Genomic DNA, 57,671 nt, shown 5'->3' with positions numbered 1-57,671 from the left:
TCATCGTTAATTTAACTTTATACGTGGTAGTTCCCACAACCCTAATTGTTTAGAGACAAATTTTAATAGATAAACGACTATTTGTTGTTAATTGAGGATTCATAAATTTTTTTCTTTAACTTTAAATCGTATTAAAAAGTTACCTGAGTATTTGAAAATATTACTGTAAAATTGTGATTTGTGTGAGTTCCTACATTTTGTTTTATAGTAAAGAAATAAAAATGAATATGGGACCTCACACAGACTTAAAAACCCAATATAAATGTGGGAACTACTGCATAACATTTTACAGAAAAATTCTTGCCAGACATTCGATTTGAATATCGGGAAAACAAATCATTGGCTCGCTGAACTTTAGAGAGTTTGATAAGATTCTATTCAATTGAACAACGGATATTTTTTAAGAAGAAAATGCTTTTTGAGCTTCCTCGATTGAATGATAGATTTGAACTTTTTTTGGAAGTTCCATTAAACGAATTACATTTTCTAAAAAATGATTGAGACCTCCAATGACAATTTTACCGGAATGTTGATCAACTGTTTTGATTAAGGTAAGAATTGTAGCGACTCCTACGCTGTTGATATATTCTAAATTGGAAAGATCTAAAATGATATTATAAATTTCCTCTTCAAAGATAAAATGAATTTTCCGAGAAATTTCAAAAGAATTGGAATTAGTCACCTTCCCGTTGAAGACAACGAGTTGGACTTCCTTATCGGGAAGACTCGTTCTTGAAGTCTCGATGTATAATGAGTCAAATTCTACTCTCGCCATGAAAATTCCTTAACTATGTTTATAAGAACATTTTTTTTTAAATTCTATTACTGACACTTCGAAGAATCTTTCAGATTCACGTTCGAGGGGGAGATTTTCAGAGTTTATCCTCTAAACGAATTGCAACCGAAGTATGTCGGATTAGAGACAACCCGTCTATGATCTTCAATGAATTTTTAATACTTTCTTCCGTTGCTGGATGTGTAATTACTACAACTTCAACCGGCTCTTTTTCTGTCTCATTTTGCCTTACCGAAGAGATCGAAACTCCGTGGTCCCCTAGTACTTTAGAAATTTCAGAAAGAACTCCAGGTAAATCCACGGTAGTAAATCTGAGGTAGTAGCGTACCAAAGAAACATTGGCTTCCGAAATCATAGCTTGCGGAAAAATATTTTTTTCCTGAAAAATACCTTTGTTTCTTCTCGCTCCATAATAAAGAATATCGGAGACAACTGAAGAAGCCGTTGGTAAAGATCCGGCTCCCTTACCTACAAACATACCCGTTCCCGCATAAGCGGTTTGATAATAGACTGCATTCATCTCGTTCATAATATTTGCGAACGGATGTTTAATGGGAATCATCACGGGTTGAACTCGGGCCTCGATTTTATGAGATAACTTCCGTACCAAACCAAGAAGTTTAATTCTATAACCAAGTTCGCTCGCAAATCGAATATCCAATCCGCTAATCTTTGTTATACCTTCGATTTGTACACTCTGTAAAGGAATTTTTTCGGAGAAAGCTAAACTTCCTAATATGCTGATTTTGTGAGCCGTATCAATACCTTCCACGTCGAAGGTAGGATCTTTTTCCGCAAAACCCAAATCTTGAGCGATACGAAGAGCCTCTGAATAATCCAGATTTTCCAATTCCATTTTGGAAAGAATAAAATTTGTAGTTCCATTGAGAATACCGTATAAAGAAAGAAAAGAATCGGAACCCAAACTGGACTTGATGGAACGAATTACTGGAATGGCACCTGCAACTGAAGCTTCTATTCCGATTTCCAAACCCTTTTCTTGAGCAAAAGAAAACAACTCGTCTCCTTTTTGTGAAAGTAAGGCTTTGTTTGCAGTAATTACAGTTTTACCGAACTTTAACGCATCTTTTACGATTGAATAAGCTATATCCGTTCCACCTACGAGTTCTAAGATCATGTCAATTTCGGGATCTGTGACTAATTTTTGATAATCGGATTCTAATTTGCAGTTAGGGAAACTTTGAAGTTCTTTTTTGATTTTTTCTGGAGTTCGAGTACAAACGGAGGAAAGGATCAGCTCTATTCCGAATTTTTCAAGATACTTGTTACTTTCTTTTTTTAAAATTTCGATGACTCCTGAGCCGACAGTTCCGGCACCGATCAATCCAATACGAATGCGTTCCATGGTTTACCATTTTCATAACTTGCGAGTAAGATTCAAATGCAAAAGTGATGTTCTTAGAAGGATTGAAATTTTAATTTACAACGATTCATTTTTCTGGTACCAATCAAGTAAAAGTTCTTAAATTTAAAGACACAGGTCCAAATGGCAAATAAAAGAAGGCCTCCTAGAAAGAAACATCATTCCAATCACAAAGGTTCGGGAGGAAATCGAGAAAATGCGGATTCCAACCGAGGCGGAAACGAACAGAGAGTAAGATCTCATCAACAGCGTCAGCAACAACAAGGGAAAAATTTTCAAAGAAATCAAGAGTTTCCGCGTAAAAGTAAAGAACTCGCTTTAGAGAAAAATTCTTCTCCTAAAGTAAGAGCGTCCCAAGAAAACGGGAAACTTATAACGAGAGCGATCTTTATCTTTAGCATCCTGCTTTTAGGAATTTTTAGTTATTTCATTTGCGAAAACTATCATACAAAAACCCCCGTTTATGGTAAACGCGGTTGGGATGATACCTTTCATAAATCTGTAACTTGGGTTCAGGCAAAGGAGATCTGCGAAGAAAAATCCAAACGTTTACCTGGAAAGGATCAGCTTAAAACTTTCAGTAAAAGAGCGGATCAGAAATTACGAAATGCGGGAACCTTTTGGTCTTCCAGTCAAGACGGAGAAGCAGGTTATTACTTTTCAGTAAATTTCAAAGATGGTTCTGAAACGAGCAGTCCTGGAACAATAAAATATAACGTGATCTGCGTTAAGTGAGTTTGTTGCGTTTTGTGAATTTTCAAATTAAGTGAATAAGTTAGCGAAAGGGAATTTTTATGAAATAAGTTCTTAATTTGATGATGTTCGCCAAACGACGATTTTATGAAGACAAACATCGATAAAATAAATTTCTAATTTGGTAAGAGATATTTAAGATTACTATTTTTTATTGAGATTAGAGCGTTACCGTTACTTTTGCTTTTATAGATGTTCTTTGAAGTTTGTCTCTAACGTATTTAATTGTTGATGAGTTTATGCGTAAAAATATTTACAGCGTATCTCTAAATCTAATTGTATTTTATCAGAAAAATCAAATTGGTAATTTAATGTATCACTTCTATTGGTGCTCTACGAGTTGTATGACTCCAGTAGTAGGAGTTTTCCTGTGACAATCAAAACGCGATTTATAAGAGGGTTTTGCTAGATCAAAGAGAGTCGTTGTATTGGTTTTTTGGGATTATCCTGCGGGATAGTGTGCCATATCAGACTGTTTAAAAATTTGAAAAATCATTACCTAGACTGTTAATCGTTTGGTCTGTGGTCAATTTTTCTGTAAAAGTTGGATGTGGGAACTCACACGATATAGATAAACTTCGAAAAATGCAATAGTTTCACATTACGTCACTTTAAGAAGCTGATATGTCCGTTGTTAATATGGATTATTTTGCCTCATAAATAAATCTAAATTTGTATAAAGTAATCTTCTATAGAAAATGAGTTATTTTGCATGGGTTTTGAAGGAACCATTTCTTAAAAGTTTGTTTTATAGTAAAAAATAAAAATGAATGTGGGAACTCCACTTTTAGTGTTTACATAGAATTATGAGTTTGTTCCAAAGTTTCAAAGAATTTTATGTTATAATTCTTTAGAAATTTTTAATAAAGTATAGTAGCTCCTACAAATTAGGTCATATTTGGCAATTTGCGAGTTTTTGAGCAGTTCTAACCTCGTTAAGTTTTCATAGTAGTTCCCACGTTTTTGTGAAACTCAATCTCATGAGTCGTTTGAAAAATTCAGCGCCTCGCGTCTTGAATTCAATAAAATGCTTCCTGAATGTGATTCTTGGAGAGGTATTTGCTGAGTTTCCGGATCGCGTTTTAGGTACTCGAAGAACTCAACAAACAGTGGTGGCGTTTAGGATTTTGGACAAGCTCTATATAACAAAATATCCAATATTTTTCTTTGGAATAGGTTTTTGTGAGAAAATTTAAGTTACTCAATTTTATAGGAATCCGTAAAAATTAGCAAATTAAATATAAATTATCTCTATTAAGACAAAATGGCGCTCTTCGGACTTGAAAACCGTGGGTTAGATGCAAAGCATTTACCACAAGACAAGAAAACCAACAAAAGGAACGTAATGAAAAGAAAGGTATGTAGGAATGGGTGTTCACAAAGAAACATCAGTATTGCATATTTACCGAGCAATAGTAAGGAAATGGTGAAAGAACAAGTTATAAAACATAATGAGGTTCAGATCAAAAAATTCATCAATAAACTAAAAACAGAATGGAACGAAATTCATTGTTGTTACGATCTTCCAAGTTTATTCAAAAAGGAGTTTAGATGATTAAAAAAATATCCGGTAGGATTGTTACTCATGAGAAAGATTTTTTAGGAACTGTGGAATGGGATTCTAAAACAGGATTGATTTTAACCGTTTTAGAACAAAAAGAATCTATTCCTATTTTGAATTCACAACACCAGGAAAATGAAATTCAATTCAATTCTTTAGAGACTGTAATTTTTCCGGGGTTCGGAGACATTCATATTCATGCGAGAGAAGACGAAAGTGGCAAACATACTTACAAGGAAGATTTTGTTTCTGCAAGTGCCGCCGCCGTGAATGGTGGAGTAATTCATGTGGCAGACATGCCAAATAATCCGATTCCTCCGATCGATGAAAATTCATATTCAAAAAAACGCAAGTTAGCTGATCGATCAAATATACACATAACGTTATATGCAGGAATTGGACCGGATACGAAGCCATTGAAAAAATCAGTGCCTTATAAAGTTTTTATGGGACCGAGTATTGGAGAACTTTTTTTTCATAATAATCAAACCTTGGAAGATACGATTTCCAGTTATGTGGGCGAAAATGTAAGTTTTCACTGCGAAGATCCGGAAATTTTAGAAAAACATCAGAATGAAACGTTTCACGAAGATAGAAGGCCAGCTGAAGCGGAAACGACGGCGACTGATTTTGCATTATATCTGATTGAAAAATACAATCTCAGAGGTAAACTTTGCCATTATTCTACCGGAGAAGGTCTGAACAAGATCAAATTTGCAAAACAAAAAGGAGTAAAAGTAACGTGTGAAGTTACCCCTACTCATTTGTTTTTTGATAGGTCTATGTTGACTCCGGAAAATCGTCATTGGTTCCAAATGAATCCTCCTCTGAGGAGTAAGGAAGATCGTGAAAGAATGTTGGAAGGAGTCAAACAAGGTTGGATCGATTATCTTGCTACGGATCACGCTCCTCATAGTATCGAAGAAAAACGTAAAGGTACGAGCGGTATTTCTCAATTAGATACATATTCACTTTTTGTAACGTGGTTGGTTTTGAAAGCGGGTGTAGAATTAAAAACGGTCGCAAGAATCTGCGCAAAAAATCCAGGTGATTTTGTGAACGAATATCTTCCTGAAAAATTCGGAAAGGGTTTTGGAAGGATCGAACCGGGTTACTCTGCCAATTTTACTGTGTTAAATCTAAAAAAACCAAAGAAGTTTTTAAAAGAAGAAATTAAAAGTAAATCTGGTTGGTCTCCTTTTGAAAATTTCGAATTTCCAGGTTCGATCGAAGCTGTGTTTTTTCTTGGGAAACAGATGAAGTGAAATCGATGTTGTTTGTGGGAACTCCTCTGTATGATTTAACAACAAAATCTCTGTTTAGAAATCCGTAAATTGACTGTAGAGTCTGATTTTTTGTGGGAACTACTATCGAAATTGAACAACGAAAACGACTGTTTAAAAGTTTATCCGTAAAATCACGGTTTTGTGGGAACTACCACGTATAGAATCAAATTAACGATGAATTCAAAGTAAAGTTTGAAGACTAATCTACTCAAGACTATATAATAAAACGTTTCTTCATGTTTTCCTCCAAAATTTTCATTCTTTTTGAGGACTTCAAACATTCTAAGTGGTTCTAAATTCGGGAGCATGTCAAATGCTCTTTCCAACTTAGCGTTTCACCTCTATGGAAGTTCGACGGATCGCGTTCTATAACAAATTGAAATCAGGAAAAGATTTTGTTTTTGAGCGAATTCTCAATTTGTTGATTGGTGAAGGCGCAGTTTCGGCGTGCACGGGTCCGCCCATATTTTCTTACGTAAAATTTCATATTATTGAAGTGTAAACTATTGGATTAGGTACTCTGTTCTATAGTTTTGAGTAAAATGTGGGAACTACTGCATTTTATCAAAAGATTTTCTTGTAAAACAATTGTGGGAGCTATCACAAATCACAATTTTACGAACAAATTCTAAAATTGTAGGAACTCATATTTTTAAAAAATTCTTTCTCATACTTAACTCAAGTTAAAAAAGTATTCGATATTTTATGTTAAAACAGGATTTTACAGTAAAAATTTATGACACTCAACTTTATAGAGATCAGTAAACCGAACTGGTGTTAGAATAATTAGAACGAGACAAATTGTGGATTCTATCTTCCAAAAGATCCAGAAAAGTTTTTAAACCCCAACCTTGAAATGCAGAAACTAAAATCGAATCGGAAAAAGTATCAATTCCTAATTCCTCTTTTAAATCTGTAATTGCTTCCAAACCCGGACCGTGATCTACCGAAGAAGATTTTTTATAACCGTTTTCAATTACCCAGATTTTAAATTTTTCAAGACGATCAATTTTATTGAACACTTGGATCATAGGTATATGAGAAAGTTCTAATTCTTCTAAAATTTTTTCAACCGCCTCCATTTGAAGTTTGTAATCCGGATTGGAAACGTCTACAACATGAACTAAAAGGTCTGAATCTCCCAGTTCTTCTAAGGTTGCCTTAAATGCGTTAGAAAGTTCGGGAGGAAGGTCGTGTATAAACCCGACCGTATCTGAAATGATAATTTCCCTTTCCTCTGGAAAACGAATCCTTCTTGTAGTAGGATCCAGAGTTGCGAACAACTTATTTTCCGAAAGTACTTCGCTGTTTGTCAGAGCATTTAGGAAAGTGGATTTTCCTGCGTTTGTATAACCAACGATTCCGACGGCAGGTAATTCGTTTTTCTTTCTCTGTCTACGATTAATTTCTCTACGCTTTTTTAAAGACTTAAGTTCCACTTCTAGTCTAGTAATTCTCTCTTCAACTCTTCGTTTACCGATTTCTAATTTTGTTTCTCCGGGACCTCTTCCTCCAATTCCACCAGTCAATCTCGACATGTTATCGTCCAACTCCGTTAGACGCCCTTTGAGATATTTTAATTGTGCAAGCTCAACCTGAAGTTTACCGTCTCTACTTTTTGCATTTCTTGCAAAAATATCTAAGATGAGTTGTGTTCTATCGATTACCTTGATGTCTGCAATATCCGAAATCTTTTTTGCTTGAGAAGGAGTCAGTTCAAGATCGAATACTAGAAGTTCCACGTGTTTTTGAATCGCCTTCAAAATGATTTCTTCTAGTTTTCCTTTTCCTAAAACCGTAGAAGGATCAAGACGGTTTTTCCTTTGTATAAACGTATCTACAACGTGGACTTCCGCGGTTTTACAAAGTTCTTTTAATTCCTCCATAGACAAAGAAGGATGCCTACCCACGTTTCTTTCCGGATAAACACCGACTAAAAAAGCACGGTTTTCCTTTTGAGCGTCTTTGAGATTCTTTTTGGAACGAGAAAGTCTAGATTCTATCTCTAAGATTTCTTCTAGAATTCCTTCCGTAAGTTGTCCGGGATATTGTTTAGGAAGAACGGTCCAAAGTTCGTCTTCGGATTCCGGATTGAGATGAGCGGAATAATATCCGTTTGGATTTCCGAAATGATCCATAACGATAGCGGTAAAATAATCCAGACGCAACAAAGCTAAGTCGGTTAAATCCTCTTGATTTAAGGGTTCACCCTTTAAATGAGTATGAACTAATCTGAGACCTCTTAATCTTGCCTCGGAAATACGAAGTCTATCTAAAAATGGAATTTCGATCGAATTATCAGAACCCACCAACACATGGGTGACGTAACCAGACCGATCGATTAGAATTCCGATTTGTTTGCCAATTTCTAAGGATAATTCGCAGATATTGCGTGCCAGTTCTTGATTGATGATTACGTCTTCCCGAATTCTTTTTTCGGAAATTTTTTTCAGTCTTTGGATTTGATTGGATTTGAGGCCGTTGAGATTCCCGCTGAGCTTACTAATAAAATATTCTCCCTTTTACTAAAACTTAACAGCTTTCAGCATATACGTCAAGCATTCCGATTTTTGGAAATCATGCTTGTCACGGAAAAAAATAGGAAAAATCTGAAAAATCAGTCGAATTTATGAATAGAATTCCTGCGAAAAAATTTTAATTGTCAAAGGCACACCATGTTATCATTTTCCAAATTACAAAATTTATTTCTTTATGTTATTCTTATTTCTCTCTTAAATGTTTTCTCAAGTTTAAAAGCAGAATCATTCAATAAACCTTTTCCAAATCAAAATTCTTTCCAAAAAACGGATGCTACGGAAGACGACGCCGAAAATTCCGATCCAAAAGAAACTCCCCCAAAAGAAAAAGAAACTGATCCAACAGGAAGTTTGAATATAGACGATCCAAGAACTTTAACGGAAGAGTGGGACGGAGTTTCTTCTTATGAAAGAAGAAAAAGAAAAGACCTTACTCTTAAAGAAAGACAAGAAATTGACTACGATCTTTCTGTTAAAAAAGGAATTCTTACAGTCTTTAGGGCAGAAACTGAAAAACGTTATAAAACTCTGGACCGGATTGCTCTTACTCATCCGATTCCAAGAGTTAGAGCCGCCGCCGTTTTAGCAATTGGTAGAATGGGGAAAGGTGGAATCAAAACCCTCCATCAGGTCATTGAAAAAGACGGAGAGGCTGTTAGACAAGCCGCCTATAGGGCGTTAGCTGATCTAGGTTCTCCTTCTTCTTTGAATTATTTTTTTAGTGGAATTAAATCTAGCGATCCAGATATTCAATTTTCCTCATGGAGGGGAATGGGAAAAACCCAAGACCCTTCTGCAAGAGATGCATTACTTCGGCAAGGAATTCGTTCTTCCAGGAAAGAAATCGTAAAAGCTTCTATTTTAGGGCTTGCGGCGTTTCAAATAAACGAAGACCTCAAACTGTTCAAAACGTATTTGAATTCGGATGATATTGAACTTCAAAAAATTGCGATCGAAGCCCTGGGAATTCATAAAACACGTGCATCCTTAAGAATTTTGGAACAAACTTTAGAAACAAAACCTCAATACGTTAAAAATATCATAGAGGCTATAGGCCAAAATACCAGTCTTTATGGAACATATTCTTTTATTAGAATATTGGAAAATTCTATTTCCGAAGATCTTACACAAAGGGTCATGCAGCAATTATATCTTAGAAAGGCCTTTTATCAGTTCGGAACCGTAAACGTAGAAGGAGCGTATTCTCAGGAAAGCCCTTATCCGGCATCTCGTAAATTACATCCGCTTTCTCCGGGTGAGGTGGGAAAAATTCTTAAAAAAAGTGATCGTAGATTCATCCAAAAAGTGGGAAATAAATTTGCGGAAGATCATTATTATCTTCTTCTATTAGAATCTAAAAATCCGGAAAGTTATTATGAAACGATTCAGTCTTGGGTTTTTGGATCGTATCTAAAAATCAGAACGATTACTGCTCCGCCTACAATGTTAAAAGAGAAAAAGGTAAAGAAATTTCTGAAAAAAAGACCACCTAGTTATAAATTCACTCCTGCTTCTGAAATGGAAGAAACCGATCCGGCTTCTCCTACTAATCAAAACGAAGAACCTACAACGGAAGAAGGTCCTCCTTTAGAGAACTGATTCGAACGTTATTCTTGATTTTAGAGAGGTGGAAAGGAATACCACCTTTCCTTCCTTTAATGGAACTTTGGGAACCATCCAACCGATTCCTGCAAACCAAGGTAATATAGAAGCAGAAAAAAACATTATCCCTGGAAAGTCAAAACCGGTGGTTGCGATGATTTTATTTCCAACGTAGCCGTCCTTATGAATTCTTCGAATCATCCAAAGTCCCGAGGTCTGGGTTTCCATGGTGATGTCGGTTACGATCGTGTGAAAACGATTTTTATCCTTTGAATAAATTTCCCAGCCTTGGGCTGCGTTTACCGCTCTTACGGTTTCAAAACCTTTTTGTTCAAACCAAATTTTTAAGTTGTTTGCATAACGGTCGTTGTCGTCCACGATTAAAACGCTTTTTTTCATGGTAGTACTCCGTTGTTGGCAAATTGATTATCTGATAATTTTCTATATATTCCATTTTTATCATATAGTGAATTATGATCTCCTTCTTCCACGATCTTTCCGTTATCCATTACTATAATTCTAGGAATATCCTTGATCGTAGAAAGTCTATGAGCAATTACGAATGTAGTTCTATTTGCATATAATCTTCGGAGTGCGTCACTGACTAATCTTTCCGATTCTACGTCGAGGGCGGAAGTGGCCTCGTCCAAAATCATAATTTCTGGATCTCTCAAAAGGGCTCTTGCAATTACAAGTCTTTGCCTTTGTCCACCTGAAAGATTTAAACCTCTAACTCCTAAAATACTATCGTATCCATTATCCATCTTTTTGATAAAGTCGTGGGCGTGTGCAAGTCTTGCTGCTCGAATTACGTCTTTGCGAGTTGCTCCTGGTTTTCCATAAGCAATATTATCTGCAACGGAGCCATGAAATAAAAATATGTCCTGGGTCACGATACCGATTTTTTTACGAAGATCTCCCAGGCTTAAATCTCGAATGTCGATTCCGTCAAACTCTATCGACCCGGAAGTTGGATCAAAAAATCTTGGAATCAAATCCATCAAAGTGGATTTTCCGCAACCACTCGCGCCTATAAGTGCAATCGTTTCTCCCTTTTTGACTTTGAGATTAATATCCTTTAAAACTGCGGAGCCAGTTCCTGGATAAGAGAAGAATAAATTTTTAAATTCTATATTTTGAGATAGAGGAGAAGCGGTTATCTTACTTTCTTCGCTATGGTCCTCCGTTTCTAAATCGATGATTTCAAAAATTCTTTTTCCAGAAGCGATAGACTGGGTCACCTTTCCTACCATTTGAGACAGTTGAGTTAAGGGTCTAAGTAGAAATAAAAGAGTCAAAAGGAAAGCCATAAACTCCCCTTGTGTGAATCTTCCGTTGTAAATTAAACTTGCACCCGCAGCAAAAAAACCAAGGACCACGACAGAAGAAGTTAATTCTACAAGAGAAGGTGCGATCTGGAGATAAAACTGACCTTTAAAATTTCTACGATAAACATTTTGATTGATCTTGCCGAATTTTTCCTGTTCGTATTTTTCCGAATTAAAAACTCGAATTACCTTAATTCCGGAAATCATTTCCTGAATGTTCGCGTTTAGATCTGCCATTTTCTCTTGAGATCTTGCGGTAGATTTAGTAATTTTTCTAGTAAACAAAGTGACCGGAAGGATGATTACAGGGACCGTAAGACAAGCAATTAATAACAATTCAGTATTCAAATATAATAATACCATTAAGTGTGTGATCACATAAAAAAAATTGATTGTAGCATCTCTGAAATTACTAGAAATCACAGCTGCGATTACTTCTACGTCGTTGATGATTCTACTCATCATCAAACCGGTTTTTTCCTTAAAAAAGTAAGTTAAAGGGAGAAGTTGGTTTTTTTCGAAAAGTTCCTGTCGAATATCACGCACCGCCTTATAACCTGCAGTGGCGATACAAAACACCGATAATAGATACGTAATCAATTTTAAAAGATATAATGGCATTACAATGATACAGATGGACCAAACTACTTCTTTGGGTTCTAATCCTTTTGTTCTTCCGTTGACCCATTCTTTTACTTCGATTAACAGAAGTTTGGTTTTTTCTAGTCCATCTAAGGAATCTTTTCCGAACACTTTTTGTTTAAGAATAATTCTCTGTTCTGGCAGTGTCATCTGTAATTGAAACCGAGTTTGTTTATCGTTTCCTAAAGAATCGAATAACGGAATGAGCGCCGTCAGAGAAACCGCGTTTAAAATTGCGGTTAACAACGCGAATACGATTCCTAACGTAAATCGATATTTATAATGTACAGAGTAAGATAAGAGCCTAAAAAAAAACTTCATAGCTCCTGAACGATGGATGAAAAGTTTCTAATTAAATCCAAACCGGCACCGGTCATGATGGACTCTGGATGAAATTGAACTCCATAAAGATGTTTTTTAGTTTTATGACGAACTCCCATAATTACTCCATCGGGAGTTTTAGAAGCAATTTCGAGTTCCTTAGGTAGACTTTCTGGTTGTATTACAAGAGAATGATAACGAGTCGCCACAAAAGGAGAGGAGATTCCTTTATAAATGTCTTTTCCGTCGTGTTCTACAAGAGAAATTTTTCCGTGCATGATAGAAGGAGCAGATACAATTTTACCTCCGTGAACAAGACCGATTGCTTGATGTCCGAGGCAAACTCCTAAGATAGGAAGTTTACCTCCTAATTCACGAATTACATCCAAACAAACTTTAGAATCTTCCGGGCGGCCTGGACCAGGAGATAAAATGATTGCTTTTGGCGAGAGATGTTTAATTTCGTCTAACGTAATTTTATCGTTACGATAAACTTCGATTTCATTTCCTATCTGAGAAAAATATTGATAAAGATTGTATGTGAAAGAATCGTAATTATCGATCAGGAGAAACATTATTTCCATTCTCCTTTGAGTCCATTTCTTGCGAACTCTACCGCTTTTAAAAGCGCTGCCATTTTATTTTTCGTTTCTTCTAATTCCAACTCTGGAACCGAATCGTATACAACTCCTCCGCCTGCCTGTAAGAACGCCGTGTCTTTGTAAAACACGATCGTACGAATGATGATTGCAAGATCAGTTTCTCCCGAAAAAGAAATATAGCCCAAAGCACCAGAATAAATCGCTCTTCGAGTTGTTTCTAATTCGTCTATAATCTCCATCGCGCGGATTTTAGGCGCACCCGACACGGTCCCTGCGGGAAGAGCGGCGCGAATCAAATCGTAAACAGTTTTTTCATCGTCCAGTTCGCCGGAACACTGACTTACAATGTGCATAACGTGGGAATATTTTTCAATAACTTTGAAATCATTCACGTGAACGCTTCCAGGTTTACAAACTCTTCCTAGATCGTTACGTCCTAAGTCGACTAACATAATATGTTCGGAAATTTCTTTAGGATCAGAAAGAAGATTCTCTTCTAGAAACTTATCTTCATTTGGATTTTTGCCTCGTGGACGGGTTCCGGCGATCGGACGAAGATAGGTCTGATTTCCAGCGTATTTTACCATAATTTCGGGAGAACTTCCGACGATGGTAATTTCGCCTAACTTAAGATAATACATGTAGGGACTGGGATTTACGGTTCTTAAGCCACGATAGACTTGAAACGGAGGAACATCCGGCTTAAATTTCAACTTACGGGAAGGAACTACCTGAAAAATATCTCCTGCTTGAATATATTCTTTGGCTTTTTCTACATTTTTCTTATATTCTTCATCTGGAATATTCGGATTTAACTCTAGACTTCCGGTTGCTATTTTAGGATTTTTGATCTCTTCCGGGATACTTCCGTTTCGAATTTCGTTTTCGATAGAGTTGATTTTATCAATTACAAAATCGTAACATTCTCTCAGGGAGGAGTGTTCTCCGACTCTTGCATTGACAACAATTCTTAACACATGATCAATATGATCGACTATTAGAAGTTCATCATAAATTCCAAAATAGCAGTCGGGGGCATTTTCATCTTCTGGTTTTGTATCTGGAATATTTTCGTAATAACGAACCGCGGCAAAGGATAAAAAACCGACCGCTCCACCTGCAAAAGGAGGAAGACGATAATCTTGAACATATACGTCATCTCCCAAAAGATTTTCTAAAAGAACCAAAGGATCATAAGTGATTACTTCTGTAGGAGGTTCATTTGCAACTGTGATATAAAAAAGACCGTCCTTACCTTGAAGGAGACGAGAAGGAGTTTTACCTAAAAAAGAATTTCTTCCCAGTTTTTCTCCGCCTTCTACAGATTCGAGTAGGAAGGAATTTTGAGAAGATTCACATCCCCATTTTGCAAACAGAGAAACTGGAGTTTCCATATCTAAAAAGATCTGTTTGAAGATAGGAATTAAATTTCCACGTTCTGCTTGAACGGAAAATTCTTCGAATGTGAGTGAGAATTCTTTCAGAAGTTCGGCCCCTCGATTCCCTTTCCGTCTGCGAGGAAACGAGAAACGATCATTCTTTGGATTTGAGAAGTACCTTCGTAAATTTGGAAAATTTTCGCGTCTCTCATTAATTTTTCAACCGGATATTCGGTGTTAAACCCATATCCTCCTAAAACTTGAACTGCATCTGTACAAACTCTCATACACATATCCGCACAAAACATTTTGGCGATCGAGGCTTGGTATGTATTTCTAAATCCATTATCAATCATCCAAGCAGCTTGATAACAGAGAAGTCTTCCTGCTTCTATATCTCTAGCCATTTCAGCGATCATAAAGGAGATTCCCTGATTTTCCATAATCGGGCGACCGAAAGTATTACGAGTATTTGCGTATTGGATAGAATGTTCCATCGCGGCGCGTGCAACTCCTACTGCTCCAATTGCAACTCCTGGGCGTGTATGATCGAAGGCACCCATGGCGATTTTAAAACCTTCTCCTTCTCGTCCGATCATTTGCCAAGCAGGAACTTTCACGTCTTCAAATGTGATTCCACGCGTGTCGGAACATTTCTGTCCCATATTGATTTCTTTCTTTCCCATGATAATTCCGGGAGTTTTTGAATCTACGATAAATCCGGTGATTCCTTTATGACCTGCTGATGGATCTGTTTTAGTAAGTACGAAAAACCAATCCGCATAACCGGCGTTAGTAATCCACATTTTAGATCCATTGAGGATATATTCGTCTCCAACTTTTTTTGCGGAAGTGCGAATGGCGGCCACGTCTGATCCAGCGCCTGGTTCGGTCACTGCATATGCCGCGAGCTTAAATTCTTCGGTCATAGGTTGAACGAATTCTTTTTTGATTCGATCGTTTGCTCCTAAAAGAACCGGTGCTAATGCTAAGTTATTTGCAAGAATGGCGGTTGCCATAGCGGAACATCCCCAGAAAAGTTCTTCTCCGATGATTACATCGTCTAATTCTTGCATCCCCGCACCGTTAAATCTGGGTTCGATATGAATATTCATCAATCCGATTTCCCAGGCTTTTTTTAAGACTGCAAGTGGGTATTCCCCCGTATGATCGTGATGCTCTGCTTTTGGGCGAATTTCCTCTTTGGCAAATTTTCTGGCGAGATCACGTAATTCTTTTTGTTCACTGGAAAGAGCGAATTCCATTTTTATAGTACACCTTGGTCGAAATTGAACGGTCCCAGACATCCCGCCTGGATTGCCGATGGACTGGATTTGGTTTTCCGGTTCGGCCTCGAAATCGGTTTTGGGACAAAGCTCTGTATGCAGGATTCGAAGAGAATCTTCTACCGTCAAGAAGGTACGAAAGTGAAATGCAAGTGCTCTTTAAAGAAGTAATTTTTTCCGTCTGTTGCTCAATCGATCCTGATTCCAACTGGAACTTTTTTTGCTTTTTCGATCCAGCTTTTGAAGTTATCTCGTTTTATAGAAAAATCCAATCGTTTTCGTTTAAAATAGATTCTGATTATTTTTTTCGTGTGGGAACTACCACTTTGTATTTTTGTGATCTTTCTGAAAAATGTGGGAGCTACTGCAAGTTTACTTTTTCAGTGGATTCATAATTCTCTTTTAAAAACATGTGGGAACTACTATTCTATCTATTTCTCGTAAGATTTCCGTTTTGAGTTTGTTATTCGGACGTTTATGAAAATGCGGACGGTTTGTTTTAATTCTGAGGATTTAGGATCTTGTCTAAAACCTGAACAAAAAACCGTTCTTAATTTCTTTGTAAAACGTGGTAGTTCCCACAAAAACCGTCTTTTTTGATTGGCAGTTGGATATTGACTTTTTTGCAATTTAGTTTTCTCGTGTGAGTTCCCACATCTTAAAATTTTCATACTTGTTAACGGTTCTAAAATCGAGGTGCGTCAGTATAAGTTTCCGATCGTTTTTCTATAATTTATAAAATAAACGTTCTTATTTTATCATAAATTCGTATAAGAAAATGAGAAAGAATTTTCTAAAAGTATGAGTTCCTACAATTTAAGAATTTATTTGTAAAATTGTGATTTGCGGTAGTTCCCACAGATTAAGTCGCATTACAGTTTTTTAAACATTCATTTTTTGTGACTCGAGTCGGATAGTTCCTCATTTTGTTTTTTATGGAAAAATCAGTTTTTATAAAACGAATCTCTTCGGTCGAACTCACGTTATTTTAACGCGAAAGGGATCGATGCGAGGTCAAGTTATTGGTATTTTATAAAAACCGAATCTGGTTCTGGAATTTCACAATAACTTGACCAGAGCGGAGAGCCCGGTCCGGCTTGCCATAGGTAAGCCGGATTCGCCCCGGTTTTTTACGTCGAATTCAAGTTAATTAAAAACGTGGGAACTGCCACTTTAGTGAGCTTCGTCCCAATTGACTCCGAACTTTCCTTCCACAACGATTGGAAGATCCAAGGACATTGCAGTTTCCATATGTTTTTTCATGGAGGCTTTGAAATCATCTTTTTCCTTTTTGTGAACTTCAAAGACCAGCTCATCATGAACTTGTAAAAGCATTCTGGATTTATAATGTTTTTTTTCTATATCTTCGTGAATCTTAATCATTGCGATTTTGATCATGTCTGCGCTGGTTCCTTGGATCGGACTGTTGATAGCAATTCTTTTTGCAGCTTCTTTTGCCGACTTATGAGTACTATTAATATCTGTCACAGGACGACGACGACCTGTCAAAGTCTGAACGTAACCGTTTTTTTCTGCAAATTCCACCATTGAATCCATATAACTTTTTACACCTGGATACTGTGTCATATAACGTTCTATAAACGATTTTGCTTCGTCTCTTGGGATTCTAAGATTACGACTAAGTCCGTACGGGGTCACTCCGTAGATCACTGAAAAGTTAACCACTTTGGCCTTGTCTCTCATCTCGTGAGTAACGTCTATTTCAGGAACTCCGTACAAAGCGGCGGCTGTTCTTTTATGAATGTCCAAGCCGTGATTGTATGCTTCCAGCATCGCAGGGTCCTTGGAGATATGAGCCATGATTCTAAGTTCTATCTGAGAATAATCTAAACTTAAGATTTCATAGTCGTTTGAATCTACGGTAAAACCTTTTCGAAGAAGCCTACCTTCCCGGTCCCTAATTGGAATATTTTGTAAGTTTGGATCTGTAGAAGACAATCTTCCGGTTGCCGCGATCGTTTGATTATAACTCGTATGAATTCTCCCAGTTTTAGGATTTACCATTTTTGGAAGAGCGTCTACATAAGTGGATTTGAGTTTGGTATATTTTCTATAATCCAGAAGTTTTTCTATGATAGGATGTTCTCCTGCTAATTCCTCTAAAACTTCGTGATCGGTAGAAAAACCGGTTTGGGTTTTCTTAACGATTCGTAATTTAAGATCATCGAATAGAATTTTTTGAAGCTCTTTCGTAGAAGCGATGTTAAACGGTCCGCCTGCTTGTCTGTGGATTTCTGATTCCAAATGACGAATTTCACGATCAAAGTCTCGAGCTAGTTCTTCAAAATAAGGCACGTCAAGTGCGATCCCAGTTTTTTCCATTTTTGCGAGAACAGAAATTAAAGGCATTTCCATTTCGCGTAGAATTGGTTCTACACCGGAATCTTTAATAGACTTTCTAAAAATTTGATAAAGCCTGAAAGTGACGTCCGCGTCTTCGGCCGCGTACTCTGCTACTTGTTCCGGATCTATGTCGGTCAGTTCTTTCTTTTTCTTTCCGGTGCCCACAAGGTCTTCGTAAGTGATCGTATTATAGTTTAAAAATTCCTTGGCAAGATCATCCATATTATGACGTCTTCCTTCCGGTCTAAGAACGTAAGAAGCGAGCATCGTGTCGAATTGAATATTATTTAACACAAAACCATGATTTTCTAATACAATTAGATCATACTTTATGTTTTGTCCTACTTTGGGAACCTGACTAGATAACACCGGTCCCAGATGTTCCCGAACCTCGTCTAAATTTAAAGATTTGTCCTGAAATAGAGAAGCGTTGTTTTTTACAGAAACATAAAAGCCTGTTTTTTCCTGATTAGAAAATGAAATTCCTACAAGTTCCGCCATAGCGGGGTTAGGTGAAGTGGTTTCCGTATCCACAGAAAGGACCCTAGATTTCAAAAGACCTCTGCAAATTTTAGAAAGTTCATCTATTGAAGAGATTAACTTGTAAGAACCTTTTTCTGCAGTAGGAATTGTTACGTTTTCAGAAGAATCTGCGGCCGGTTCCGGATCTTTAGGAACTTCTTTTCCGGCCGATTTTGCAAGATCTTTGGAAAGAACGTTATAACCTTGAGATTTAAAATAAAGAATTGCTGCATCCGATTTGTAATCCGGAATTTCTATATCTTTTTCGGTGATTCCTAATTGAAGATCTCTTCGAATAGTAGCGAGTTGTTTAGAAAGATATGCGTTTTCTTTTTGTTCGGAAAGTTTGGTTTTTAATCCGGGATTTTTAATCTTTTCCAGATTTTTATAAACTCCGTCTAAGGATTTATATTCTTGAAGAAGTTTTGAAGCTCCTTTATCACCGATCCCTTTTACACCTGGAATGTTGTCAGAAGTATCACCTACGATCCCCATGTAGTCTGGGATCTGTTTAACATCTACGCCTAACTCTTCTTTGACCCAAGCGGAATCGATTTCTACAAACTCCGTAACACCTTTTTTACCACGGAGCATTTTTATATTCTTTTTTTCTAATAATTGATATAGGTCTTTGTCTCCCGAAAAAATGAGAATTTCTTTTGCGGTAGATCGATATGTTTCACAGAGGGTTCCGATTACGTCATCCGCTTCTTGGCCTTCTACTTTTAGTATTTTGAAACCGATTTTTTCTAGTGTGTCCATTACTTCTTGAATTTGAGGACGAAGATCCTCTGGCATTGGCTTTCGGTTGGCCTTGTAGTCTTGAAATATTTTTCCTCTTTCCAGAGGACCACCCGGATCGAAGGTCATTGCAATGTGAGAAGGAGTATAATCCTGAATCAGTTTAAAAAGCATTTTAAAAAAACCGAATGTAGCTCCGCTCGGTTTTCCAGTTTTGGAATTGGTTAGATTGGAAGCGCCAAAGGCGTAGTAGGCGCGGAATACAAATGCGTGTCCGTCTATGATAAGGAGGCGTTTCATACTTTTTCTCCAAAAAGATCTTCTCCTAAAAAGGAGTAATAAGCAAGTTCCGTTTTGCGGATTGTGTTTTTTATGGAGAATCTTTTGACGGATTCTTTGTTAAAATTTCCAAACGTTCTGCGGAGTTTTAAATCATCAATAAGAATTTCATAATATTTTGCTAGAGATTCAGAATCTCCTACTTCCGCAAGGAATGCCCCTTTTTCGTGGGTGAGCATTTCTCCGATTCCGCCACCTTTGGTCGCTACGATTGGAAGTCCCACCGCCATCGCATCTAAAATGGAGGTTCCTAGTCCTTCTTCTTTGGAAGTGAGTGTAAAAATGTCAAATAAAGAAAGAATATCTGGAACGTCAGTTCTATAGCCGGTAAAAATTAATTTATCAGAAATTTCTAATGTATTTGCGAAGTCTTCCAGTTCTTTTCTGAGTTCTCCTTCGCCTACAATAAAAACTTTAAAGTTTTTAGACGGATCAATTTTAGAAACTGCTTTTAAAAGAGTTTTTTGATCTTTGTGGTCTACTAGGGCTGCAACGTTTCCGATTACGATCGTATCTTTTTTTAGGGAAAATTCTTTTTTATAGAGAGTGGAGTTCGGAAGTTTTTTGGCGAAGGCGAAATCGATTCCACTATGAACGGTTACGGTTTTTGCAGGATCAACTCCATCTCTGAGTAGAATTTCTCGGATCTTATCGGATACGGTTAGAAAAAGATCGTTCCGTTTGGATTTATATTTCCAAATCGAAAATAAGTTTTTTCTAATACTAAAATCCACTCGTCTGGAAACTATGAGTTTTGTATTTGGAAGTTTTGATTTTGCGAGCAAGGCAAGTGTATGTGCCTTTGCCGTATGAGTATGTATAAGTTTAATCTTTTTTTCTAGAACGATGGCACGGATTGTTTGGATGGATGTAAGATCCCATTCTCCTCTCATGTCCACGGCTTGAAAGGGAAGTCCTTGGTCGGAACATCTATTTTCTAGAGCGGAGCCGGGTCGGCCTAAAATGAGTTGTGGAATTTTTCTTTTTTTGAGACCTTCTGCTAAGAGTAAGAGTTGTCTTTCTCCGCCTCTCCAACCAGTTTCCGTATCTATATGTAAAATCACCGGTTCAGTTTCCAGTTAGCTGTCATTTCTGCAAGGAATCCTTGAAAAATCACTGGACAGAATCTTCTGTTTTTGTGAATATTATTCTAATATATTAAACGATAATTTGAGTTTGTAAGATTTTTTCGTAAAATCTTTAGCATGTGGGAACTCATACGGATATTGTCTGGTAGAAAGAAAAAGTTCGTTAAAGAACGATCAATTGCAGAATGAGACAAAATTTGTGGGAACTACTGCAAATCCGAGATTCTACAGTAAAAATTCTGAATTGTGGGAACTACCACGTTTTTTATTAGCATAGAACAACCAAATTCGAAAGCGATTTTGTGCTGAAGTTCTACTAGGACGATCTAAAACGCGATCTATACTGAGTTAAAATGATATTGGAGAGATGTACTGAATTTAGTTAGAATAAGAAATACTCGAGTTAAATTTCGAAAGAATTGAGGCACTATGTTAACGTGAATTAACGGGAAAGGGATCGACCGAGTAACTGCGAACGCTCTCTCAAACTAAAGCCGTCTCGCGCTTCTATGGGTGCTCGAAGTAACTAAAGCGTTTTACTCTTTATGGATCGTTCGACGGATTGCGTTCAAAATTGAAGCTAAAGATAATTGTTATATAATGTTTTCTATATGCAATTGATTGATCAGAGCTAAGAGCCTGGTTCAGCTTCTCATAGGCAATCCGGATTCACCCCGGTTTTCTTACGTCGAATACACTTTATTTGAATGTTGCGATTTATCTAAAACAGCGACATTGAGTTTGATGTAGTTTACAAGCTATTTAACCGTAAAATTTGCGAATGATTCTCTCAAATTTTTTTTATACTGAACTTAAGGTTGTATTAAGAATTTAAAATTTAATGAATCGAGATTTGGAACAAACTCTTAAGGAAAAACAAAATGTGTGAACTTCTGGGAATGAGTGCAAATGTCCCGACAGATATTTGTTTCAGTCTGACCGGACTTGTACAAAGGGGTGGAAAAACAGGACCTCATAGAGATGGTTGGGGAATTGCATTTTATGAAGGGAAAGGTCTGAGAGTATTTCACGATCCCGAACCAGGAGTAGAATCTAAAATTGCAGCCTTTGTTCAGAAGCTTCCTATTAAAAGCGAAACGGTGATCAGTCATATTCGCAAAGCAAATCATGGAAAAGTGGAATTGAAAAATACTCATCCTTTTATTCGAGAATTTTGGGGTTCTTATTGGACCTTCGCCCATAACGGACAATTTAAAAAGATTAAACAAGAACCTTTAGGTGATTTTCATCCGGTCGGAAGTACGGATTCAGAACATGCTTTTTGTTGGTTGTTGGGAAAGTTAAAACGAAAATTCAAAACTTACCCTAAAAAGGAAACAGAACTATTCAAAACCATTGAATCTTTATTGTGGGAACTCCATCAAAAAGGAGTTTCTAATATTCTATTAAGCGATTCTAAAAATTTATACGCGTTTTGTTCCACAAAACTTTCCTGGATCACAAGAAAATCCCCATTTGGAAAAGCCAGACTTGTAGACGCAGACTTAAGCGTGGATTTTCGAAAAGTAACTACACCGGGAGATCGAGTCACGGTAATTGCAACGTGCCCACTTACATCCAATGAAGAATGGACTATCTGCAAACCGGGTGATTTTTCTGTTTGGAGAAAAGGTAAAATCGTATTTTCCAATCAATAAAATTGGGATCTAATCGTAAGTTAACGTGAATTCGAGGTAGGAATTCGTTTTATAAAAACCTGATTTTTCCATAAAAAATAAATGTGGGAACTACCCGACCTCGAATCATAAAAAATGAATGTTTAAAAATTTATTATGCGACTTAATCTGTGGGAACTACCGCAAGTCGAGATTTTACAGATAAATTCTAAAATGTGGGAACTCTTACAAATCTATTAGTAAAAAAATTCTATACAAAGAATAAATCGTTGATTTCAAGAACGATCTGAATTCTCTCCATGGAAAGGTCTTCGAAAAATAGAATTATTCGATCTAAATCTGTAAAATAAAAATCTTTTACTTTTTCGTAGTTGGAAAGAATTTATTTTGGAATTTACCCTACAACCAGGAACTCGAAGAAACGAAGCCCTAGGAAAACTTCACCTATAAAACTTCGAAAGAATGAATCATTTGGAAACTTTATGAAAAACCGCGTTGCAAACAGAATCGTTTTAATACTTTTTTTAGGAATTAACCTTCCGTTATTTTCTGAATCTCCAGCCTTGGAATTATCTAAGACCGTGGATCCGATTTGGCTCATCCTATGCGCAGCTTTGGTGTTTTTTATGCAGGCTGGATTTTTGATGTTGGAAACCGGACTTTCTAGACTAAAAAATACAATCAACGTAGCTGTAAAAAATCTTATGGATTATATCGTAGGAACGATCGCGTTTTTCTCCGTAGGTTTTGCATTGATGTTTGGACTTTCCTATGAAGGTTGGATAGGAACTAATCATTTCTTTTTAACCGGTTTAAAAACCGGTAAAGATTTTTCCTTTTTTTTATTCCAAGTCGCGTTTATGGGAACGGCGGCGACAATTGTTTCTGGAGCGGTTGCCGAACGTATTAAATTTTCTGCATATTTAATCGTATCGGTTGTGGTTTCATTATTTATCTATCCGGTTTTTGGGCATTGGACTTGGGGAGGAGGTTGGATCGCAAAGATCGGTTTTGTGGACTTTGCTGGTTCTACCGTTGTGCACTCGTTAGGTGGTTGGATCGCTTTGGCTGGAGTGATCGTTTTAGGACCTAGAAAGGACAAATTTAAAGAAGACGGTACTCCTAGAAAAATTCATGGACATAATCTAACCTTTTCGGTGTTAGGCGTTTTTATACTTTGGTTTGGATGGTTCGGATTTAACGGAGGAAGTGCACTTTCTTTTACGGATCAAGTTCCTTTGATCATTTTGAATACAAGTCTTGCCGGAAGTGTCGGAGGAATTTTTGCGATCACTTTTTCTTGGATTTTTTATAGAGTTGCATCGGTAGAAGACTGCATGAATGGAGTGTTAGGTGGTCTGGTCGCAATAACTGCCGGTTGTCACGCTTTTCAGCCCTACGCATCTTTGATAGTAGGTGCTCTCGCTGGAATTTCTGTTGTGATTACTTCTTGGGTATTAGAAAAAATTCTAAAGTTAGACGATGTGGTAGGGGCGTTTCCGGTTCACGGAGTCTGTGGAATTATAGGGACACTTTTATTACCAATTCTATCAGAAAATCAAGATATTCGAATATACCCTCAATTCATTGGAGTTTTAACCTGTTCTTTCTGGGCTTTCGGTTTGGGGATGATATTGTTTTTGCTATTGAAGATTTCAATCGGAATCAGAGTGAACGAAGAATTTGAAGAAAAAGGACTGAATGTTACGGAGCACGGAGCAGGTTCCAGTTGGATCGATCTTATACATTCTCTTAAGGATCTCGCCAAAGGAGGAGGCGATTTGACCCGGAAGATTCACGTAGATTCAGGAACAGAAGCGGGAGCGATTGCGTTTTTGATGAATCGTTATCTCGCAAATTTAGGGCAGATGATTTATACGATCAAAGAAAAGTCTATCGAATTGGAATATTCTTCTTCCGAGATCTCGGTTGCTTGGGGAAAAATGAGTCAAGGAATTCAGCAACAAGCCGCAAATTTAGGGGAAGTTACTTCTATATTCGATTCTTTTAGAGAATCTTTTCAAACAATTTCTTCTTCAGCGGCTCAACAAAAGGAAATGGAAACAAGCGCGAGTGAATTGTTAAACGAACTCGTATTTGGATTTCAAAAGTTCGATTCCGATTTAAAAAATAGTTCCGAAAAATCGGAAGAATCTGTCAAAGCAATCGACCTGAGCAGGAAAGAACTCAATCAATTAGAAACCGATATTAACGATATAGGATCTTCCGCTAAAAAAGTAGAAGGCCTAGTAAAATTACTCAACGATATATCTACCAAATTGGGAATGTTATCTATTAACGCTTCTATCGAAGCTGCGCGTTCCGGAGCGGCGGGAAAAGGTTTCGGAGTGGTTGCAGAAGAAATCAGCAAACTCGCTTCGAGCACACAAGAAAGCACAAAAAAGGCTTCGGAAATTTTAGGTGAAATTCAATCCACGGTTTCGCGCGGAAAAACTACGGTTCAAACTTCTGTAGAATTTTTTAAAAACTTAACGGAAGAATTTAGATTTTTAGCTGAGACATACATAACAATAAGAAAAAGTAGTTTACATTATTCTAATTTAATTGGGAACTTAAATCGTTTAAATACTTCCATTACAAACCAGAGTGAAATCATCATGACGGACATAGATAAACGATTTTCTGAAATCGGTAATCTTTACGAATCTGTGGATCTTATCAACGGCGCCTTTCATGAAATTTCTGCACAATCGGAAGAGTTGAATGCAACTGGTGAATTTTTAAAACAACTCGCTGAAATTCTAAATTCACTCGTCCGAAATTTTAGAGTAGAACAAAACTCTTCTCAAGAATTGATTCCTGGATAAAGTGATTTCGAAAATTTTTTTGATTTTAATAATTAGAATTATTGAAAACTTCTATAGTGGGATTGGCAAAACTGCTTCAATTGTCTATTTCAATACAACGGAAATAAGATGGAGAATTAATTTTTCAACAGTTCTATTATAAAAAGGTGATAATTCCGGAATTAAAAAATGTAATTTGTGGAATTTTCTCGGTTGTTTTACAAGAAAACTTTTTAATGAAACGTGTTAGTTCCCACACACAGAAACTGTCGTTTTATTATTTTAACGTGAGTTTGGTGTAAGAGATTCTTTTTATAAAAACCTGACTTTTCCATAAAAAATAAGATGTTTAAAAATTTACAATGCGACTTAATTTGTGGGAACTCTCACAGATCGTGGATTTACCAGTTGAAATTTAAAAATTGTGGGAACTACTATAAATACCAGAAGAATCATCGTTCATCCGATTTTGTACAAAGTCACTGTTTTACGGCCATCATCAAAATTTAAACTCATTTTAACGTAAGTTAGGTGGGAATAAAATTTTCTAAAAGTATGAGTTCCCACATTTAAGTTAATCTGTAAAGTTCAGATTCCAACTTTTTTCAGAATCATGGGTTTCTTACTTTGAACTTATATTATTGTATGGTTTGAGTAGTAGTTTTCTTGTTACTTTAACTTGAATAACGCGAAAGGAATCGATGCGAGGAACTTAGAGCCTTCATTTCTATGGGCGCTCGACAGATCGCCTTTTAAATTGAAACTAAAGATGATATGTTGTATAATGTTTCCTGCATGCAATTGATTGACCAGAGCGCCCGTCCGACTTTCTGTGGCAGCCGGATTCGCCTAGATTTTCTTACGTCGAATTCACATTGTTTAAGTTCTTGTATGAGTTCCCACATCATGTTACAGACAAACCTAAGTTTTGTGGTAGTTCCCACATTTTAAGACAGGCTTTTGGTTTTTCACATTATTTAGATTCTTTTTCTAATCACAAAAATCTTTCTTAAAAACTAGGATAGTAATTCCTACATTCTAAAAAGTTTAATTCAGAACTACATAAAAGAATATCCAATATTTTATTACAGAATCAAGTTTTCAGCCCGACGTATGAAAAGAATATTATGATAAGCTTGTTTCAAAAATTAAAATGTGGGACCCTCTTTCAAAAAAACTAAGTTAGACGTAGTTTGTATCATTGCAAAATAGACCGTTCATTTTTAAAATTGTTTTCAAGCGTTCGGATAATAAGATACAAGTAAAATACTCAATTTTATAGAGATCGTTAGGACAAATCAAATTTTAGATAAAATTTTTTTCTTCCAGTGATGAGCACTTTTTCTACCTTCTTCCATCGCCTCTTTACCATGTCTGAGTTGGTTTGCGTCTATATAAGGAGTCAAAGTTTCTATTCTCAATATTCTCTTTTTGTAATGTTTGGCGAGAAGTTCTTTTAATTCTCTCGTTTCATTTTCTATAATCTGGACCGAAGAATGGAAGGCGCGGATCATAGCCTTTTCAGAATGACCTTTTTTAGTGCGAATACTATGAATCACTATTTTATGAATAGATTTATCTAGAATTAATTCTTTGATCGGTTCTTGATCGGCAACTCCCCCGTCGATAAATTCTTCTTCCCCTAACTTTTGAATTTCGAAAAGAAAAGGAAACGTCATAGAAGCGAGAATCTGATCGATTAAATCTCCTTTTGTTTTGAGTTCTCGAATTTGTTTTGTGATGTTTGAAACAGAGATTCCCATCGGAATGGAAAGTTCTTCGATTTTTTTATGACCTAAATGAGGTTTGAGTAATTCTTTAACATTTTTACCGGAAAGAATTCCTGAATAATTTTTAAGTCCTTTTCGAATGGGTTTTACAAAGTTCGTAACTAGATTTCCTTCCCAAAAATCTTTCTTTTTCAAATTCAAAATTAAATCAGTCATGGTATCAATAGGAATTCCCGCAGCAACGAGAGAACCTATTAATGCTCCGGAACTACAACCGGTGATTTTAGAAGGACGAAAACCGATTTCGGAAAGTCCTTTGGCAAAACCTGCATGTGCGTAAAAGCCAAAAAATGCCGAGTTAAATGTAAGAGCCGTAAATTTTTGTTTAACGTGAAATTGCAAAATATAACCTTTTTTGAATGTATTTTAATCTGCGAGCACTTCGCTGTAGATCCATGAAAAATAATCCTTATTTCCTTCTAATAAAGGTAGGCTTACTATACAAGGAACGGAATAACTGTGTAAGGATTTGACCCTTAAAATTACTTCCGTCATCAATTCGCTTTTCGATTTCAGAATTAAAATGGCTTCATTTTCTTCTATTAATTTATCCTCCCAATGATAAATTGATTTCATTTTAGGGATAATATTTGCACAGGCGGCCAGTCTTTCTTCCACGAGAGTCTTGCCGATTTTAAGTGCTTCCTTTTCGTTGCTCGTCGTAACGTAAACAAGTCTCGCTTCCATTGGGATTCTCCTTAACGTAAATAAATCGGAAATTCAGTTTTAAATTTCGTCCTAAATTCGTATTTTTTGGAAAGTTTTTTACACTTTCCTTATGTTTTAAAGGAATCTTACGAAACTAAAACTATGGGGAAATTTTCCAATCAACCTTCAAAATCCAAAATCATAAACAGACGTTTACGAAGAATTGTATCATACGTTTTTATTATTTCTACATTGATCGGTTTTACTTCTACTTTTCCAGAAGAATCGGGCAAAGTTCTCTTTCGTTGGAAACTAAAACCAGGAGAGAATGTAGAATTAAACGAATATCATCGAGTACAATTAGTAAGTATGGGAAAGAAAATTAGAAGAGAAGATAAAAATCGAATCCTATTACAAACCCTTTCCTGCGAAAATAAAGAATGTACGTTAGAAGGATTTTTTGATACTTACACTCGTTTTCCCGAAGTTGATCCTGCGTTTCGTAAAGATAAAACGTTTAAGAGCAGATTTCAAATAACAGATTTAGGTCAATATAAAGTGCCACAGGAATACAGTATGCCTAATCTCCGCTCTCTTCCTAGTTTTTCCGAAAAACCAATTTCCATTGGAGAAGAATGGACACAACCCGCTACGGAAAGTTTTCAATTTCCAGGAGGAAGGGTTATGATCACGGTTTTTGCGAAATATAAGTATCACGGTGTAGACGAATGGGAATATCAAAAGTTGTCCGGTAAAGGAGATCGTATCGAATACAATTATAATTTATATTATGATTCTCAAATGAACAGAACCGGGGTTCCATTTAAGATCTACGGATTTGCGCGAGGAATGGTATTTTTTGATCGCGAACTTGGAATTCCACAATATAAAAGGGTTCAGTTGTCGTACACTTTTGTCTATGAAAATGGAATGGCGCAAGAGATGTCGTTCGACATTCACGGAGTATATAATAAAAACGTAAAACTTACGGATCAAGACAAGGACAAGTTTGCGGAAGAAATCCGTAAAATTTTAGGAGGAGAACTTCCAACTGGAATTGAACCAGATTCCGATTCAAAAAAGAATTTAAAAAAACCGAAAAAGGAAACCATTTCATGGCCGGAAGAAGAGGATAATCAAGCCGCACCAGAAGGTTCGCCGGTAGAAATTAGAAGAACAGAAGAAGGAATCGCTATTTCTTTAAATTCAGTGTTGTTTGATCACAACAGCTCAGAACTTAAACAAGAAGCAAAATTAGAATTAAAAAGAATCGCATCCGTATTGAAAAAATATGCAGATAGAGAAATCAGAATTAGCGGGCATACTGACAATTCAGGCGGGGAGGAATATAATCGAAAACTTTCCAGAGAAAGAGCACTTTCCGTTTTGAAGGAACTCAGAGATGAACAAGGTTTGGAAGAAAAAAGAATGTCTTACGAAGGATATGGGAAATCAAAACCGATTGCAGATAACTCTACGATTCAAGGTAGGCAAAAAAATCGTAGGGTAGATATTACTATTGTAATGGAATAAGTTAAAAAAATAAAATATTATTAGAAAAAAGTTATTTCATAAAATATATTATCATTGTTGCATTAAAAGAATCGACTAACGTTAAGTAATACGTTTTTCTAAAACTGATTTCTAAACTGAAAATGTAGATTTTCAGTTTAGTTATGATAGTCGTTTATTAATTCTTGCAAAATCAAAATTTTCTGTTACTTTGTTTAGGGTTTTTTGACAGCCAGAATGATAAGTGACATTATAAAATTCGATCCGAAGATATTTTACGATAAATTGATTTGGATTTTTATATTTTTTGTATCTACTCCGATTTTTGCATTTCCGATTGATCTCACAAAAGATTGGAAAATAATTTCCGGAAAAAATCTGAACGCTTCTATCAAGGACGTTTCCTGGAAAGAATTAAAATCTCTTCCGATTCCAGAGGATTCCATTTCTTTTTCTGAAGGTATATATACTTTAACATTATTGAAAACTTTTGAAGTTTCCGCAAATGACTTTCAAAAACTTGCCTTAGATGGACTTTCAATTCACTTTCCTTTATTGACAAACGTTTATGAAGTTTATTTTAACGGAGAAAAAATCGGAAGCGGAGGAATCGTATTAAACGGAAAAATCATAAAGGACGGATTTAAAAGACATGTGATTCTTCCGATTCCGGAGAATAAGGTTCAAATAGGAAAGAATGAAATCAGATTGATTTTATCATCTAACGCAGGAGAAGAATTGAATGTATATGCCAGTTTTGATTCTGCACCTCTCGTAATAGATCTACAATCCAAAAACGTTTTGATATTATCGGAGCGATCTAGATGGATGCTTGCGTTTTTATATTTATTTGTCGGATTTTATCATTTCTTATTATATTTCAAACGTCCTCAAGAAAAGTACAATCTGTTCTTTGGACTTTTTTCCACGTTTTTTTCTGTTTATATCCATCTTAGAAGTAACGCGGTCTATGAACTCAATTTAGATCCACTTTTCCAAATGAAATTGGAATACATGGTAATCTTTAACATAACCTCACTTTTTCTTTTGTTTTTAAATACGTTTTTCCAGTATAAAATAAGTTTTGTTTCTAAATTATATCAAATTTTTACACTTACGCTTACTTTGTTGATTCCTTTTTCTAACAGGTCCGTTTGTCTATTTCTGTTAAAACTATGGCAGTTCTCAATTTTTACGTTTATAGTATATTCTTTTTTTATAATGTATAAATCTCTAGTTCGGAAAAATCCGGATGCAATTCGTATGATCTTCGGTTTTTTGGTCTTAATGATTGCGGGAGTTATGGACCTGATTGGCTCTATGGGGCTGATTGATAATTTAGAAAATTATGGAATTTTAAAGTATGGTTTTTTTGTTTTTGAAGTTGGAATGGTCTTTATATTAGCAAATCGGTTTTTGAGAGTACACAAAGAGGCGGAAGAATTAAATTTAGACTTGGATCAAAAAGTAAAAGAAAGAACAAGGCAATTGGAAAATACATTAGAGCAAGTCCGAGAACTTAAGATTCAACAAGACGGGGATTACTTTTTAACCTCTTTAATTTTGGACCCCTTAAATCGAAATCAGGTAGAAAATGATTTTATAGTTTTGGAAGGGTTTAGTAAACAGAAGAAAAGATTTCAGTTCAAACAATGGAAAAAAGAAATCGGTGGAGACATCATTATCGCAGATGAGATTTGTTTAAAGAATAGGAAATGTCTTGTTTTTGTAAACGGGGATGCGATGGGAAAATCTATTCAAGGAGCGAGTGGGGCTTTAGTTTTAGGGGTTGTATTTCGTTCTTTTATATCTAGAACAAAAACGGTTTCTTCTTATCATTCCAAACCGCCTGAGTTATGGCTCAAAGAATGTTTTTTAGAACTTCAAAATATTTTTGAATCTTTTGACGGTTCTATGTTGGTATCTGTCGTTTTGGGTTTAGTGGATTTGGAATCCGGAGTTTTATTCTTTTTGAATGCGGAACATCCTCCTACTGTACTTTACAGAAATGGAGTTGCAACTTTTATAGAAAATAAATTAGAACTTCGTAAAATAGGAATTACAGGTTTGGAAAGTAAGATGAAAGTAAAGACTTTTTTTCTAGAAAAAGGAGATACTATCATTGTAAGTTCTGATGGAAGAGACGACATTTTGCTAGGAATGGATCAGGACGGAATACCGTTGATCAACGAAGACGAATGTCAATTTTTAAGAAGGGTGGAGGAGTCGGGAGGAGATCTGGATTTATTAGTTCAAGGTCTTGAAAACTACGGAGAATTAACAGACGATTTAAGCATAGTTAAGCTGACTTATCTTAAAGAGCCAGTTCGTTTAGAGTCTTTTGCAAATTTGCCATCCTTTCAATTTCCGGATGAAACGTATTTAAAATGTCTACAGGACGAAAATTGGGAACATACAATTTATCATCTAGAAAATCTCAAAAGCAAAATATCCGAGGAGTTTCTACCACCGGTTTTTAAAAAAGAATTAGCAAAAGTATATTATAAAATTGAAAAGTATGAAGAAGCACTTTTTTTATTTGAAGAGTTGATTTCGGAATTTCCGGAGGACGTTGAAATTATTTTTAACGCTTCTTTGATTTACAAAAAACTAAAACGGTATCACGAGTCGATCGAATTAGGAGAAAGAGTTTTATTAAGGGAACCAGATTTTCTAAACAACATTGTAAATCTTGCGGAATCTTATATTTTAATTTATGAAAGGGAAATGGCTCTTGGTTTGTTGGAAAAAATTGAATGTTTAGATACTGATCATTTGTACACTCAAAAGATTAAAGCACAATTAGAACAGCCAGAACTCTATAAGAATCCTTAAAAAAAATTGGAATCTATCTTAAATGTAGAGTTTTTTTGTTTTTTTCCCAACTAACAAACAATAGTTGTAGATTAAATCTTAAATTCTAATTAGATGCGTAACAAATGAAGCTTTCAATAGCAATTTTAGGTTCTGGAAGTATCGGAACATACATCGGTTGTAAACTTTTGGCGGCTGGAAATCCGGTCACGTTCTATGGCAGAGCAAGGATTCAGAATGAGTTGAAAACTTTCGGTGCAAAAATCACCGATTATACAAATCAAGAAATTCTTCTTCCTCCTAACACGATTTCTTTTACTACTTCTTTTTCTGATATTTCGAACGCGGATGTTTTTTTAGTTACGGTAAAATCCAAGGACACAAAAGATCTTGCTAAAGAACTTAACGGAATTCTTGAAAAAAGACAAAACAGATCTCAAACCATTCCGATCGTAGTCAGTTTTCAAAACGGAGTTCGAAACGCGGAAATTTTAAAAGAAGAATTGAGAGATCTTCCCGTTGAAGTGTTTGCCGGAATGGTTCCTTTTAACGTAGTATCTAAAGGTAACGGTCATTTTCATAGGGGTACAAGTGGGAATTTAGTGATCGAAGATTCTAAATCTTCTCAGACGTTAGTTAAGGTTTTTAAACGGGCTGGGCTTTCTATCAACACACATAAAAACATCCTTGGAATTCTTTGGGGAAAATTGATTTTTAATTTGAACAATTCTTTAAACGCTCTTTCTGGACTTACTTTAAAAGCGGAAATATCAAAACGAGGTTATCGAAAAATTCTTTCTAAACTTATGAAAGAATCACTTGAAATCTTAAGATTTGCAGAGATCAGACCGATTCGTTCGGGAAAGATGATTCCTAGTTTAGCTCCTATTATTTTGAATCTTCCGGATTTTTTATTTTTCAGAATTGCGTCTGGAATGGTTAAGATTGATCCTCAAGCCAGATCTTCAATGTGGGAGGATTTGGTCAAAAAAAGACCGACTGAAATTGATTCTCTCAATGGAGAAATTGTCAAACTAGCGGACGTAATGGGTCATCCAGCTCCTTTTAACAGAGAAATTGTACGATTGATTAAAGAAGCTGAGTCAAATCCTCAAATTTTAAATCTAAGTCCGGAAGAACTTGCCAAAAAATTAAAAATCAAATTAACGTGAGTTTTACGTAAGGACCAACCCCACAAGTTGAATAGGATTTTAGAATCAAAATGAACTCAACAGAACGGGCTTTCTATGAATCGCCGTTCTGGGCTCAAAAAGGCACATTTTTCAAGTGTTCCAACAAGAATGAGTCTTTTTACTTGCAAAAAGTATGTTTTTCTAATAGAGAAAAATTTTCCGCCCCACCCAAAAATAGGGAAAACTCAACACAACGCTCTTTATGAATCGCGTTGTGGGGTGGGGACTAAGTTTTACAGAGGATTTGTCGTAACTCCGACAGATTTATATTGAGATCAAATACTTGTGGGGTTGGTTATGGTAAGGAACCCATGGCTCTGAAAAAGGTTGGAATCTAAACTCTATAGATTGATTTAAATGTGGGAACTACCACCAAAGTATGATTTTACCGATAAGTCTAGAAATGTAGGAACTCATACTTTTAGAAGATTTTTACTCACACCGGATTCACATTAAAATAGGATTTAAATTTTGATGATGACTACAAAACAGCGGTTTTGTACAAAAATCTGATTCTTTTTGTATTTCTTAATAGTTCCTACAAATTTTCAAAGTTTAACTAGTAAATCCACGATTTGTATGAGTTCCCACATCTATTTTTTTACGAAAAAATTGACCTATGAATAAAATGGATTTCTTATACCGAGAATATTTGTTAACTTTAATGGATAAGAAACAAAAGAAAATTAAATTTTCAATAAATCTAATATTTAAAAATTTATAATGAGACTTAATCTGTGGGAACTATCACAAATCTATATTTTACGGTAAAACTTTGAAATGTGGGAACTCCAGCGAATTACGATTTTATGAACAAATTCTAAAATGTAAGAACTCATACTTTTAAAAAATTATTTCTAATTTTTTTACGCCAGAATTAAATTAAATATTTAGAATATTCTAAAATTCAATTTTTAGATTCTTGGGGAACGTATTTGTCTTTCTTGAAATAGAGTTGTTGAAAAATTAATTCTCCATCTGTTTCTATTTTATGGAAACGGTCAATTAAAGCAGTTTTGTTAATCGGAACTAGAGAATTTTTCAACAACTCTAATATATAAAATTTTTTTATCATGTTTCAATTTTTGACATAAGTTCTTTACGAATTCTTAATTCTTTCTTTTATGTAAATTTGTAATGCGTCTAGATATTCCTTATGAAGGGGAAAAATTTCGATTGCCTTTTTGATTTCTGATTCTGCTTTTACTGGGTCTTTTCTTTTTTCAAAGTAGAATTTAGATAATAAAAAGTGTGATTCTGATTGAAACGCTTTAGAACGAAACGATTTAGAAATACCTTTTTCTAAAGAAGAAATTGCACCTTCTGAATTTCCTTCCATAATCATACACAAACTGAAACCGTAATAAGCATCCCCTTTATCAGAAAGTGAAATTGCTTTTTGGAATTCTTCTAAACTTTCTTTTCTAAGATTTTGTCTGAGATAAAGTATTCCAATATTCTCATGAATGAGAGCTTCTGAGTCTGCCCCTTTTTCTTTTGCGAAAGAAAGAGCTTCTTTATAAACCAATTCGGCTTCTTTATATTCTTTGTTGGACTCGTATATGAGACCAAGTCCTCTTTTGCAATCCAAGGATTTAGGGTCAAATCCCAGACATTTTTTAAAATCGCTCATGGCAGCGTCTTGGTTTTTTTGTAAATAACGAATCCAACCTCGAACATAAAGTAATGCTGCATTGTCGCCTTTCAACCTGAGATCTTCTTCCGCTTTTCGAAGTTCTTCTACAAGATTTTGTTTTTCGATGAGATCTCTAATTTCCAAAATGGAAATAGGCTCTTTTTTATTGCAGTTGACAATGGATAAAACTAAAAGGATCGCAATTAAAAGAAATTTAAATTGGTTCATAAATTGTTTTGAATCTAACTCGGATTGTTTAGAGCGCAATCCAGAAAAAGAGTCAGAATCGATTTTCCAAAACTTGTGCTTGCGATCAAATTTTGCCTTGGTTAGTTATGAGTGTATTTTGAGGTATAGTTATTTGATAGAGAGTTTTTTCATTTATAAAAATCTTGTCTTACTGCTCTAACGTATACAGGTGATACCGAAAATGAATGAACAATTTTACCAAAGACGTAGAAGTTCTCAAAAAATTACGCCTAACCCGGAATTGTTGGTTTTACACATTCTAACTTTTAAAACAAGTTCACCAAGGTATTGTTTTCATTCGCCCGAGTAGTAAGTCTCTATCTGTCCAAACCAAAAGGTTCATGATTAAATTTTAAGATATGGTTTTTTACTGGTTCCTATAGAATTTTAGATACCGCGAATTATAAAACCTGTTTTAATACAAAAATATGAGAATTCTATTCTGTAGTTCTGAGTAATAGAAAATGTTACATCACAGAGATAGGTTTACTAGATTTGTTTTCTATGTTTTCAGTGATAGTTCATTCGATTTTTAGAAAGAAGAACTTATATTTGTAGTATAAACTTTTTAATATCTAAAATTTGCCTGTTGATTTTTAAAATATAGGAATTCCTGAATTATAAAAATGAAAAGATCAAAGTTCATTTCTATTATTGAAACCTAATAATCATTACCGATTCTTCTTTGTTTCATTTCAATTAAATTAATTTCACAAAAAAGTCTTAGTTTAGTCGTATTTGATTTTAATTGGAAATAAATTTTATCTTTTGTGAGAGTCGTGCCTTCTTTTTTCGTAGGATTCTTTAAAAAAACAAATCTTGCAGATTTTTTAAGTTTAATCTTGCGTCTGTTCCTATATGCAATTGACGGCACTGAACTAAATTTCAATTTTAATTCGGAACGGATTTGATTTCGAGATGCAATTTTCAAAAATATTTTTTTTCTTAATCGGTCCGTTTGCATTGATCATACTTGTTATGATTTCTTCTCCTTGGCAAGCGGGAGATGGACTCAGAGCCTACCAAGGTAAAATCGATCTCAGAGGAATTCAAGATCCCGATTTTGGAATGACTAAACTCAACGGAGAATGGGAATTTAGCTGGCTTCAAGGACCCGAGAAAGGAATTGAAAATCATTCCGTAGAATTTATAGGAGTTCCCGGTTCTTGGACCAACGAATCCAAAAGCAATCAAACTTATCCTAAATTTGGTTATGGAATTTATAGATTAAAAGTTTTTCTTCCTGAGATATGGAAAAAGAAAATTCTATCTGTGTCTTTAGGAGCGATTGCATCTGCGTATCGAATTAAAATCAATGAACAAATCATCGGTGAATGTGGTACTCCGGGCATTGATCCAGACTCGATAGTTTCTAGAATCGAACCAAGAGATTTTTTATTTTTTGCGGACGAAGATGAAGTTCAAATCGAGATTTTTGTTTCTAATTATACTTCTACGATGCCTGGAATTTTACTTCCCATTTCTATCGGGCCTTCTGATTCCGCTGGCGTTTCAAAAGCGATTCCATTGTTTTTTGATATATTCTCTTTTAGTAGTCTTCTGATTATGGGAATTTATCATATATTCCAATATCTTTATTTGAGAAGTAGCGTTTCTCCTCTTTATTTTGGAATGTATAGCCTAGTTATTTGTCTGAGAACTTCTTTAATAAATTCTAAAATACTAATGTTATTTTTTCCACAAATCCCTTGGAGCTGGGTTCATAAAATCAATCACTTGACTTTGTCTGTAGGAGTTCCGTTTTTTCTTTTGTTTTTCAGTTCAATATTTGCTCCTTATGTAAGCCGAAAGTTTATCAACGTGGGAGTCGTATTTTCGATTTTGTTTTCCATCGTGACCTTGTTTGGTGATATGACGTTCAACAATCAGAGTATTTCTATTTATCATTATTTTATTATCATAATTATATGTTATTTGTTTTATACGATTTTAAAGATCGATTTTGATAAGGAAAGAAATTACACTTATATTCTTTATGGTTCCGGAATTCTTTTTATTGCGGTGCTCGTAGATCTTTTTTACGCGAGAGTTTTAAAAACTGGAAGTATACAGACCTCACATTACGCTCTTGTATTTTTCGTTTTTCTACAATCCCTTTTACTCGCCTCCGAAAGATCTAGGAAGTTTGCAGAAACTAGGGAATTAGCGCTCAATCTTAGGACTTCTAACTTGGAACTTTTCGAAATGAAGGAACAATTGGTTCAAAAGATCGAAGATAGAACCAGAGTTTTGAACGATAACATCATTCAGATCAACCGAGAACTGGAGATTGCGCAGAACGTTCAAAGGAAAATTTTGACTCCTTTGGATCGAAATATTCCAGGAATACGATTTTATTATGAATACAAACCTCTTGAAAAAGTAGGAGGAGATTTTTTGGATATTTCCGAAATTTCTTCCGGTAAAACAAGAGTATTGATCGCGGATGCAGTAGGTCACGGAGTACAGGCTTCTTTGATGACCATGGCTTTAAAAACAGAATATGAAGAATTGAAAAATTTGGAGAATCCGGCTCAGGTTCTTAAGGAATTGAATTTTAGATTTTTAAAGAAGTTCGATTCTTTGGAAAGTATATTTCCTTGTATGATTGGAGATATTGATACGGAAAAAGAAGAATTTACGTATGCGTCTGCAGGACATCCAGATCAGATTTTACAGTTACCCGGAGAATTTCCTTCCTTACTTCAAAAGACCGGACCTATATTAGGTTTATTTGAATCTCTTGAGATAGTTTCTAAAACGATTATATTCCCGACGGGTTCTAGGCTTTTATTGTTTTCAGATGGTTTGATCGAAAATCGTATGAAAGATTCTTTAAATACGAAACAGCACAATATGGAACTGATTACAAAAACACTTCATGAAGGAAGAGAAAGTGAGTTAAAGAATTTAATCCAAGAAATTATTAAAATAGAAGAGTTAACAAGAGGAGAAAATCCACGTTACGACGATATTACCGTCATAGCCGTGGAATTTTATTCTGTTAAAAGAAGTTAGGCGAAATGCTGCGTCTAAGATTGCTCGTAATAATTCAAAAATCCCATTTGAACCGCATTCCATCTTGTATCATTCCCAAATAAAAAGCCATTTGATCGCCTTGTATCCGAGATAAAATATCCAACCGAGCGGTCCGGGTTTTTCCGTGTTGAAATTGATGTATATACTCGAATATTGAACCATCATGTCCGAAGCCCGTTTGCTTCCTTCCAATTTTTCTATTTCAACGTTGATGCGTTCCAATTCTTTTTCTATAGCCAGCATATCTTGGACGTTGACTGCCTTTGCGATCAGATCCTGGTACTTTATTTTTATTTTTTTAAGACTTTCCAATTTGATCAGATTGTCCCGATACGAATCGGTGATATCCAAACCGATCACCTCTTCGTTTTCCACGTCGCCAAGTTGTTTCAATTCGGAAAGAAATACTTCGAAACTTTCGGAAGGCACACGAACGAGGGCGTTCTTTTTGCTGTTTCGGGTTATAAAACCTTTATAATTTTTGATTAGGGATTTGATTTTGTTTCTGGATTCTTCCAGATTACCGACGTTTAACGTGACGTAGGCGGTATAGGAAATCTTCCGTTCGTTGATCACGTTCGGTTCATTTTGAGTTCCGATCGCCGTTCCTTCCGCCTTTGTTAGACGATGTGCGGAACATTGAACCAAGAACAAAAAGATCAGGAGAATAATATGACGATAGGATAAAAGCATAAGGTATTGGTATCCCTTAAACGAAAAAGTCAATTCTTTTTGATGTATAACGAAGGAGCTGATTGATCTGAATCAAAACGAATGAAGGTTATTTCGTTTTCGAAATGGTAAATAACGTGAGTTTCGACAGTTGAAAATTTGGGCGAATAAAAAACTCAATGTAACGACTCCCTGAATGTCGAGAGGCATTCTCTGAAGTTTCAAACACGATCTGTAGAGAGCGTTTCATTGAGTTTCTTGAACTCAAGTTCCTTACTGTCGCAACATAATGTTCCAATTCCTAAATGCCGCCCCATAGGAAGGCATTTAGGAGTTCTAATCGGAATTTCTCAAACTCAATGCTGCTCGCAGCATAATAATCGCTTTTGCATCGGCTATACCGAACTCATGTTAAATAGAGTAAATGAAGGACTTTCTCGAAATCGAATGTCGTTTTTTCGATTTCGAATTTCGAAGAGTTGTAATGTTTGTTAAGCGACAACCACCATTTCACCGGAACATTTTACTTCTCCGGAATCGTCTGTAGCTTCCACTGCAACTGTAATTAATTTCTCTCCGTTTTCTTCCTTTTTACGTTTTACCTTTCCGGTGCAGGTAAGTTTTTGTCCCGGTTTGGTCATGTTTTTAAACGTAACACCAAATTCTTTGATCTGTTTTTGATCCGCCCAAGAAGTGCAAAGTCTTCCAAGTTGGGCCATTACATACATACCGTGTGCGATCGTTCCATCTAATCCAGTTTTACGAGCAAAATCAGGATCATTGTGAATTGGATTAAAATCCCCAGAAGCTCCTGCATAACGTACTAAATTTGCGTGTGTGATTACTTCTGTTTTTAAAGGAGGAAGTTCTTGTCCCACTTCCATTTTATCATATTCAATTTTACTCATATTATGCCTCTGGTTTTCTGATAAAGATGGACATTTCCTGTTCTACGATTGTTTCACCTTTCGCGTTTTTGATCGTAGTTTTAAAAGTCATCGTATCCATTTTACCTACCGTTACGTTAATACATTCTCCTTGGGAAGAAACTCTTCCGGGATAGATCGGTTTTAGATAGGTGTATTTTTCCTTTAAGTGAAGAATTCTGGAAGTGTCTACTCCCATGTTTTCCATATCCTGCCAAATTTTAGGATAACCCCAAAATTGAATTACGGTTGGATATGTAGGAGGTGCGGGAGTGTCTTCGTAACCCGCTTTTTTAGCTGCTTCTACATCAAAATAGATCGGATTGGTTTCTCCGATTGCCTGACAGAACTCTCGGATTTTTCCTCTTTCTACGTCGAATTCGTAGTGATCCAGTTTGGTTCCGATCAGGTCTTTGGATATTCCTTTTGCTGACATATAAAGTTCCTGAGGTTTGTTTTTAAAAAGTGTCTTTGACCGGATTCAATTGTACCAAAACGGAAGAATCCGGTCGATGCTTTTTTTAACGAAAAACAGAACAAACGTTCTGTCTGTTAATTTGAGTGAGATTCAAACCATTTCTTTAAATCGGTTAAAACCTTAGTTCTGTCTTCTATACGTTCGTTCATCGTTTCGTGATAAAGTCCTTCGTAAATTTTCATGGACTTATCTGCGGAACCTACAACTTCGAAGAAGGTTTCGCTTCCAGTATAGTCTGCGATCTGATCTTCTTTTCCGTGGAAGATATAAATCGGAATTTTGATCTTACCTGCATTTGCAAGAATTGGTTCTTCGCTGTTCAAAAGCATATTTCCTAAATAAGCAGAAGCCATTCCATGAACCAGTGGATCTTTTCTGTAAGCTTCTACTACCGACTTATCATGACTTAAAAAGTGAATGTTGAGTCCTGTAGGAAGAGTTAGGTTGGGTAAAAGATCGGACATTAAAGGAGCAATTCCCTTTTTGACTTTCATAACTAGATCTGTTTTTACCCGAATCGGAAGAGCGGAGATCATAAGAGCATTTAGATTTCCTTGATTAGTACCTTCTTCCGCATAGAATGTAGAAATTGCGGCTCCCATAGAATGACCGAGTAGTGTTACTTTAGGAACTTTTTCTTTTTCTTTTGCGATCGAAATCAATTGATCCAAATCGAAAAGGAAATCAGAAAAAGAATCTATCGCGCCTCGTTTGCCTTCAGAGCGCCCATGCCCTTGAGAATCGATGAGATAGAACGCCGTTCCGGTTCCGGAAAGTGCTTCCACTAAAAATTCATAACGACCGCTGTGTTCTCCGATTCCGTGTTGTACTACGATAACTCGGTTTCCTTTTCTGCCTTCTTTGGGTTGGTAGGTTCGATAGAAAATTTTAGATCCCCCGCTTCCCGCAAAGGTATCGTCTTTTAAATTATAAGAATTTATCCATGACATAGCGAAACGTGTTATAAATGCAAATGATCCTTTGCAAAGAGAAAAAAATTTCATTTGGGAAAAATTCATCCTAAGAAATGGTTCTTTTCTGTTGTCTCAAGATACAAAACGATTTTTCTGGATTCATGTTGTTTGCCCGCTGCTGGATGTTTTTCATTTTATCACTTTTGGTTCCGGTTTTAGAGGGATGTGATCGGATTTCGAGTTCGAATAAGAACGTAGTTAAAAAAGATCTAACTCGTATTTTGAAAAACAAAGAGTTAAAATGTTCAAGTGATACAAATCAAGAGATAGAAACATTTCGCCATCATTGGAAAAAAAATCCGGGAAGATATTCCGAACTCGATCTTAAAGATCGTTGGAAGAACGTTCAATTGACTCTTTATACGGACGAATTTCTTTTTATCAACGAGTCACAGGATTCTTTATTTGTTCCTGCGGGTGGAGAATGTATTTTAAAGTTAGAAGAGGAGTTTTGCGGAGACGTTTTGCGATTTTACGCTACGAGTCTTTCTAAAGGAACTAGCGAGCTTTTAGGTGAAGGCGAGTTACAGATTTTTTTGGATGATAAAAAAATTTTTGAACAGAACTTGAAACCGCAAAAGTTAGAATGGAATCCTTATATCCTTCCTTTGGAATTTAAAAACGTCGGAAATTTAAAAACGATTGTAAAAACTGATTTGCAGAATCCGGAAATTTGGAATCAAACAGAACGGAATAAAGAAAAAAATTGTAATTCAGACGTTTTTCTTAAGATTCGATGGAGTTCTAAAACCGGCGCGGGTTTATTTTTAGGTTCCCCTTATATATTAGAAAAAAGAAATGTAGAAAAAAAGAATGTAATTTTAATCGTGATTGATGCTCTAAGACAAGATTCTTTGTCTTCGGGCGGTTCTCCATTTCCCACAACTCCCATTTTGGATTCTTTTTCTAAGGATTCAATTATATTCAAAAAAACGATTGCAAATGGAAACTGGACAAAACCTTCTATGATTTCCTTTTTTACTTCGGAGATTGCTTCTAATCTTGGTCTTGGGAACGCTTGGTTTTATACGAGTGCCCAACAAAGAAAAATTTTTTATTCTAAAAAACCTTTTACACTACCAAATGCTTTTCGAAAAGAAGGTTATTTTACGGAAAGCATCATGAATAATGTTTTTCTAATGGACTATACTTCTGTAGGAGTAGATTTAGGGTTTCATAAAATTCAACAGGTAGGGAAGGACAACTTAGATACGGAGGAATTGGTTTCGAGGGCAGAGACCTTCTTTCGAGATCACAAAGAGGATTTGTTTTTTTTACATTTAAATCTAAATACTCCTCATTGGGGTTATAGGCCCCCTTCTCAATTTCTTCAGGAGTTAAAGAAAAAATCCGATCCATTGTTGTGGAATCAATTGGACGAATACCAACAAAAATATTTGGGAGAGGTTCGTTATACGGATTTTCTTTTAGGAAAAATTTTTGATGAACTGAAAAAACAAGGTCTTTTTGATAATTCTTGGATTGTAATTACGAGTGATCATGGTGAGTTATTGGAAACTTCTCATTATTATCATCATCACTTTATCGCTGAAAAAGTTTATGCGCACGGAGAAACTCACTATGAAAAGGAAATTCGAGTTCCTTGGATCATTCATCCTCCTAAGTCGTTCTTAAATCAGATTCAAAAAAGTGAATTTAGTGATCAGGTTTCTCTTCTTTCGTTGATGCCTACTCTGTTGGGTTTGAATCGAATTTCATATCCGAAAGATAAATTAAAAGGGAACGACTACTCCAAGGCGATTTTTGGAGAGAAGGGGCCTGAATCGGAACCGGTTATTTATACAGAAGGAAGATTTTCCGAATCCATTCTTACGCCCGATTTTAAATATATACGTAGGTATCCGGGTTATGATTTGGTTCGAAGGACGCGTGAAGGTACTTCTCATAAAATGCCTGAAGAACTCTACGATTTAATTAAGGATCCAATGGAATTAGAAAACCTTGCTAATTCTAATTTTGAACTGTTAGGTGAAGCCAGATCTATTTTAAAAGAAAATCAACTTTCTAAAAATTCGTTTTTTTTAAGGCTACCTAAATGTGAAAACGTTTGTGAACGTGAGGTTCGATTTTTTTCTAAGGGAGGAATCTATCGTTACGATTTTACGGGTAATTTGAAAGTTCTTCAAGAAGATTCTAAAAATATTGTTTTAAAAATTTTGAATACGTCTAGTCATTTCGATCAAGTGCTTGAAGTAAAAACAATCGATCCTTCTCCAATTTTTAGACTTGAAATTCTAAAAAATGGAATATTAGAAAATTATCGTATAGGTAAATGGGGAATTCGATCTGATAATTCTTTAGAAATTCTAAGAGATGAGCCGGAATACGTTGCTCTTGATAGATTTCCATATCGATATTTTTCTTCTGAAATTCCGTTTTTATACTACCATACAGGTTTTTCTGGAGGTAAGGAGACGGAAGAAGAGGCGGCTATGGGACAGGAAGTGCGTAAAATCCTAGAAAGCTGGGGTTATATCCATCAGTAATTGATTAAGGTTGTTGAAAAATTCCATAGTGAGGATTTGTAAAATTGCTTCAATACAACGAAAACAGATCAAGAATTAATTTTTCAACAACTCTATTAACTACGCTACTCATAACTATAAAATAAAGATACTCAAATAGTTTATACTTCAATAATAGATTTTTTGAAATTGGAGTTTAGCAAAACTACTTCAATTGTCCAGTTTAATGCAGTGGAAAAGGATGGAATTCATTTTTAAACAAATCTAATGTGAATTCTGCAAAAAAAAAGCGAAGCGTGTTGTTGGATCTCTTTCAGCTCAGTTAATCAATTACATAAAATAAACGTTATACGATATTTTGTTTTAAGTTACAATTTATTATAGAACGTGATTTGTGGAGTGTCTGTAAAAGCGAGGCGGCTTTAGTTTGTAAGAGCGTTTGCAGTTACTCGCATCGAGCCCTTTCCCGTCGGATTTTTTCGAACTTACATGAAATAGCGTTTTGAGATAAATGTTTGGGTACTTAATTTTATATAGATCAGTAAAAATTTTTTGATATTTACGTCAGTGATTTCGTTGAGTGTATTAATACTTCTTGAAGTGTAGGATCTTTTTCAAAGAGCCAATGATTTTAGGTGAGGGAATTTTTTTATTTTTATAAAACCGCCCGTTTTTATGTGTCCGAGTGGTAAACTATAAGAATTTAGTTTAAAGCTTAGGTTTACTTTATTATTTAGAAATTAGTAATGTAGTAGCTATTATAAACTTCAAGGTTTTATAGTAGAACTTTTAAATGTGGGAACTCCATACCATTTTAAATGCTAGTAAAAGCTGTTATAAGTCTTAAATAGACATAATTTGTGGGAGCTAACACGTTTCATCAAAAAGTTTTCTTGTAAAACAATTGTGGGAAACTACTACAAATTTACATTTTTATTAGGAATTGATTTTAAAACTTAGTGAGCGATTTTTAATAACCTCTGTAAAATTAGTACAATAAATTTTGAGACAAATTCCATTTTACGGATCTCTATCAAAATTGAGTGCCGTAAATTTTTGTTGCAAAACCCTATTTCGGCACAAAATACTGGGTATTTTATTTTATAGTTTTGAGTAAGTATAATTTTCGTTTCTAAATTTGGAGGTTTTACAATGATTTATAAAATTCTAATATACATAGCGACTTTTTTAGTTCTTTTGGTTTTGGCAATTTATGGAATTGGCGCAAGTCTGCCAATTGAACATTCCGTTTTTATGGAACGTATTTACAAAGTTCCTCCTGAAAATGTTTATTCATTAATCCGCGATTTTAAACAATACCCGTCCTGGAGACAGAACGTAAAAAAAGTAGAGGAAATTTCTTCTACTTCTTGGAAAGAAATGGATGCTCACGATGATGTGATAACTTTTTCATTCATCCAAGATCATAAAAATACGTTTCTTGAATCTAAGATTATGGATGAAGATAAACCTTTTGGCGGTTCTTGGATTTATGAGTTGAGTCTGGTCCCCGAAGGAACAAAATTAAAAATCACAGAAAACGGAAAAGTGTATTCTCCTATTTTTCGTTTTCTTTCTAAATTTGTTTTAGGTCATTCCGCGATGATAAAAGAGTATCTGGATTTTATAGATCAAAAAATTCAAAAAACGAAGTAAGAATAAAGTTTGTTGAAAAAATTAATTTTCCATTTTGTTTTATGAAATAGTTGATTGAAGTAGTTTTGTTAATCGCCGCTATGGAATTTTTTCAACAACTCTAATATAAATTTTTAACGAGAAAAATCTGCCAAACTTTGAAAAATTCTTTTGCTTTTAAATCGGAGTTTGTCTTAAAAATTAATGTGGGAACTACCATGAAAATTGAATTACGAAAAAGTATTTAAAAAACCTTTATATTTGTAATGTGACTAAATCTGTGGGAACTAACACGAATTTAAGATTTCACAGATAAGTTTTGAGAATGTAGGAACTCATACGAACTCTAATCGAGTATTTAAACATCTGTAATGTGACTAAATTTGTGGGAACTCCCGCAAATCACGATTTTACAAACAAATTCTAAAATTGTAGGAACTCATATTTTTAGAAAATTATTTCTCGTTTTCTTACGCCCTGCTCACGGTTAATTACTACGAAAACTAATCAAAATAGTACCAAAAATCAACAATGGATTTTAAGAAAATTTACAAGTTTTTGCAGATTGTGTTATTTCAAAATCTATGGATTTTTTGAAATTAAGGAAGTTAGATATTTTATTTTTTAGAAAGCACATAAAATCAAATCAGGCGCACGTGCAAGATTTGAAAATTACATAAGGGGAATTATGGCGGGATATTCAGGAAAGTCTCTGGGGGATAAACTCGGACTCAAAGCGGGAATGAAGGTATATTTTAAGAACCTTCCGGAAGAAGTTCAAAAAGAACTCAAAGAACATATTAAAGAAATAAAAATCGTCAAAACCGTAAAACGTCCATTAGAATATTTGCATATATTTGAAAAAGAAACCAAAGAATTGAAAAAACAATTTCCGAAATTAGTAGAGAATCTGGCAGAAAAAGGAATGATTTGGATTTCCTGGCCTAAAGGATCGTCAAAAGTACCGACCGATTTAAACGAAAATATCGTTCGTGAAATAGGATTAGAATTAGGTATTGTGGACGTAAAAGTCTGCGCGGTTTCGGAAATATGGTCTGGCTTAAAATTCTATAAAAGGAAAAAATAATATTCCATATATTAAAAGTTATAATTGTTCGCTCATTTATTCTGAAAAATCGGGTTGGAAAACCAAATAGAGTTTGTTTCCGGAAAATGTTTCCATTTATTCACTTCTTCTTTAGAGACGGGAAAATTTGTATAAAGAATATAGAAAGAACATCAATTCAGTCCGTAAATTCCACGATGAATTAAATGTGCAGAAAAAAACAAAAGAATACCTTTTTGAATTTACATTCATTATTGAAGTTTTCAAAAATAGAAACCCATATATTTAAATAAGATTGATTTTATTTAGACTAAGCTAATTGGGTTTCTAAAACGATCATAAAAACTCAATGGATATTTTCTAAAATCAGTAGTTCAAGAAACAGGATTAACCAGTGTTAAACGCGGGTTAGTCGTTGTGGAAAAATATTATAACATTGCAGATTTGTAATATCTTTCCACAAAATAAAGCGACTTTTGCAACTTATTGAATAGATACAACTTCCATTGAAATCGAAAAATTTTCGTTACAATTTTAAGTGTTATCGACGAATAAAAGACTACGAAGCATCCAAGCCGTTTTTTCATGTACTTCTAATCTTTGGGTCAAAAGATCTAAGGTCACTTCGTCTCCACCTTCGTCAGCAGCAGGAAGTAAAGAACGAGCGGTTCTAATAACGGTTTCATGACCGCTAACCAAATGACGAATCATATCATCCGCGTGAGGAACTCCACCTTCTTCATGAATCGAAGTCAACTTTCCTAATTGATGAGAAGAGCTAGGTGCGTAAAAACCAAGAGCACGGATCCTTTCAGCAATCAGATCGATAGAAAGCCAGAGTTCGTTATATTGAGTTTGAAACATCTGGTGAAGAGTGTTAAATTGTGGACCGGTGACGTTCCAGTGATAACTATGCGTTTTAAAATATAAAATGTAAGTATCAGCTAAAAGTTTTTGCAATCCCGAGTTGATTGCTTCCCTATTTTTTTCGGATATTCCTATATCTATTTCTTTCATATACAAATCCCCCTGTTTATAATAGACCGAAAACATAAAAGAACAAGAAAAAACTTATCACTTGTCCAAAAACATATTTCAATCCATCGGTTGTTCACTGTCATATTTTAGAGTTACCGGTCAAAAAAAGTTTTTTACTAAATAAAAAAATAACAGAAAAGTAATACTTTGTAAAAATCGGGCGTATGGTCGGTCATGTTTTATAGAACTACAAAAAAGATTTCAAAAACATCCGACCACCAGGCTCTCGGAAACTCATCATTTCTCCCCACGGGTTGAAATACAGTGGTCAATAAATTTCAAATCTTTTGAAAAATCAAAAAAATACGAGTCACAAATTTATTGACCACGCTTCGATCCTTTGCGCGGGGATTTTATAGAGAAAATGGAAGTTGAGAATGTGTCCCGAAACTCAGTTTTAATTTAACAAAAAGGTAAAACTGGCAATTCACGTCTCGCATCTATGGGTGTTCGAGCGAGTTTGGTGCTTACGTTTTTCGGGACAGATTTGGGTTTTTATTTTTTCCTAGAATTGAATGCCCGAATTGCGGAAAAAACTTCTTCCAACTCTTCTTCCTTCATATAAGGAAATAAAGGATAATTGAGGACGGAAGAACAGATTCTACCGGTTATATGTTTCTCTCCGAATTTTCCTTTGATATAAGGTTTGGCACCAGGTTGATCACTCATTGCACCTGGATAAATATTACCAAAACCGATTTCTTTTTCTTTCAGAACTTCCTGAATCATAGGGCGTTCTTCCGGAGTGGAAAGTGTAACGTTACAATAACCGTTTTCTTCGTAATCCTTAGGAGGGTGGATGACTTGAATACCTAGGTTCGGGAGTATATCATAATATTTTTGAACAGATTTAAGACGAGAAGCAATTCTAACTTCCAGATGTTTTAGGTTGAGGTTTAGAAATGCGGCCTGTAGTGTATCCAGTCTAGAATTCCAACCTACATCTCCGTAGGCGTAATGAGAAATTCTACCGTGATTGGCGAGCATTTTTACCTTATTGGCGAGAGTTTCGTCATTCGTAAAAACCGCTCCTCCGTCTCCAGCACCACCTAACACCTTTGCGGGATAAAAAGAAGTAGTAGAAATAAGAGCTTCCTTATAGATAGATGCACCTTTAAATTTTACACCGAAACACTGAGCCCCATCTTCCAACAGAGGAACTCCTTTTGACTTACAGAGTTTACGAAAATCTTCAAGACGGGACGAACCCCAGCCGTAGAGATGGACGATAATTGCCGCCTTGGGTTTGATTTTATCCAGAGCTTTTTCAAATTCAACAAAATCCATCTGAAGATCGTTCGGGTCAGTATCAACTGTATAAGGATCAGCTCCAACGTTTACTACGGATTCGAAGGTAGCCCAAAAAGTCGAATCTGGGAGAATGACTGAATCTCCTTTGCCAACACCTAACGCACGTAAAGCGAGTTGAAGGGCATCTGTGCCGTTTGCACAAGCGATAGAAAACTTAGTTTCAGTGTAGGAGGTTAGGTTCTTTTCTAAAATAGAAACTTCTTCACCGCCAATAAAACTAGCGTTTTTACTGAGAACTTTTACTTTTTCAATCCATTCTTCCAGTAAACCAGGTTCAAATCTTTTAATGTCTATAAATGGGACGCCCATTTGGCTCTCCTGAGTTAATTTATATTTAAGAATACTCTAAAATACTACTTCTTTTTTTGATTGTTTCCCTTTTGTTTAGAAAGAGACAGTTTCTGTTTTTGGGTCGTCTTTTTCTTAGGCGAAAGTTTTCTGGTCGGGTTAACAATTGATTTTAAATTTTCCCGAAAAGATGGGTTGATCTTGGAAATAACTTTTTCGTCAAACAATAATAAAGCGACTTCCTCGTAACGACTCACCGGAAAAAAATACATTCCCTTTTTTACGTAATCCGGAATCTCTTGTAGATGTTGAAGATTATCTTTTGGGTAGATGATTTTATGAATTCCCACTCTTTTGGCGGCTACGATCTTTTCGCGTAAACCGCCGATCGCAAGCACTTCTCCAGTAAGAGTGAGCTCTCCGGTCATTCCAAAACCAGACTTTACTTTTGTATTTAGAGCGAGAGAGAGAATCGCGGAGGCCATTGTAATTCCGGCAGAAGGGCCGTCCTTGGGAGTTGCTCCATCCGGAACGTGTAAATGAATCATTCGATTGTTGAATAATTCTTCTTTATATAATAAATTTTTAATATAACTCAAGGCGATGTTAGAAGATTCTTCCATCGTTTTACCGAGCATTCCCGTGAGAAGGATTCCACCTTTCCCTTTGACAAAAAGTGCTTCTATGAGAAGGGTCGCACCTCCTACCGAAGTCCAGGCTAAACCGAGGGCGGTACCAGGAACAGAAGCGCGAACCATTCTTTCGTCCGTAAATTTGGGAACGCCTAAAAAAGTTTCTAGATCTTTTTCTTGGATGATTTTAGGGAACGATTCTTTACGAACGATTTTAATTGCAATCTTACGAACCAATTTATCGGTCACTTTTTCCAGACCTCTTACTCCTGATTCTCTCGAGTAAGAATCAATCAGAGCTACGATCGCTTTTTTATCAAACTCGATACCGTAGGGAGTAACTCCGTTTTTATAGAGGACTTTTTTCCAAAGGTATTTTTGAAAAATTTGAACCTTCTCATCCGTGATATAACCGGAAAGATTGATGATTTCCATTCTGTCTAAAAGGATTCTGGAAATGGAATCTAACGTATTTGCAGTAGCAATAAAAAACACATTAGAAATATCGAATGGAAGATCTAAATAATGATCTCTGAAATTTTTATTTTGTTCCGGGTCTAAAACTTCCAAAAGGGCGGAAGCAGGATCACCTTGAATGCCTATCGAAAGTTTATCGATTTCGTCTAACAAAATGACGCAGTCTCTTTCTTTCGTTATACGAAGTGCTGAAATGATTTTGCCTGGCATTGAGCCGATGTAAGTTCTTCTGTGTCCTTTGATTTCGGCTTCGTCCCTCATACCTCCGACTGAAAATCGAAAAAATTTTCTTCCCATAGCTTCCGCGATCGATCTCGCGATTGAGGTTTTCCCCACGCCCGGAGGTCCGACTAATAGTAGTATGGTGCCTTTTTCATCGTTTTTAAGTTTTTTAACTGCTAGGAATTCTAAAATTCTGTCTTTAACGTCTTCGAGTTTATAGTGATCTTTATCTAAAGTCTTTTTAGCTTTTTCTAAATCGATTTCTCGAACTGGCGCTGGCTCCCAAGGAAGAGATTCTAAAATATCCAAATAATTTCGGATAACGTTATAATCTCCCGTATTAGGGTCCGCATAAGAAAACTTATCCAGTTCTCTGGTCACTTCTTCGATTACTTCTGGGTCTGCGTTTAGGTTTTTAAGTCGTTCTAAAAATTTTTCGTATTTCTTTTCGAACTTATCGTCCTTAATACCGAGTTCATTTTGAATCGCTTTGAGTTGTTCTCTTAAAAAAAATTGTCTTTGTTGTTTGTCTATTTTGTCTTGGATCTGATCCGAAATTTCTCTTTGAATGGATACTAGTTCGATTTCTTTCTTTAGAAAGAGAAGTACCTTTTCAATTCTAGTTTTGAGAATATTAGATTCGATTACGGATTGGTATTCTTCTTTTTCTAAATTGAGAATGGAACATACAAAGTCTGCCATCTTTCCAGGCTCATTTACGTTGAGCATGGTAAGTTTCATTTCTTCTGTAAATAGAGGATTGTTTTGTGCGAGTTCTCTAGTCATGACGAGTAAGGTTCTCATCATTGCCTTAGTGGTGTTTTTCGGAGCTCCAGGTTCTTCTTCCGGATATGAAACTCTTGCGACCAAAGGATCTTTATTTACGAAAGATTCGATTTTAAAACGGCGGATTGTGTTGACGAGTATGTTGACGGCGTTGTCTGGTAAATTCACTTTTTTTAATATTTTAGCGACAACTCCGTACTGATAGATGTTTTCGGAAGTTTCTTTTTCGTTTTCTTCGTCTTTTAAAAGAACAAGACCCAAAAAGGAGTTTCCTTTGACGGTTTCTTCTACGGCTTTTGCGAACTTACCGCTAGGAACGATCAAAGGTGTGATAATACCCGGAAATACTGGTCTAGACTTAATCGGAATTAAAAATAATTCCGGTGGCAAAATTGAATCCAATGGAATGATCGAATTTTCTTCAATTCCAGATAAATCCTCTAAAGGTTCCAAAGGACCTCCTTCCAACTGAAAACATCTCTTAATTTGTCCAGGTTCTTACAGTGGAAGAGATTCTCAAATCAAATCTGATCCGCTTTCGATCGAAAAAATTTCGAAAGGTTGGTTTTTTGAAGGATCAAGTAGAATTCATTTCTTGATTTTGAAGTGGCTGGGTCGATGTAAACTGGCTAATTTTCGCGTTTGTATTATAAAAGACTTTCTATAAAATTTAAAAATAGAAGCCCTGATTCTGTATAGGATGTCGCTTGAGTGATTTCTAACGGATTAGGAATTGATTTTATAGAAGATAATTTTTAGAAACTTTAAACTCTTTACGGTTGAACGTTCCTAAAAATAATGGTTCCCGTTTTTGATTTTCTTACTTAGAACTATATAATAAAATACCGTTAATTTTTATCGTAAAAGTCCTTTTCAGTACAAAATATATGTACTTTGTTTTATAGTAATTTAGTAATTGGACTCAATGAGCTATAAACAAAATTTTTTTGTTCTTCTTTTTTGTTTTAGAAGAAGTTCTTTATGCCCGCCTTATTCAGATCGAGAAATTTCTCTGAGCGAAATCAATCCTGGCTCAATATAAGTTAAAGAATTTTAGTGAAACTCTCAACTTAATGAATCGAGTCGGAAAGCTGACCGATTCTCAAAGAATTAGCCTTAAATTATACTCGTACTCATTCTTACTTTCAATAGAATTGTTGAAAAATTAATTCTCCATTTGTTTCTATTTTATGGAAATGGGCAATTGAAGCAGTTTTGTTAATCGGAACTAGGGAATTTTTCAACAACTCTAATTAAAAGAATATGAGAATGCTTTGGAAGAGTTTTTAAAATTTCTGCCTGATTACCTTACAAGTATGAAATTTACAATAATATTGGAGCTTGTTATTTTTATATAGGTGATTATAAAAATTCGCTTCATTATTTTAATCTTTCCAAAACAGAAAATCCGAATTATAAGATTTCGGAAAAAATTATATTCTACTTCAGAATGTGATCTCTGCAGAGAATTTGGAAAAGCTGGAATCTACTCGAGAGGATTTTCCAGATATTTTTTTAGTAGTCTTATCTGCAAGTGCTGATATATTATCGGGTGGATTTATTTTTATCTAGGTAAACCTACGTTGCGGAGGCGATCCATCTTTTTAAAAATGCAATTAAAAGTGATCCGGAATATTCTCTTTCTTACTTGTCCTTAGGTTATTTATATGATTCGAGTGGAAGCTTTAAATCTGCGATTCAGTATTACAAATCTGTATTGAAGACAGATCCTGATTATCCGGATATTTGGAACAATCTTGGGATCAGCTATTATAACGATGGACAAATAAAAAATTCAATCTCATACTTTCACAAAGCGATCCAACTCAATCTTACATTTGCATATCCGGTTAATAATTTAGGTTTTATTTATATACAAAAAGACGATTTTTCGAATGCAAAAAAATATTTTTTACGTTCAATTGGATTAAGGCCGTCAGAGCCATTTTTATTGGGAGAGACATATACGGATTTATCTATCTGCGATTATCATCTTTCGGAATGGAATACAGTAAAGGAGAATAAAAAAGATCAATCGAACTTAACTTCAATCTTTCTAGAGGGATTATTTGAGAAAGGAATTAAGGTGGAAGGCGAAGATTATAGATGTTTTTTTAAATCGAATTGATAAAAAATTATAATCATTGTTTCAAATGAAATTTCTTCTTACTCAGAGTTATAGAATGAAGTAGAGCGAATCTTTATTAAAAGCCTGTTCTGTTTGAGTGCAAATTACTGTTCTTATAAAATTGAGAGGTAACAATTTTCGCTGTAAAGCTTTGTTTCGGCGAAAATATTGGGTATTTTTGTCGTAAGTTTTGAATAAGTTCATTGTTTTTAGATTTTCTAGAAGTTTTCTTTGATAAAAGTAGAATAGAATTGTTGAAAAATTTCATAATGAAAATTAGAAAAATTGATTGAATTGTCCATTTTAATATAACGGAAACGAATGGAGAGTGAATCTTTCAATAATTCTAATAATGATTTCTTGAAAATCTATCTCTCGAGCAAGATCTGTCTTTTTATAAAAAATTAGAAAAATAAAATAAGTTAATTTAGGAATATTGAATGTATAGAATTGGAAACGGAATTGATTTTCATAAATTGGAAATCAATTTAAACAGGCCTTTGATATTGGGTGGGATAGAGTGTGAATCAGAATTTGCACTTGTTGGACATTCGGATGCTGACATCATTTTACACGCGATTTCGGATGCAATTTTAGGAGCACTTGCATTAGGCGATATTGGACAGTATTTTCCGGATACGGATCCAAGTTTGAAAAATATAGACAGTAAGATAATACTTGTCAAATGTCTAGAGCTGATGAAGGAAAAAAATTTTGATCTTGTCAATATAGATTGTACCGTAATTGGAGAAAGACCTAAGATCGCTCCACTCAAAGATAGAATTACAAAATCTTTAAGTAACTTATTGAATCTTCCTTTGGATTGTATTTCCGTAAAAGCTACAACGACCGAAAAAATGGGCGCCTTGGGTAGACAGGAAGGAATCGGAACTTTTTGTTCGATACTTTTAGAAAAGAGATCTTGAAATTTACCATTTGAAGATATGAAAATGATACCAAAAATTGGCGGTCGATTTTGTGAATATATAAACATTCTCAAAAATTGCATTCAACTCGAAGTTATCTCTTTTTTTAAAGTAGATCTTACATTTTAATTTCTAAAATAAATTCATAATATTATTGAGTAATTTAGAAATTGAATGTTATAAAAAGATATTTAAGAATAAATTAAATGTTGTGACTTATTGTTAAGCTGAGAGTTTGATAAGAAATTTAAAATCAAAATAATCCATAACGAATTTTTCTGTTAACTATAGTTTGTTAGGCGCTTGTAGATGATTACACGATTCCTCTTCGGATTTGAAATAAAATTTTATTCCTTTAAGTTTTTATCTTTTTTTACGATTTGTTTCAAAACTTAATTTTTTTATCAAAGTGTTAAGTCAAAAAGATCTTTTTCAGGCGCTGGACAGATTTTTATGATAGTAGTGTTTTATTGAATATCGGTTTTTGGAATCAATTCGTAGTCCGAACTCACGTTGAAAAAGTTTCACAATATATTTTATTCTATTTTAGATGTTCATAGAATTAGGTAGTTGCACTCACTTACATAAATTAAAACTGTGTTGGTCAAAATGATAAAAATCTTACAATTCTTACTTTTAGTTGGAATCTTGTTATTTGCCTTAAATTCGTTTTCCCAAAAAAAAGAATCCATTACCAAATGTTCTGCCTCTGCCTATTCCAGAGACGATGATCCAGCAAGAACTAATATTCGCGATTCTCCTAAAGGAAAAATTCTTACTTCTATACCCAGTGGAGCGATGTTTGAGATTATCGGTTATAGCATTTCAGATCACAAATATATCTTATAGTGCCGAGGATGAAGCAGAGGCAGTAAAACGAGGGCACAAAGTGAAAGACGGGTTTGTGCATTTAAATGGTTTTGTGGGTTGGATTTATAGTGAACGTACTGAAGTCAATTTTGAAGGAAAGGAAAAATAGATTTATATGCAACTCCTGAATATGGAGATCCGATTTTTACATACGACAACGGTGATCGTATCGCCCCTCATAGAATTACTATTTTGAGTTGTCAACGTGATTGGCTCCGTATTGATTTTGGTAGGGGCGAGAAAGAAGGTTGGGTGGATAAGTATTGCAGCAATTCTCTTAGCAATTGTAATTAGAAAGATTCTTTCGACAAGACGTCGCAGAATTGATCGTCTAACATGAATTTAACGATATAAGAAAATCTCATGATTTTTAAAATGTGGGAACTACCACAAAAAAATTTTTATCGCAAAGTCCTGTGTCTTTAGTGAAAAATGTTAGGACTTTGCTATGTAAGTCTGAATTAGAATCTTTGCAAAAGACGATTCGATATGATTTCTATTCAACTTTTGAAATGGACTCTAAAAAGTTTTAGTTATGTTTGAAGATAAAATAAAAAATTCTTGAAACGGCTTTTTCAAGACTCGGGAACTTCAAAACTAAAACTTTCAAAAACGTCAATCGGAGCTTTTTTATAAATTAAAGCATCTGAACCGTCTTCGTAATAATGTTTTCTTATATGAATTCTTTGGAACCCACAGGAATCATACAAAGCGATCGCAGGATAATTTGTAGAATCAACTTCAAGAAAAAACGTTTTTTCTTTTTCGGAATTTAAAAGAAATTCTAAAATTTCTTTTCCGATCCCTTGTCTTCTTTTACGGTACGAAACCGCGATCCGAAAGATTTCGATTTCTTCGCCTATCATCTTGTAGAGGATGTAACAAAGGTCAGTCGAACCGATACCGGAAAACTCCTCAAGATGGGAGTATAACATTTCTTTTGTCCAGGCTCGGCTACCAAAACAATTTTCTTCTAAGTTGAAAAGCCAATCTAAGTCGGTTTTATTGAGAATTTTTATGTTCAAAGTGGAAACTCATTTGTATTTTTTTATCAAATTATAGTTGCAGAACTTAAATATTCAATCAAGATTCAAAACTTAACTTTCGGATAAAATGACCGATTTTGGAAATTCAAATCTGAAAGAAATGATTAAGGAGTTGCTATGAAAAAAATTGGTAAAATTATATACGCGGTTCCATTTGCGATTTTCGGGTTATTTCATTTTATTTCGGGGCCCGCGATGACAGGAATCGTTCCTTCTTACATTCCTTTTCCGATTATTTGGGTCTATATCACCGGATTGGCGTTGATTGCGGCTTCGGTTTCTATCATAACAGGAATCAAAACACATTTGGCTACCGTACTTTTAGCGGTTCTTTTAGGAATTTTTGTCGTTTTGGTACATCTTCCAGGCGCGGCCGCAGGCAATCAGGCTTCTACTATGGCCCTTCTGAAGGATGTTTCTCTTTTAGGGGCTTCTCTTCTAATTGCAGGAACTGTTAAGGATTGATTTATATTACAAAAAATAAACGAGTTGAGTAAAGTGTGGGAACTACTACAAAATAAATTTTTCGGGAGTTGTAGTAACTCCCGTTTTAGATAAAAATTACGAACCAAACGCGGACGATTTGCTTGCAAAATTTTTCCATAGAGAAAGCCAGCGACCGCGTTTGGAACTCAATATTTCTTCCTAAACGTAAAAATAAAATATTCTAATTTCGCCAGACATTTCGATCAAAATAAGATTTTCGGGATTTTATAAGTATTCTGTTTTCAATTTGGCGAGAATTTTTACTACAACCATCAATGTGGAAAATGACAGGATATAAATGAATTTTAATTCGATGAGGTCGTAGAACGGCGATTTCACGAAAAAAATTTAATTGGACTGATCGTTCTTTGGGGTTTTATAGATAGTATTTTGTTTTTTAAAAAGACTCAATTTGCAAAGCTGTTTTCGCTTTTGAATACTTAAGTATTGTGAGGAGTTCTTAAGTTTGTCTGTAAAATCAATGTGGGAACTACTGCAATTCAAAAGACGGCAGTTTACAGTATTAGTAATAGATTGTTCCAAAGCCTCAAAAAGGTATAAATAATCCTTTAGAAGTTTCTAATTAAATGTTGTAGTTCCCACAACAAAAACTGTCGTATCTAGATATTTGCAAACTTTTCAATGTCTCTTTATTAGGAAGTTTTAAGTTTTGGAACAGTTTTAAGAATTATATCATAGATTCTTGGAGATTTGCTTCTAAATGGTGATTTGCGTACTTACTTACCTATTCTGTAGCTTTCAGTAATTTTACATTTTTTTACTTCCGATTTCTTCTCGTTTAAAACGCGAGTTTGGTAAAAAATTAGAATGCCAATATTGTATTTAAAACTGTAATTTCAAAGTTTTGTAAGAGTTCCCACATACTTTATAGAAAAATTAAGCTTTCAGTTTGCCCTAAAAGCTCAAAAAATTTTACGGGATCATTCTTTAGAAATTTTTAATAAAATGCAGTAGTTCCTACAAATTAGATTGTATTTGGCAATTTGTGAACCTTAGAGGAGCTCTCATCTCGTTAGATTTTCGTAGTAGTTCCCACATTTTTGCGAAACTCAATCTCACTTCCTGAACTAATGCCTAATGCCGCTTTTTATCATAACCAACCCCACAAATAATTGGATCTCAAGATCTATCGTCGGAATTACGACAAAATCTTCTGTAAAACTTAGTTCCCGCCCCACAACGCGATTCATAAAGAGCGTTGTGCTGAGTTTTCCCTATTTTTGGGTGGTGGAGGAGGTGGAAAAGTTTTCTTTATCAGAAAAACATACTTTTTGCAAGTAAAAAGACTCATTCTTGTCGGAACACTTGAAAAATGTGCCTTTTTGAGCCCAGAACGGCGATCCATAG

38 protein-coding genes and 3 pseudogenes are annotated in these 57,671 nt (G+C 35.2%); 19 read left to right on the top strand and 22 right to left on the bottom strand.

From position 1 onward, the window contains the following. Positions 1–400 precede the first annotated feature (400 nt). Positions 401–775: an STAS domain-containing protein gene (locus tag BW942_RS08130; protein ID WP_000124812.1), complete on the bottom strand. Its 375-nt coding sequence runs from the start codon at positions 773–775 to the stop codon at positions 401–403. A gap of 97 nt (positions 776–872) precedes the next feature. Beyond that, the gene (locus BW942_RS08125) at positions 873–2,162 is read right to left on the bottom strand and encodes a homoserine dehydrogenase (RefSeq protein WP_000439715.1); all 1,290 of its coding nucleotides are present in this window, start codon (positions 2,160–2,162) and stop codon (positions 873–875) included. 141 nt (positions 2,163–2,303) lie between these two features. Here BW942_RS08125 and BW942_RS08120 point away from each other — a divergent pair, with 141 nt between their 5' ends. The 3 genes and pseudogenes from BW942_RS08120 to BW942_RS08105 all read left to right on the top strand — a co-directional run bounded on the left by BW942_RS08120 (position 2,304) and on the right by BW942_RS08105 (position 5,759). Continuing rightward, positions 2,304–2,915: an LIC_10572 family protein gene (locus BW942_RS08120; protein ID WP_001284670.1), complete on the top strand. Its 612-nt coding sequence runs from the start codon at positions 2,304–2,306 to the stop codon at positions 2,913–2,915. Between the two features lie 1,363 nt (positions 2,916–4,278). Beyond that, positions 4,279–4,455 (top strand): annotated as a pseudogene (locus BW942_RS21690) (IS110 family transposase); the annotation flags it as partial. Between the two features lie 29 nt (positions 4,456–4,484). Then, a complete protein-coding gene (locus BW942_RS08105; RefSeq protein WP_000591983.1) occupies positions 4,485–5,759 on the top strand; it encodes an amidohydrolase family protein in 1,275 nt (424 codons plus the stop codon). Between the two features lie 779 nt (positions 5,760–6,538). On the opposite strand, the gene hflX is transcribed toward BW942_RS08105, so the two are convergent. Further along, complete coding sequence (gene hflX / locus BW942_RS08100; protein WP_465776196.1) at positions 6,539–8,242, bottom strand: GTPase HflX; 1,704 nt, start codon at positions 8,240–8,242, stop codon at positions 6,539–6,541. A 213-nt stretch (positions 8,243–8,455) separates the two neighbouring features. Here hflX and BW942_RS08090 point away from each other — a divergent pair, with 213 nt between their 5' ends. Then, on the top strand, positions 8,456–9,916 hold the full coding sequence (locus BW942_RS08090) for a HEAT repeat domain-containing protein (RefSeq protein ID WP_000948326.1): 1,461 nt from the start codon (positions 8,456–8,458) through the stop codon (positions 9,914–9,916). On the opposite strand, the gene BW942_RS08085 is transcribed toward BW942_RS08090, so the two are convergent. From BW942_RS08085 to BW942_RS08065, 5 genes are all read right to left on the bottom strand, one after another. Then, positions 9,905–10,318, bottom strand: a complete 414-nt coding sequence (locus BW942_RS08085) for a response regulator (protein WP_000750243.1) — start codon at positions 10,316–10,318, stop codon at positions 9,905–9,907. The two genes, BW942_RS08090 and BW942_RS08085, sit on opposite strands and share 12 nt — an antisense overlap. Continuing rightward, positions 10,315–12,210, bottom strand: coding sequence for an ABC transporter ATP-binding protein (locus BW942_RS08080; protein ID WP_000667646.1), 1,896 nt, complete (start codon positions 12,208–12,210; stop codon positions 10,315–10,317). Before BW942_RS08080 ends, BW942_RS08085 begins: the two co-directional genes overlap by 4 nt. After that, positions 12,207–12,785 carry an anthranilate synthase component II gene (locus BW942_RS08075; protein WP_000479265.1) on the bottom strand — a complete coding sequence of 193 codons (579 nt, stop codon included), beginning with the start codon at positions 12,783–12,785 and terminating at the stop codon, positions 12,207–12,209. The genes BW942_RS08080 and BW942_RS08075 overlap by 4 nt, the downstream gene beginning before the upstream one ends. After that, the gene (gene trpE, locus BW942_RS08070) at positions 12,785–14,206 is read right to left on the bottom strand and encodes an anthranilate synthase component I (protein WP_000449766.1); all 1,422 of its coding nucleotides are present in this window, start codon (positions 14,204–14,206) and stop codon (positions 12,785–12,787) included. Before trpE ends, BW942_RS08075 begins: the two co-directional genes overlap by 1 nt. A gap of 86 nt (positions 14,207–14,292) precedes the next feature. Continuing rightward, the gene (locus BW942_RS08065) at positions 14,293–15,456 is read right to left on the bottom strand and encodes an acyl-CoA dehydrogenase family protein (RefSeq protein WP_000393538.1); all 1,164 of its coding nucleotides are present in this window, start codon (positions 15,454–15,456) and stop codon (positions 14,293–14,295) included. A 167-nt stretch (positions 15,457–15,623) separates the two neighbouring features. Between BW942_RS08065 and BW942_RS08060 the strand changes: the two genes are divergently transcribed. Then, complete coding sequence (locus BW942_RS08060) at positions 15,624–15,872, top strand: hypothetical protein (protein ID WP_001197612.1); 249 nt, start codon at positions 15,624–15,626, stop codon at positions 15,870–15,872. A 778-nt stretch (positions 15,873–16,650) separates the two neighbouring features. Here BW942_RS08060 and polA read toward each other — a convergent pair. Next, a complete protein-coding gene (gene polA / locus BW942_RS08040; protein WP_000825971.1) occupies positions 16,651–19,404 on the bottom strand; it encodes a DNA polymerase I in 2,754 nt (917 codons plus the stop codon). Then, positions 19,401–20,507, bottom strand: coding sequence for a glycosyltransferase (locus tag BW942_RS08035; RefSeq protein ID WP_000600560.1), 1,107 nt, complete (start codon positions 20,505–20,507; stop codon positions 19,401–19,403). Before BW942_RS08035 ends, polA begins: the two co-directional genes overlap by 4 nt. Before the next feature lie 905 nt (positions 20,508–21,412). Between BW942_RS08035 and BW942_RS08025 the strand changes: the two genes are divergently transcribed. Beyond that, positions 21,413–22,189, top strand: a complete 777-nt coding sequence (locus BW942_RS08025; RefSeq protein ID WP_000333392.1) for a class II glutamine amidotransferase — start codon at positions 21,413–21,415, stop codon at positions 22,187–22,189. A gap of 461 nt (positions 22,190–22,650) precedes the next feature. Continuing rightward, positions 22,651–24,996 carry an ammonium transporter gene (amt, locus tag BW942_RS08020; protein ID WP_000797628.1) on the top strand — a complete coding sequence of 782 codons (2,346 nt, stop codon included), beginning with the start codon at positions 22,651–22,653 and terminating at the stop codon, positions 24,994–24,996. A 1,277-nt stretch (positions 24,997–26,273) separates the two neighbouring features. Here amt and BW942_RS08000 read toward each other — a convergent pair. Both BW942_RS08000 and cutA read right to left on the bottom strand, forming a co-directional pair. Continuing rightward, entirely contained in the window at positions 26,274–27,107 is an 834-nt protein-coding gene (locus tag BW942_RS08000; protein ID WP_001159609.1) for a patatin-like phospholipase family protein, read from the bottom strand. Positions 27,108–27,131: 24 nt separating this feature from the next. Then, positions 27,132–27,452, bottom strand: coding sequence for a divalent-cation tolerance protein CutA (gene cutA, locus BW942_RS07995; RefSeq protein ID WP_000388230.1), 321 nt, complete (start codon positions 27,450–27,452; stop codon positions 27,132–27,134). A gap of 123 nt (positions 27,453–27,575) precedes the next feature. Here cutA and BW942_RS07990 point away from each other — a divergent pair, with 123 nt between their 5' ends. The 3 genes from BW942_RS07990 (at position 27,576) to BW942_RS07980 (ending at position 32,911) form a co-directional block, all read left to right on the top strand. Further along, on the top strand, positions 27,576–28,946 hold the full coding sequence (locus BW942_RS07990; protein WP_002970704.1) for an OmpA family protein: 1,371 nt from the start codon (positions 27,576–27,578) through the stop codon (positions 28,944–28,946). Between the two features lie 216 nt (positions 28,947–29,162). Next, positions 29,163–31,760 carry a SpoIIE family protein phosphatase gene (locus BW942_RS07985; RefSeq protein WP_000622415.1) on the top strand — a complete coding sequence of 866 codons (2,598 nt, stop codon included), beginning with the start codon at positions 29,163–29,165 and terminating at the stop codon, positions 31,758–31,760. A 104-nt stretch (positions 31,761–31,864) separates the two neighbouring features. Then, the gene (locus BW942_RS07980) at positions 31,865–32,911 is read left to right on the top strand and encodes a 2-dehydropantoate 2-reductase (protein ID WP_000777259.1); all 1,047 of its coding nucleotides are present in this window, start codon (positions 31,865–31,867) and stop codon (positions 32,909–32,911) included. Positions 32,912–34,031: 1,120 nt separating this feature from the next. Here BW942_RS07980 and BW942_RS07975 read toward each other — a convergent pair. Together BW942_RS07975 and BW942_RS07965 are read right to left on the bottom strand one after the other, a co-directional pair. Further along, the gene (locus tag BW942_RS07975) at positions 34,032–34,796 is read right to left on the bottom strand and encodes a tetratricopeptide repeat protein (protein ID WP_001983263.1); all 765 of its coding nucleotides are present in this window, start codon (positions 34,794–34,796) and stop codon (positions 34,032–34,034) included. A gap of 682 nt (positions 34,797–35,478) precedes the next feature. Further along, the gene (locus tag BW942_RS07965) at positions 35,479–35,748 is read right to left on the bottom strand and encodes a hypothetical protein (RefSeq protein ID WP_000685006.1); all 270 of its coding nucleotides are present in this window, start codon (positions 35,746–35,748) and stop codon (positions 35,479–35,481) included. Here BW942_RS07965 and BW942_RS07960 point away from each other — a divergent pair. Beyond that, entirely contained in the window at positions 35,736–37,835 is a 2,100-nt protein-coding gene (locus BW942_RS07960) for a SpoIIE family protein phosphatase (protein WP_001160641.1), read from the top strand. The genes BW942_RS07965 and BW942_RS07960 overlap by 13 nt on opposite strands. A gap of 69 nt (positions 37,836–37,904) precedes the next feature. On the opposite strand, the gene BW942_RS07955 is transcribed toward BW942_RS07960, so the two are convergent. The 4 genes from BW942_RS07955 to BW942_RS07940 all read right to left on the bottom strand — a co-directional run bounded on the left by BW942_RS07955 (position 37,905) and on the right by BW942_RS07940 (position 40,951). Continuing rightward, positions 37,905–38,549 carry a DUF4349 domain-containing protein gene (locus tag BW942_RS07955; protein ID WP_000927508.1) on the bottom strand — a complete coding sequence of 215 codons (645 nt, stop codon included), beginning with the start codon at positions 38,547–38,549 and terminating at the stop codon, positions 37,905–37,907. Positions 38,550–39,019: 470 nt separating this feature from the next. Further along, positions 39,020–39,436, bottom strand: a complete 417-nt coding sequence (locus tag BW942_RS07950) for a MaoC family dehydratase (protein ID WP_000034360.1) — start codon at positions 39,434–39,436, stop codon at positions 39,020–39,022. Between the two features lies 1 nt (position 39,437). After that, on the bottom strand, positions 39,438–39,890 hold the full coding sequence (locus tag BW942_RS07945) for an FAS1-like dehydratase domain-containing protein (RefSeq protein WP_001274661.1): 453 nt from the start codon (positions 39,888–39,890) through the stop codon (positions 39,438–39,440). A 116-nt stretch (positions 39,891–40,006) separates the two neighbouring features. Then, positions 40,007–40,951, bottom strand: a complete 945-nt coding sequence (locus tag BW942_RS07940; protein WP_001011734.1) for an alpha/beta hydrolase — start codon at positions 40,949–40,951, stop codon at positions 40,007–40,009. Positions 40,952–41,007: 56 nt separating this feature from the next. Between BW942_RS07940 and BW942_RS07935 the strand changes: the two genes are divergently transcribed. From BW942_RS07935 to BW942_RS07925, 3 genes are all read left to right on the top strand, one after another. Continuing rightward, positions 41,008–43,413 (top strand): sulfatase family protein, encoded by a 2,406-nt coding sequence (locus BW942_RS07935; protein ID WP_000895613.1) that lies wholly within the window; start codon positions 41,008–41,010, stop codon positions 43,411–43,413. Between the two features lie 1,131 nt (positions 43,414–44,544). Continuing rightward, positions 44,545–45,048 carry an LIC10604 family protein gene (locus BW942_RS07930; protein WP_000639460.1) on the top strand — a complete coding sequence of 168 codons (504 nt, stop codon included), beginning with the start codon at positions 44,545–44,547 and terminating at the stop codon, positions 45,046–45,048. 667 nt (positions 45,049–45,715) lie between these two features. Beyond that, positions 45,716–46,114 (top strand): DUF3052 family protein, encoded by a 399-nt coding sequence (locus BW942_RS07925; protein ID WP_000929557.1) that lies wholly within the window; start codon positions 45,716–45,718, stop codon positions 46,112–46,114. 513 nt (positions 46,115–46,627) lie between these two features. Here the strand turns inward: BW942_RS07925 and BW942_RS07920 are convergent. From BW942_RS07920 to lon, 3 genes are all read right to left on the bottom strand, one after another. After that, entirely contained in the window at positions 46,628–47,110 is a 483-nt protein-coding gene (locus tag BW942_RS07920; RefSeq protein ID WP_000658301.1) for a Dps family protein, read from the bottom strand. A 516-nt stretch (positions 47,111–47,626) separates the two neighbouring features. Further along, positions 47,627–48,751, bottom strand: coding sequence for a DegT/DnrJ/EryC1/StrS aminotransferase family protein (locus tag BW942_RS07915; RefSeq protein ID WP_000538752.1), 1,125 nt, complete (start codon positions 48,749–48,751; stop codon positions 47,627–47,629). A gap of 44 nt (positions 48,752–48,795) precedes the next feature. Next, positions 48,796–51,315 carry an endopeptidase La gene (gene lon / locus BW942_RS07910; RefSeq protein ID WP_000398444.1) on the bottom strand — a complete coding sequence of 840 codons (2,520 nt, stop codon included), beginning with the start codon at positions 51,313–51,315 and terminating at the stop codon, positions 48,796–48,798. 785 nt (positions 51,316–52,100) lie between these two features. Here lon and BW942_RS22085 point away from each other — a divergent pair. The 4 genes and pseudogenes from BW942_RS22085 to BW942_RS22080 form a co-directional block, all read left to right on the top strand. Continuing rightward, positions 52,101–52,988 (top strand): annotated as a pseudogene (locus BW942_RS22085) (tetratricopeptide repeat protein); the annotation flags it as partial. Between the two features lie 427 nt (positions 52,989–53,415). Then, positions 53,416–53,901, top strand: a complete 486-nt coding sequence (ispF, locus tag BW942_RS07900; RefSeq protein WP_000285623.1) for a 2-C-methyl-D-erythritol 2,4-cyclodiphosphate synthase — start codon at positions 53,416–53,418, stop codon at positions 53,899–53,901. 609 nt (positions 53,902–54,510) lie between these two features. After that, positions 54,511–54,750 carry a hypothetical protein gene (locus tag BW942_RS07895; protein WP_000590648.1) on the top strand — a complete coding sequence of 80 codons (240 nt, stop codon included), beginning with the start codon at positions 54,511–54,513 and terminating at the stop codon, positions 54,748–54,750. 40 nt (positions 54,751–54,790) lie between these two features. After that, a pseudogene (locus tag BW942_RS22080) lies at positions 54,791–55,065 on the top strand (hypothetical protein). A gap of 281 nt (positions 55,066–55,346) precedes the next feature. Here the strand turns inward: BW942_RS22080 and BW942_RS07885 are convergent. After that, a complete protein-coding gene (locus BW942_RS07885; protein WP_001022053.1) occupies positions 55,347–55,796 on the bottom strand; it encodes a GNAT family N-acetyltransferase in 450 nt (149 codons plus the stop codon). A 138-nt stretch (positions 55,797–55,934) separates the two neighbouring features. On the opposite strand from BW942_RS07885, the gene BW942_RS07880 reads away from it, so the two are divergent. After that, positions 55,935–56,282: a DoxX family protein gene (locus BW942_RS07880; protein ID WP_000719490.1), complete on the top strand. Its 348-nt coding sequence runs from the start codon at positions 55,935–55,937 to the stop codon at positions 56,280–56,282. The last annotated feature ends 1,389 nt before the right edge of the window (positions 56,283–57,671 follow it).

It is taken from the genome of Leptospira interrogans (assembly GCF_900156205.1).
GTDB lineage: Bacteria > Spirochaetota > Leptospiria > Leptospirales > Leptospiraceae > Leptospira > Leptospira interrogans.
Note: the sequence above shows the minus strand (reverse complement) of the source record. Positions and strands in the feature narration are given on the sequence as shown.

Bases quoted from the DNA above. Each gene is read 5' to 3' on its own strand.
- BW942_RS08130 (WP_000124812.1), bottom strand. From the start codon at position 775: ATGGCGAGAGTAGAATTTGACTCATTATACATCGAGACTTCAAGAACG.
- BW942_RS08125 (WP_000439715.1), bottom strand. From the start codon at position 2,162: ATGGAACGCATTCGTATTGGATTGATCGGTGCCGGAACTGTCGGCTCA.
- BW942_RS08120 (WP_001284670.1), top strand. From the start codon at position 2,304: ATGGCAAATAAAAGAAGGCCTCCTAGAAAGAAACATCATTCCAATCAC.
- BW942_RS08105 (WP_000591983.1), top strand. From the start codon at position 4,485: ATGATTAAAAAAATATCCGGTAGGATTGTTACTCATGAGAAAGATTTT.
- BW942_RS08090 (WP_000948326.1), top strand. From the start codon at position 8,456: ATGTTATCATTTTCCAAATTACAAAATTTATTTCTTTATGTTATTCTT.
- BW942_RS08085 (WP_000750243.1), bottom strand. From the start codon at position 10,318: ATGAAAAAAAGCGTTTTAATCGTGGACGACAACGACCGTTATGCAAAC.
- BW942_RS08080 (WP_000667646.1), bottom strand. From the start codon at position 12,210: ATGAAGTTTTTTTTTAGGCTCTTATCTTACTCTGTACATTATAAATAT.
- BW942_RS08075 (WP_000479265.1), bottom strand. From the start codon at position 12,785: ATGTTTCTCCTGATCGATAATTACGATTCTTTCACATACAATCTTTAT.
- trpE (WP_000449766.1), bottom strand. From the start codon at position 14,206: ATGGAAACTCCAGTTTCTCTGTTTGCAAAATGGGGATGTGAATCTTCT.
- BW942_RS08065 (WP_000393538.1), bottom strand. From the start codon at position 15,456: ATGGAATTCGCTCTTTCCAGTGAACAAAAAGAATTACGTGATCTCGCC.
- BW942_RS08060 (WP_001197612.1), top strand. From the start codon at position 15,624: ATGCAAGTGCTCTTTAAAGAAGTAATTTTTTCCGTCTGTTGCTCAATC.
- polA (WP_000825971.1), bottom strand. From the start codon at position 19,404: ATGAAACGCCTCCTTATCATAGACGGACACGCATTTGTATTCCGCGCC.
- BW942_RS08025 (WP_000333392.1), top strand. From the start codon at position 21,413: ATGTGTGAACTTCTGGGAATGAGTGCAAATGTCCCGACAGATATTTGT.
- amt (WP_000797628.1), top strand. From the start codon at position 22,651: ATGAAAAACCGCGTTGCAAACAGAATCGTTTTAATACTTTTTTTAGGA.
- cutA (WP_000388230.1), bottom strand. From the start codon at position 27,452: ATGGAAGCGAGACTTGTTTACGTTACGACGAGCAACGAAAAGGAAGCA.
- BW942_RS07990 (WP_002970704.1), top strand. From the start codon at position 27,576: ATGGGGAAATTTTCCAATCAACCTTCAAAATCCAAAATCATAAACAGA.
- BW942_RS07985 (WP_000622415.1), top strand. From the start codon at position 29,163: ATGATAAGTGACATTATAAAATTCGATCCGAAGATATTTTACGATAAA.
- BW942_RS07980 (WP_000777259.1), top strand. From the start codon at position 31,865: ATGAAGCTTTCAATAGCAATTTTAGGTTCTGGAAGTATCGGAACATAC.
- BW942_RS07975 (WP_001983263.1), bottom strand. From the start codon at position 34,796: ATGAACCAATTTAAATTTCTTTTAATTGCGATCCTTTTAGTTTTATCC.
- BW942_RS07960 (WP_001160641.1), top strand. From the start codon at position 35,736: ATGCAATTTTCAAAAATATTTTTTTTCTTAATCGGTCCGTTTGCATTG.
- BW942_RS07955 (WP_000927508.1), bottom strand. From the start codon at position 38,549: ATGCTTTTATCCTATCGTCATATTATTCTCCTGATCTTTTTGTTCTTG.
- BW942_RS07950 (WP_000034360.1), bottom strand. From the start codon at position 39,436: ATGAGTAAAATTGAATATGATAAAATGGAAGTGGGACAAGAACTTCCT.
- BW942_RS07945 (WP_001274661.1), bottom strand. From the start codon at position 39,890: ATGTCAGCAAAAGGAATATCCAAAGACCTGATCGGAACCAAACTGGAT.
- BW942_RS07940 (WP_001011734.1), bottom strand. From the start codon at position 40,951: ATGAATTTTTCCCAAATGAAATTTTTTTCTCTTTGCAAAGGATCATTT.
- BW942_RS07935 (WP_000895613.1), top strand. From the start codon at position 41,008: ATGTTGTTTGCCCGCTGCTGGATGTTTTTCATTTTATCACTTTTGGTT.
- BW942_RS07930 (WP_000639460.1), top strand. From the start codon at position 44,545: ATGATTTATAAAATTCTAATATACATAGCGACTTTTTTAGTTCTTTTG.
- BW942_RS07925 (WP_000929557.1), top strand. From the start codon at position 45,716: ATGGCGGGATATTCAGGAAAGTCTCTGGGGGATAAACTCGGACTCAAA.
- BW942_RS07920 (WP_000658301.1), bottom strand. From the start codon at position 47,110: ATGAAAGAAATAGATATAGGAATATCCGAAAAAAATAGGGAAGCAATC.
- BW942_RS07915 (WP_000538752.1), bottom strand. From the start codon at position 48,751: ATGGGCGTCCCATTTATAGACATTAAAAGATTTGAACCTGGTTTACTG.
- ispF (WP_000285623.1), top strand. From the start codon at position 53,416: ATGTATAGAATTGGAAACGGAATTGATTTTCATAAATTGGAAATCAAT.
- BW942_RS07895 (WP_000590648.1), top strand. From the start codon at position 54,511: ATGATAAAAATCTTACAATTCTTACTTTTAGTTGGAATCTTGTTATTT.
- BW942_RS07880 (WP_000719490.1), top strand. From the start codon at position 55,935: ATGAAAAAAATTGGTAAAATTATATACGCGGTTCCATTTGCGATTTTC.